At 41.3% G+C, this 57671-nt stretch carries 51 protein-coding genes and 1 riboswitch (1 of these 52 running past the window's edge); of the genes, 41 read left to right on the plus strand and 10 right to left on the minus strand.

Annotated elements, in window-relative coordinates; translation table 11 throughout:
* Nucleotides 1-105: 105 nt before the first annotated feature.
* The 8 genes from CKK03_RS22270 to CKK03_RS22300 all read left to right on the plus strand — a co-directional run bounded on the left by CKK03_RS22270 (nucleotide 106) and on the right by CKK03_RS22300 (nucleotide 7866).
* Entirely contained in the window at nucleotides 106-1098 is a 993-nt protein-coding gene (locus tag CKK03_RS22270) for a Gfo/Idh/MocA family protein (RefSeq protein WP_099364701.1), read from the plus strand.
* Nucleotides 1099-1368: 270 nt separating this feature from the next.
* A complete protein-coding gene (locus CKK03_RS22275) occupies nucleotides 1369-1824 on the plus strand; it encodes a NanQ anomerase/TabA/YiaL family protein (RefSeq protein WP_180271361.1) in 456 nt (151 codons plus the stop codon).
* Between the two features lie 107 nt (nucleotides 1825-1931).
* Nucleotides 1932-2609, plus strand: coding sequence for a GntR family transcriptional regulator (locus CKK03_RS22280; RefSeq protein WP_099364703.1), 678 nt, complete (start codon nucleotides 1932-1934; stop codon nucleotides 2607-2609).
* A gap of 144 nt (nucleotides 2610-2753) precedes the next feature.
* A complete protein-coding gene (locus CKK03_RS22285; RefSeq protein WP_099364704.1) occupies nucleotides 2754-3773 on the plus strand; it encodes a zinc-binding alcohol dehydrogenase family protein in 1020 nt (339 codons plus the stop codon).
* Nucleotides 3774-3908: 135 nt separating this feature from the next.
* Nucleotides 3909-4280 carry a hypothetical protein gene (locus CKK03_RS22290; protein ID WP_099364705.1) on the plus strand — a complete coding sequence of 124 codons (372 nt, stop codon included), beginning with the start codon at nucleotides 3909-3911 and terminating at the stop codon, nucleotides 4278-4280.
* Nucleotides 4281-4409: 129 nt separating this feature from the next.
* A complete protein-coding gene (locus tag CKK03_RS24210) occupies nucleotides 4410-4538 on the plus strand; it encodes a YwzD family small protein (protein ID WP_281254553.1) in 129 nt (42 codons plus the stop codon).
* Nucleotides 4539-4674: 136 nt separating this feature from the next.
* Nucleotides 4675-5646 carry a Gfo/Idh/MocA family protein gene (locus CKK03_RS22295; protein ID WP_099364706.1) on the plus strand — a complete coding sequence of 324 codons (972 nt, stop codon included), beginning with the start codon at nucleotides 4675-4677 and terminating at the stop codon, nucleotides 5644-5646.
* 543 nt (nucleotides 5647-6189) lie between these two features.
* Nucleotides 6190-7866, plus strand: coding sequence for a methyl-accepting chemotaxis protein (locus tag CKK03_RS22300; protein WP_099364707.1), 1677 nt, complete (start codon nucleotides 6190-6192; stop codon nucleotides 7864-7866).
* 271 nt (nucleotides 7867-8137) lie between these two features.
* On the opposite strand, the gene CKK03_RS22305 is transcribed toward CKK03_RS22300, so the two are convergent.
* From CKK03_RS22305 to CKK03_RS22315, 3 genes are all read right to left on the minus strand, one after another.
* Entirely contained in the window at nucleotides 8138-9796 is a 1659-nt protein-coding gene (locus CKK03_RS22305) for a PAS domain-containing sensor histidine kinase (protein WP_099364708.1), read from the minus strand.
* A 439-nt stretch (nucleotides 9797-10235) separates the two neighbouring features.
* Nucleotides 10236-10688 (minus strand): hypothetical protein, encoded by a 453-nt coding sequence (locus CKK03_RS22310; protein ID WP_099364709.1) that lies wholly within the window; start codon nucleotides 10686-10688, stop codon nucleotides 10236-10238.
* A 157-nt stretch (nucleotides 10689-10845) separates the two neighbouring features.
* Nucleotides 10846-11778 (minus strand): LCP family glycopolymer transferase, encoded by a 933-nt coding sequence (locus CKK03_RS22315; protein WP_099364710.1) that lies wholly within the window; start codon nucleotides 11776-11778, stop codon nucleotides 10846-10848.
* Nucleotides 11779-12169: 391 nt separating this feature from the next.
* On the opposite strand from CKK03_RS22315, the gene CKK03_RS22320 reads away from it, so the two are divergent.
* The 7 genes from CKK03_RS22320 (at nucleotide 12170) to CKK03_RS22350 (ending at nucleotide 20262) form a co-directional block, all read left to right on the plus strand.
* Complete coding sequence (locus CKK03_RS22320; protein WP_099364711.1) at nucleotides 12170-13684, plus strand: sodium:solute symporter family protein; 1515 nt, start codon at nucleotides 12170-12172, stop codon at nucleotides 13682-13684.
* Nucleotides 13685-13702: 18 nt separating this feature from the next.
* A complete protein-coding gene (locus CKK03_RS22325; protein ID WP_099364712.1) occupies nucleotides 13703-14929 on the plus strand; it encodes an AGE family epimerase/isomerase in 1227 nt (408 codons plus the stop codon).
* Between the two features lie 15 nt (nucleotides 14930-14944).
* Entirely contained in the window at nucleotides 14945-16198 is a 1254-nt protein-coding gene (locus tag CKK03_RS22330; RefSeq protein WP_099364713.1) for a neutral/alkaline non-lysosomal ceramidase N-terminal domain-containing protein, read from the plus strand.
* Nucleotides 16195-16974, plus strand: coding sequence for a glucosamine-6-phosphate deaminase (locus CKK03_RS22335; protein WP_099364714.1), 780 nt, complete (start codon nucleotides 16195-16197; stop codon nucleotides 16972-16974). Before CKK03_RS22330 ends, CKK03_RS22335 begins: the two co-directional genes overlap by 4 nt.
* Nucleotides 16964-18130 (plus strand): N-acetylglucosamine-6-phosphate deacetylase, encoded by a 1167-nt coding sequence (locus CKK03_RS22340; protein WP_099364715.1) that lies wholly within the window; start codon nucleotides 16964-16966, stop codon nucleotides 18128-18130. Before CKK03_RS22335 ends, CKK03_RS22340 begins: the two co-directional genes overlap by 11 nt.
* A gap of 11 nt (nucleotides 18131-18141) precedes the next feature.
* The gene (locus CKK03_RS22345; protein WP_099364716.1) at nucleotides 18142-18894 is read left to right on the plus strand and encodes a sugar isomerase domain-containing protein; all 753 of its coding nucleotides are present in this window, start codon (nucleotides 18142-18144) and stop codon (nucleotides 18892-18894) included.
* A 246-nt stretch (nucleotides 18895-19140) separates the two neighbouring features.
* On the plus strand, nucleotides 19141-20262 hold the full coding sequence (locus CKK03_RS22350; RefSeq protein ID WP_180271362.1) for an ROK family transcriptional regulator: 1122 nt from the start codon (nucleotides 19141-19143) through the stop codon (nucleotides 20260-20262).
* A 66-nt stretch (nucleotides 20263-20328) separates the two neighbouring features.
* Here CKK03_RS22350 and CKK03_RS22355 read toward each other — a convergent pair whose 3' ends face one another.
* The gene (locus CKK03_RS22355) at nucleotides 20329-21150 is read right to left on the minus strand and encodes a purine-nucleoside phosphorylase (RefSeq protein WP_099364718.1); all 822 of its coding nucleotides are present in this window, start codon (nucleotides 21148-21150) and stop codon (nucleotides 20329-20331) included.
* A 141-nt stretch (nucleotides 21151-21291) separates the two neighbouring features.
* On the opposite strand from CKK03_RS22355, the gene rbsK reads away from it, so the two are divergent.
* The 17 genes from rbsK to CKK03_RS22435 all read left to right on the plus strand — a co-directional run bounded on the left by rbsK (nucleotide 21292) and on the right by CKK03_RS22435 (nucleotide 38142).
* On the plus strand, nucleotides 21292-22224 hold the full coding sequence (gene rbsK, locus CKK03_RS22360) for a ribokinase (protein ID WP_099364719.1): 933 nt from the start codon (nucleotides 21292-21294) through the stop codon (nucleotides 22222-22224).
* Between the two features lie 82 nt (nucleotides 22225-22306).
* A complete protein-coding gene (locus CKK03_RS22365) occupies nucleotides 22307-23233 on the plus strand; it encodes a nucleoside hydrolase (protein WP_099364720.1) in 927 nt (308 codons plus the stop codon).
* A gap of 187 nt (nucleotides 23234-23420) precedes the next feature.
* Nucleotides 23421-24569, plus strand: a complete 1149-nt coding sequence (locus CKK03_RS22370) for a M20 family metallopeptidase (protein ID WP_099364721.1) — start codon at nucleotides 23421-23423, stop codon at nucleotides 24567-24569.
* A 97-nt stretch (nucleotides 24570-24666) separates the two neighbouring features.
* On the plus strand, nucleotides 24667-25551 hold the full coding sequence (gene purU, locus CKK03_RS22375) for a formyltetrahydrofolate deformylase (protein ID WP_099364722.1): 885 nt from the start codon (nucleotides 24667-24669) through the stop codon (nucleotides 25549-25551).
* 204 nt (nucleotides 25552-25755) lie between these two features.
* The gene (locus tag CKK03_RS22380; RefSeq protein ID WP_099364723.1) at nucleotides 25756-26622 is read left to right on the plus strand and encodes a MurR/RpiR family transcriptional regulator; all 867 of its coding nucleotides are present in this window, start codon (nucleotides 25756-25758) and stop codon (nucleotides 26620-26622) included.
* A 187-nt stretch (nucleotides 26623-26809) separates the two neighbouring features.
* Entirely contained in the window at nucleotides 26810-27844 is a 1035-nt protein-coding gene (locus tag CKK03_RS22385; protein WP_099364724.1) for a DctP family TRAP transporter solute-binding subunit, read from the plus strand.
* 69 nt (nucleotides 27845-27913) lie between these two features.
* Nucleotides 27914-28426, plus strand: a complete 513-nt coding sequence (locus CKK03_RS22390) for a TRAP transporter small permease (RefSeq protein ID WP_099364725.1) — start codon at nucleotides 27914-27916, stop codon at nucleotides 28424-28426.
* Entirely contained in the window at nucleotides 28426-29703 is a 1278-nt protein-coding gene (locus tag CKK03_RS22395; RefSeq protein ID WP_099364726.1) for a TRAP transporter large permease, read from the plus strand. Before CKK03_RS22390 ends, CKK03_RS22395 begins: the two co-directional genes overlap by 1 nt.
* 116 nt (nucleotides 29704-29819) lie before the next feature.
* The gene (locus CKK03_RS22400) at nucleotides 29820-30857 is read left to right on the plus strand and encodes a zinc-dependent dehydrogenase (protein ID WP_099364727.1); all 1038 of its coding nucleotides are present in this window, start codon (nucleotides 29820-29822) and stop codon (nucleotides 30855-30857) included.
* A 129-nt stretch (nucleotides 30858-30986) separates the two neighbouring features.
* The gene (locus tag CKK03_RS22405; protein WP_099364728.1) at nucleotides 30987-31811 is read left to right on the plus strand and encodes a class I fructose-bisphosphate aldolase; all 825 of its coding nucleotides are present in this window, start codon (nucleotides 30987-30989) and stop codon (nucleotides 31809-31811) included.
* Nucleotides 31812-31832: 21 nt separating this feature from the next.
* Nucleotides 31833-33338, plus strand: coding sequence for a xylulokinase (locus CKK03_RS22410; RefSeq protein WP_099364729.1), 1506 nt, complete (start codon nucleotides 31833-31835; stop codon nucleotides 33336-33338).
* Nucleotides 33339-34298 carry a 2-hydroxyacid dehydrogenase gene (locus CKK03_RS22415; protein WP_099364730.1) on the plus strand — a complete coding sequence of 320 codons (960 nt, stop codon included), beginning with the start codon at nucleotides 33339-33341 and terminating at the stop codon, nucleotides 34296-34298.
* A gap of 357 nt (nucleotides 34299-34655) precedes the next feature.
* Nucleotides 34656-35606: a ribose-phosphate diphosphokinase gene (locus CKK03_RS22420; protein ID WP_373604859.1), complete on the plus strand. Its 951-nt coding sequence runs from the start codon at nucleotides 34656-34658 to the stop codon at nucleotides 35604-35606.
* 190 nt (nucleotides 35607-35796) lie between these two features.
* Nucleotides 35797-36126, plus strand: a complete 330-nt coding sequence (locus CKK03_RS22425; protein ID WP_099364731.1) for a hypothetical protein — start codon at nucleotides 35797-35799, stop codon at nucleotides 36124-36126.
* Between the two features lie 65 nt (nucleotides 36127-36191).
* Nucleotides 36192-36599: a hypothetical protein gene (locus tag CKK03_RS23930; RefSeq protein WP_218962822.1), complete on the plus strand. Its 408-nt coding sequence runs from the start codon at nucleotides 36192-36194 to the stop codon at nucleotides 36597-36599.
* A complete protein-coding gene (locus tag CKK03_RS24080; protein ID WP_245864263.1) occupies nucleotides 36581-37327 on the plus strand; it encodes an SEC-C metal-binding domain-containing protein in 747 nt (248 codons plus the stop codon). The genes CKK03_RS23930 and CKK03_RS24080 overlap by 19 nt, the downstream gene beginning before the upstream one ends.
* Nucleotides 37328-37476: 149 nt before the next feature.
* Nucleotides 37477-38142, plus strand: a complete 666-nt coding sequence (locus tag CKK03_RS22435; RefSeq protein WP_099364732.1) for a hypothetical protein — start codon at nucleotides 37477-37479, stop codon at nucleotides 38140-38142.
* Nucleotides 38143-38297: 155 nt separating this feature from the next.
* On the opposite strand, the gene CKK03_RS22440 is transcribed toward CKK03_RS22435, so the two are convergent.
* The 5 genes from CKK03_RS22440 to CKK03_RS22460 form a co-directional block, all read right to left on the minus strand.
* Nucleotides 38298-39602, minus strand: coding sequence for a nucleobase:cation symporter-2 family protein (locus CKK03_RS22440; protein WP_099364733.1), 1305 nt, complete (start codon nucleotides 39600-39602; stop codon nucleotides 38298-38300).
* On the minus strand, nucleotides 39602-40192 hold the full coding sequence (locus CKK03_RS22445) for a xanthine phosphoribosyltransferase (RefSeq protein WP_099364734.1): 591 nt from the start codon (nucleotides 40190-40192) through the stop codon (nucleotides 39602-39604). The genes CKK03_RS22440 and CKK03_RS22445 overlap by 1 nt, the downstream gene beginning before the upstream one ends.
* 111 nt (nucleotides 40193-40303) lie before the next feature.
* Nucleotides 40304-40405, minus strand: a riboswitch (purine riboswitch).
* A 128-nt stretch (nucleotides 40406-40533) separates the two neighbouring features.
* Complete coding sequence (locus CKK03_RS22450; RefSeq protein ID WP_099364735.1) at nucleotides 40534-41817, minus strand: M20 family metallo-hydrolase; 1284 nt, start codon at nucleotides 41815-41817, stop codon at nucleotides 40534-40536.
* Between the two features lie 840 nt (nucleotides 41818-42657).
* Nucleotides 42658-43188: a hypothetical protein gene (locus CKK03_RS22455; RefSeq protein WP_099364736.1), complete on the minus strand. Its 531-nt coding sequence runs from the start codon at nucleotides 43186-43188 to the stop codon at nucleotides 42658-42660.
* 227 nt (nucleotides 43189-43415) lie between these two features.
* Complete coding sequence (locus tag CKK03_RS22460; RefSeq protein ID WP_099364737.1) at nucleotides 43416-43895, minus strand: sigma-70 family RNA polymerase sigma factor; 480 nt, start codon at nucleotides 43893-43895, stop codon at nucleotides 43416-43418.
* A 589-nt stretch (nucleotides 43896-44484) separates the two neighbouring features.
* Here CKK03_RS22460 and CKK03_RS22465 point away from each other — a divergent pair.
* Nucleotides 44485-45672: an acetyl-CoA C-acetyltransferase gene (locus tag CKK03_RS22465; protein ID WP_099364738.1), complete on the plus strand. Its 1188-nt coding sequence runs from the start codon at nucleotides 44485-44487 to the stop codon at nucleotides 45670-45672.
* Nucleotides 45673-45785: 113 nt separating this feature from the next.
* Here CKK03_RS22465 and CKK03_RS22470 read toward each other — a convergent pair whose 3' ends face one another.
* Nucleotides 45786-47342 carry an ATP-binding protein gene (locus CKK03_RS22470; protein ID WP_099364739.1) on the minus strand — a complete coding sequence of 519 codons (1557 nt, stop codon included), beginning with the start codon at nucleotides 47340-47342 and terminating at the stop codon, nucleotides 45786-45788.
* A gap of 443 nt (nucleotides 47343-47785) precedes the next feature.
* Here CKK03_RS22470 and CKK03_RS22475 point away from each other — a divergent pair, with 443 nt between their 5' ends.
* The 8 genes from CKK03_RS22475 to CKK03_RS22510 form a co-directional block, all read left to right on the plus strand.
* Nucleotides 47786-49399, plus strand: coding sequence for a polysaccharide deacetylase family protein (locus CKK03_RS22475; protein ID WP_099364740.1), 1614 nt, complete (start codon nucleotides 47786-47788; stop codon nucleotides 49397-49399).
* Complete coding sequence (locus CKK03_RS22480; RefSeq protein WP_099364741.1) at nucleotides 49396-51108, plus strand: polysaccharide deacetylase family protein; 1713 nt, start codon at nucleotides 49396-49398, stop codon at nucleotides 51106-51108. The genes CKK03_RS22475 and CKK03_RS22480 overlap by 4 nt, the downstream gene beginning before the upstream one ends.
* Nucleotides 51101-52435, plus strand: coding sequence for a glycosyltransferase family 2 protein (locus CKK03_RS22485; protein ID WP_099364742.1), 1335 nt, complete (start codon nucleotides 51101-51103; stop codon nucleotides 52433-52435). Before CKK03_RS22480 ends, CKK03_RS22485 begins: the two co-directional genes overlap by 8 nt.
* Nucleotides 52419-53501, plus strand: a complete 1083-nt coding sequence (locus CKK03_RS22490) for a hypothetical protein (protein ID WP_099364743.1) — start codon at nucleotides 52419-52421, stop codon at nucleotides 53499-53501. The genes CKK03_RS22485 and CKK03_RS22490 overlap by 17 nt, the downstream gene beginning before the upstream one ends.
* Before the next feature lie 108 nt (nucleotides 53502-53609).
* Nucleotides 53610-54239 (plus strand): GTP cyclohydrolase I FolE, encoded by a 630-nt coding sequence (folE, locus tag CKK03_RS22495; protein WP_099364744.1) that lies wholly within the window; start codon nucleotides 53610-53612, stop codon nucleotides 54237-54239.
* 93 nt (nucleotides 54240-54332) lie between these two features.
* Nucleotides 54333-55103 (plus strand): SDR family oxidoreductase, encoded by a 771-nt coding sequence (locus CKK03_RS22500; RefSeq protein ID WP_099364745.1) that lies wholly within the window; start codon nucleotides 54333-54335, stop codon nucleotides 55101-55103.
* A gap of 58 nt (nucleotides 55104-55161) precedes the next feature.
* Nucleotides 55162-56313 (plus strand): non-hydrolyzing UDP-N-acetylglucosamine 2-epimerase, encoded by a 1152-nt coding sequence (gene wecB, locus CKK03_RS22505; protein WP_099364746.1) that lies wholly within the window; start codon nucleotides 55162-55164, stop codon nucleotides 56311-56313.
* 420 nt (nucleotides 56314-56733) lie between these two features.
* A protein-coding gene (locus CKK03_RS22510; RefSeq protein ID WP_099364747.1) for an FIMAH domain-containing protein crosses the window boundary here: on the plus strand, nucleotides 56734-57671 show its 5' portion. Its footprint extends 2209 nt past the window's final position; 938 of the gene's 3147 nt are visible here — the first part of the coding sequence; the start codon lies at nucleotides 56734-56736; the stop codon falls past the right edge of the window.

The raw sequence follows: 57671 nt of genomic DNA on the forward strand, positions 1-57671 counted from the left end.
TAAGTGTCTAAAATTGGGGGCACAGTTCACAGGTCCCTCGTCCCAGGAAAAAAATGGTGGGACAAGGGACCTGTCCCTCTGACCCAATAGGGAGGTTAAACTGAGATGGGATTACAAAATGTTCGTTGGGGTATTATTGGTTGCGGGGATGTCACTGAAGTGAAAAGTGGGCCTGCGTTTCAAAAAATTGAGAACTCGGAACTAGTTGCCGTTATGCGCAGAACGGGTGCGCTTGCGAAGGATTATGCAGAACGTCATCATGTCCCAAAATGGTATGACGATGCGGATGCACTAATAACTGACCCTGAGGTTGATGCCGTCTATATCGCCACACCACCTGCCTCACACAAGGAATATGCGATTATGGTTGCACAAGCAGGTAAACCAGTGTATGTAGAAAAACCAATGGCGTTAAATAGTACAGAATGCGAGGAAATGATCGCAGTATGCAAGGAAGCGGGAGTACCATTGTATGTTTCCTTTTACCGTCGAGCGATGCCTAGATTTTTAAAAATTAAGGAACTAATTGAATCGAATGCAATTGGTGAGGTTCGTTTTGTTAAGACGACACAATATCAGAAGGTAGCTGAAGATGTTTTAGACAAGGACAATCTACCATGGCGTGTTCAACCGGAACTAGCGGGTGGAGGATTGTTTTTTGATTTAGCGAGCCATACGATTGACTTATTAGACTTTTTACTAGGACCGATTGTAGACGTACAGGGATTTGCGTCTAATCAAGCAGGACACTATCCTGCTGAAGATATTGTAACAGGTACTTATTTGTTTGAATCAGGCGTCCATGGAACAGGTAGTTGGTGCTTTTCCGCCTTTGAAAATGTAGATATGAATGAAATCATTGGAAGTAAAGGAAAGATTTCTTTTTCTACTTTTAGCAATGACCCGATTATCCTTACAACTTCTGAAGGCACAGAGGAATGGAACTTTGAACAACCAAAGCATGTTCATCAGCCGTTGATTGAAACGATCGTTGCGGAACTAACAGGTGTAGATGCAAATTGTTCATGTACGGGTGAAACGGCCTTAAGGACAAGTAAAGTCATGGAAGAATTAGTGAAGAATCATTATACCGATTAACTTTATTCAGAGAAGACTTAGACACTTATAAGTGGTGGGATTAATTAAGCTAGTATAACCAATTCAGTGGGGTATGTTTACTGAATAAAGTTAAAGCCTCCGGCGGATGCCATGATTTTTCAAAGGAAGATATTCGAGCAGTAAGATCAAAGACTAAGAACGCCACGTCCTGTGGCAACGTCTTTATAACCCACTTCCTGTGGGCCTAAAAATCAGGCGCAAACACGCTAAGGCGCATTTGATTTAAGTTTTCGTATTGGAGGAATCATTGTGATTATTGATAAATTAGCAAATGCTCATTTGTATGAAGGAATACAACCCGGTTTGAAAGTGGCTCTCATTTATTTACGTGAAACAGATCTTGCTGCTCTTCCTGTTGGAGAATATAAAATCGACGGTGATAAGGTAATCCTTCAAATTCATGAATATGAAACAAAAGGAATCGAGGAAGCACGTTTTGAATGTCATTCTCGCTATGCTGATGTGCAGTACATCATTCGTGGTGAGGAAAAAATGGGGTATACAAATGTCGAGAATACAAGAGTAGTAGAAGAGCTGAAGGAAAGAGATCTTTACTTCTTAGAGACTACAGCAGAGGACCGCGTTCTTGTGAAGGAAGGCATGTTCGCTCTTTTTACTCCAGAGGATGCTCATATGCCAGGAATGTACACAAGCGCACCGAAGCCGGTAAAAAAGGCTGTTGTTAAAGTGCTTTGGAATGAATAATAGGCCCTATTGGCAGAAAAATGGGTTGAAAGCGCTTTAAACCCCTCTTGCGAAAGGATACTCTTTTTATTATCCTAAAGATAGAAGATTGAAAGGTGGGAGGATATTTGGAGCCTGTTACGGATTTACCCGGTGCTTCATTGGGAGAAAAAATAGCTTACGAGCTTCGCTTAGAAATTATTAACGGTACGATTAAAAATGGTGAGACGTTATCGGAAAATCAAATCGCTTCTAAATTTGGAACAAGTCGATCGCCTGTAAGAGAGGCATTAAAAATCCTGCAACACGAAGGTTTAATTCGACTTGAAAGAATGGGCGCTGTTGTACAAGGTCTAACCCCTAAAGGGATGAGTGAATTATACGATGTACGGATTCTCATCGAAAACTTTGCCATTAATAAACTATTAGCGGATGATTGTGAAACAACCGTTCAAAAGCTTTCTGTCACCATTGATAAAATGGAAATGGCAGCAAAGCACGGAAACTATATGGAGTTTGCCTATTATGACCTACAATTTCATGAGACCATTGTAGTGGATACTGGGCATGAAAGAATTTTACATTTGTGGAATAGTATTTGCCAAATCATATATGCGGCAATGCTAGTTGCAACTGAAAAAAGATTTTCTTCGAATGCCCATGAAATTGAACCTTTATTAAAACAACATCGAGATATAGTACAATACCTAAGTTCTAAGGACAACCAACAAATTAATAAAATTTTAAATGAGCACTTCGAAGATATGATTGATAGTGTTGGAAAAAGTATTTCAAAAGGACAGTAAGTATCTAAATACAGGAATGGCTACGGAAAGATTCTCGACGACTTTCAGTTCAGTACAACCTGTTAAGATACTTTTTTAAATCATAAGTTGTCGACAAGTATACAGACGTGCAACATAATGCTGACTCAATAAGGAGGATGAGATATGAAAGCAATCATGATAAATAAACCCTTTGAGGTGGAAATCAAGGAAGTACCAAAGCCAGAGATTACTGACAGTAAAGACGTTATTATAAAAGTCATCGCTGGTGGGATTTGCGGTTCAGATGTTGGGATCTACAATGGTTCAAACTCGCTTGCGACATATCCACGATTAATCGGCCACGAATTTGGTGGAATTGTGGAATCTGTTGGCAGCGGGGTAACGAAGGTTAAAGTGGGCGACTTAGTCGCTGTTGATAATGTCAATAGCTGTGGAACTTGTTATGCTTGCCGTACAGGTCATCACAATGTTTGCTCTACTGTTGAAGTAACAGGTGTACATCGCGACGGTGGCTTTGCTGAATATGTAAAAACAACCGAAGAAAATGCTTATAAGGTGAACAAGGATACTACTAACCCACTTTATGTATCTCTAGTTGAACCATACTCAATTGGTGTTGAGGTGAATGAACGTGGCCGAATTACAAAAGGCGACAAGGTGTTAGTTATGGGTTCAGGTCCAATCGGGGTTGCTGTAATGCAAGTGGCTAAGTCACGCGGGGCAGAAGTGATCATGACTGATCTTGTGAACAACCGTTTGAAGCGTGCAACGGATATGGGTGCAGACCGAGTGGTAAATGTTCTTGAAGAGAGCTTAGCTGAAGCGATTAAGGAGTTTACCGATGGAGAGGGAATACCAGTAATTGTCGACTCCGTTTGTTCACCGAGAAGTTTAGAAGAGGCTTTGGAATTAGTTTCTCCTGCAGGTCGAATCGTCGCATTAGGAACGGGTAACAAACCGTCAGAAATTCCACAAGTCGCTTTTACGAAAAAAGGTGTTGATGTAGTGGGATCACGTCTAAACAATTATCGATTCCCACATGTCATCGAATTACTAGAATCAGGTGCCATTACACCTGAGAAAATGCATACACATACCTTCGAATTTACTGATATCAAAGCAGCTTTGGAAGAAGTCATTAACAATAAGGATGAGGTTTGCAAGGTTGTATTGACTTTTTAGAGTAGTCATTTGTAGTGCAAAAGAATCAATTCATGTTGAGGTAACCCGCCTTTAGTACCATTTTTACAGAAAATAAAGGAATTTGTCGATTTCTGTGTAATTTGTACTATGAAGCTACTAATGGGAGGGTTTGGAATGAGGAAATTTGTCAAAGTTTTGGGAATCGTGCTTGTGTTGTTAATGCTTGTACTACCTGGAAATACTGCATCTGCCCATGGGGATGGGGATGATTGTGGATGTGGCGACTATTTACAAGGAGCAGAGCGTAACAAGGCAGTAGCGAGCATATTGAAGTCAGATGCGTTTAAAGTGGTCAAAGCAGATAAAAAGAATGAGGGATACAAGTTTGCCGGGGCTAATAAGGTTATGGCAATAAAAATGCCTAACTCTGAGGAGAAAGTTTACACAATGGTAGCTGTTCCGTTTGTTCACGAAAATGGCGAAGTGTTATTATCAGTTTTTGCAGATGGAGTTCATATGGGTGACGGACCTCCTCCAGTACAATAAATAAGTTTCAACCCCTGACAAATCGTTAGGGGTTTTTTGTTGAAGTTTTGTCACAATTTTCCTTTGCAAAATTTGCTGAATAGTGTAAAATGGTTTTTAATTGGAAAATGAGAATGGTAGGTAAAAAGTATGAGTTCTGAACAACTTTTAAAAATAATGGTAGACATTCAGAAAAAGGTAGAAGAAACAGCTTCTATCACAACAGAAGAGGTTATGCAGGACCTGATTGGTAAATTAAAAGATTGCCAGTCTGTATAATTTCATAAATATTGCGTGGATGAAGTCAGAGGGGGAACTCTGGCTTTTTTTGTTTCAAGATAAAACCCTTTCACAATCTCCTAAAATATGAGAATATGTAATTGTTGAGTATCTAAACAATTTAGGAGGAACTCAGATGACAAAGGTTCGTTTTGGTGTTTTATCAACCGCAAAAATTGCGAGAAATACATTGATTCCAGCGATGGAACGTGCACATAATGCAGAGGTTGTAGCTGTTGCGAGTGAAAGCGAGAAGGCGAAAGATTTTGCTGCTGAACTTGGCATTCCTAAACATTATGAATCATACACAGAACTATTGAATGACCCTAAAATCGATGCGGTGTACATTCCGCTTCCTAACCAACTACATAAACAATGGGCGATTGAAGCAGCGAAACATGGTAAGCATGTGCTTTGTGAAAAGCCGGCTGCATTAACCTCACAAGACGTGGAAGAAATGGCGGCAGCCTTTACAGAAAACAATGTGATTTTCATGGAAGCATTCATGTATCAGTTCCATCCACAGCATAACCGTGTGAAGGAAATCATCGTAGCCGGCGAAATAGGGGATGTGAAGCTCATTCGCTCAACTTTCTCCTTCCTCCATGATTTGAATTCTGGCAGCATCAAGATGCAAAAGGATCTTGGCGGTGGCGTGTTATATGATGTGGGCTGCTATTGCATTCATGCTAGTCGCTTGATTACAGGCGAAGAGCCAGTTGAAGTGAAGGCGACTGCTAACAATCATCCAACTCATAACGTCGACATTACGGCAGCGGGCACTCTAAAGTTTGAAAGTGGAGTGGTTGCGAACTTTGATGTTAGCTTTGAGCAGCCATTTAAGGCGCAGTATGAAGTGGTCGGCACGAAAGGCTCGATTGTAGCGAAGCATGCATTCCGTCCTGACAATGAAGGTGGAAACGGTGTGCTAGTGGTGAACGGCGAAGCTGGCCAACGTGAAGAAACGGTGCAAGGTGACCAGTACAAGCTTCAGGTGGAGCATTTTGCAGAAAGTGTTCTTTCTAATAAACAGCCTAAGTACAGCGTCAACGAAACATTGAAAAATATGCGCGTGATCGAGCAGGCACTAGCTTCAGCTCGTAACTAAAAAAAGTCAGCCCCTGGCTGGCTTTTTTGGTTTCTTCCTCTTTTACTGCTTTTAGCCTACCTACCCTCACTCAAATCTCCCAAAGTTTTTCTATCAAACATGTATATCTATCAAAAATCCGGCAATACTAGATTACTAGTGATAGAACGTAATAGAAGGAACCAAGAGAACCGTCCCCATGGTTCCCCAATAATGGAGGGATTTTAAATGTTGAAGGTGAATGTGGAGTTACCTGAGGTGCTACCGGCGAATAAGGAAGATTTTATGAAATTGTTGCTAGATTTAGTAGTGAAAAAGTAATGGGAATTATGATGTGGTGTATTGTTGAAGAGTAGAAAAACTTATATACTAATAGAAGAAAACGTATATCGGAATCGGGCAAACTCTCCGAAAGGATTGGACTCAGGAGTTTAGGGTCTACCGAACACTGTACCATGATCGCCTGGTGAGCCAATAATGTACGCATGTTGGGCCATTCTTTTAGTGATTGGTCTTATTTTTTTGCCTGATTTTCTACTAATCAACGAGGAAGAGGTACCATAGATGAAAAGTATTCGAACGAGGTTATTTGCTAGTTTTTTTGCCATTATCATTCTTTGTATAGGCTTAGCGACCTATAATTACATAGCGGTGTCCAATATGAATCAGAAGACGGACGAAGTTGTGTCTGAGGAACTCTCCGTTTTACTAGAATATGATAGTTTGAAATACAATATTGCCCAAAGTATTGCGCTTGCGAGAGCCTATGTACTTTACGGGGATATTTCCTATAAAAATGAATATGATGTCTATTCGGTAGAATTTGATTTAACGGATCGAAAATTAAGTGTGATGAAGATAAAAGAGGTTGAAGAGGTTTTACGGGAAACGAAAAATTGGCGTGAATTGATGAAGGAAAAAGTATTCGCCCCTTATGATAGCGGAAATACTGAGCTTGCAATGCATAATTTACAGACGTATGTCCAGCCGAAGTCAAATGCGTTGATGGAACAAGTAAAAAAGCTTTCTGATGATCGTGAAAGACAGATCGTCTCAACTGGAGCGGATGTTGTGAAATATGGTCAATCAGTGAACTTCGTAGGACTTGTGGTCGCAGCAGCTGCACTTATTTTAGGAACAGTGATTTCCATTTATACCTCCGTAGTGATTGCTAGACCTGTGAAAAGTGTAGCCAGTCGTATGAAGGCGATTTCCAATGGTAATCTTCAATCAGAACCAATTAAAACGAAGCTCAAAGATGAAATTGGCCAGCTTGTTTTCGCGGTCAATGAGATGAATGAAAATGTAAAAGGCATGGTTAAGAAAATGGTTGTCGTTTCCGACAATGTCACGGGTCAAAGTGAAGAATTGACCCAGTATGCGGATGAGGTTATGGCAGGTAGTCAGCAGATTGCGGTTACAATGGAGGAGCTTTCACGCGGTGCAGAGGACCAGGCGACGTCTGCTACAACATTAATTGAAAAAATGTCCACCTTCTCGGACGAAATCATGCAGGTTGCGGTAAAGGGCGATAGCATCAAGGACCAATCACAAGGCATGCTTGCGATGACAAACGACGGCAGTTCGTATATGGAAACATCTATTCAACAAATGACAAGTATCCATGAAAAAATGAGACAGTCACACGCGCTCGTTATTGGTTTGGATCAGAAAACAAATGAGATTACGAAGCTTGTTAAAGTGATTCAGGAAATTGCGGGGCAAACGAATCTTTTAGCATTAAACGCAGCCATCGAGGCAGCCCGCGCAGGTGAACATGGAAGAGGATTTGCGGTTGTCGCCGACGAGGTTCGAAAGCTTGCTGAACAGGTTGGCAGATCGGTCGCAGAGATCACGGAGATTGTAAAAGGCATCCAAATGGAATCAAAGCAGGTTGTTCAATCCTTAGATGACGGCTATCAATCTGTTGAAGAAGGCACCCAGCAAATTCAAACGACAGGTAAAACCTTTAATGAATTGAAACGGACGATTGAAGAAATCGGTTCACAAATCGAGGCAATGTCAAGCTCGCTATACGGGGTACTTGACGATACAAGAGAAATTAGCGGAGCCATCGAAGGAATCGCGGCTGTCGCAGAAGAATCAGCTGCAGGCGTTGAACAAGTATCCGCAACCGCCCAGCAATCAAGCAGCTCCATGGAAGAAGTCGCCAAAAGTGCCAAACAACTCGAAGAAAATGCCGGCGAACTAAACCAACTCATCCAAGCCTGGGACAAATAGTGGGGAATAGCGTCCGCCTGGGACAGGCCCAATGTTGGGACACAGGGATAGGTCCCTTGTCCCAGCTGGGTGATGGGCTCTTAGACGAGTGCCAGGGTATATGATAGAAAAAAGGAAGAGGGGAGCTCATTCGGCGCTAAATCCGGAGACATTCTTCTCATTCCAATAAGTTTTATCTTGGTATTCGTTTATGTTGTGGTTTTTTAAAGCGGATAAAACGAAAGTAAACTCAATAATCTTCTTAGCTTTTCTACTAAGGAAAAAGTATCTTTTACTCATTTCTAAATGGACAATCAATAGGTAAGCAAACTTCAACTGTTGTGCCTTTATTTATTTGACTAGAAATGTTCATAATACCGCCGTGTTGTTCAATGATTCTAAAACAAACCATTAAACCTAATCCAGTACCATTTTCTTTTGTAGTATAAAAGGGTTCTCCTAGTTTGTGAATTCTCTCCTCTTCTATCCCCATTCCTTGATCAATAATTTGAATACCTATCATTTTGTTATTGATTTTCTTAACCTTGATAATAATTTTCCCACCATTTGGCATAGCTTCAATCGCGTTTTTGATAAGATTAATAAAAACTTGTTTTAACTGATTTTGCTCACAATTGATGAACGGTATATTTAAATCATATTCTGAGATAAGTTGTATACCTTTTAATGTGGCCTGGGATTCAAGAATTGACGTGATCTTACTTAGTATAAGTTTTATATTTTGCGATTCATACTTTATTACTTGTGGCTTTGAAAGAATAAGAAATTCACTCACGATCAGGTTAATTCGATCTATTTCCGATAACAAAATATCTGCATGATGTTTATCAATATCTGTCATAAGTAATTGAACAAAACCTTTAAGGGTTGTTAATGGATTTCGAATCTCATGAGCCACTCCGGCTGCTAATAGACCTACAGCTGCCAGCTTATCGGACCTTCTTAACCTTTCCTCTGCTAATATAGACTCAGTGATGTCCTTTGTAATTTGATAGATTCCAATACATTGATGGTCAATTATTATAGGTATCATTTTTAACTCAATTACTCTGTTACTACCATCTTTATGAATCATTGATAGGGTAGATTCTTTCCATTCTCCTTGGCTAACACGCTTAAAATGCTCCCTGTATAAATCTAGGTCTTCTGGAGCGATAATAGAATCCCATTCCTTTTGTTGGAGCTCTGTAATCGTATAACCGAGTATATTCTCGGCAGCTGAATTTGCCTCGATTAATTTCCTGTCTAAATCAAATGTAAAGATGGGGTCAGAATTATGCACAAATAATGACTCAAAACGTTGTTCGCTTTCCTTCAGACGTTCTTCTAATAGTTTACGATTCTGTTCCTGGCTATGTGTAAGTAATTCCTCTACTTTTTTACGTTGATCGATATCGATATCAATTCCGTTTATCTTTATAAGATTTCCGTCCAAGTCAAAAATAGGGGTAATACGTTTTTGGATCCACCTTAATTGACCATTTGGTAGTAGTATTCGGTACTCTGCGATGCATTCTTCTCCTTTTCTTAACTCTTGCTCTAATTGGTTTACAATCTTCATATCCTCCGGGGTAACGACTTCTTTCCAGAACATAATGTTTTCTTTAAATTCAGTAGGTGAATACCCATAGACATCACTAATTTTTGATGAAACCATCAATCTGTTAGTGTGGAAATCAAATGAGTAAATTGCAGCATCTACACTGTTGAAAAGATCATTTAATTCCTTATCTTTTTTCTGTGCTTCCTGGGCGTAATATTTAGCTTTATCATACTGTAACCCAGTCAACCATACGGGATAAACCATTATTGCAGAAATTATATATTCGAATACAGGTACGTACCCCAATTCAACATAATCAAAAGTTTTAAAAGCAGCGGTTACGACAACATAAATCAACATCATAATTATTCTACCTGTATATTTCATTTCATCATTAAACTCCTTCTAAAAACCATTACAATAAATATCGAATTATGAACGGTAAAAGTTAATTACGAACTGATTTTATCAGGAATCACCCATAAAAAATAGGAATTTTGTCAAATTAAACTTACCATGCTTGTTTAAAGTAGGGAATCACAACAATGTTATTTATAAATAAAATCATTTTCTTTAAGCAGGCGCTTTTCTTTAATAAGAGTTCTTCTTTTTGTAATGCCCCCTCACAATTAGTTCATGTTAATGTAAAAGAAAAGATTTATAAAGGGGTCTTTAGATGAACAATCCAATAAAACGAAAAATGCTCAGGCATTATACGCCATGAGCATTTTTTTATTTAAATATTATGGTTAATTCAAATGTTACTGTAATTTTATCAATAATTAAATTTTTTGTACTTCCAGACAGAACCTGTGGGTGACATCCTTTACTTTTTCACACTTACTTTTACATTGCGAAACATGAATTTGGTTTTTTCCTGTTTGTTCGTAAGCACCATCGCGTCGATTTGGGAGGTGGTGTCCTGCAGCTCGACCTCAAGCTGGATCGTTCTCCACGGGTCATGCAAGCCAATCACCGGGGATACCGTCTCAGCTAAAAAGGTTCCTCGCGCATCAGTCTCATCCACAAGTAGGTAAACGGCTGCCTCACCTTTCACCTGCACCTCAAACACAATCGTTTCTCCACCTTTTACCCCTCTAGGTGAAAAAACAAACCCTTCGTTTTCCTCAGCGCCATTCGTTTTTACCTCAAATGTACCATCCTCAATCTGTACGACCGTAGCGCTCACACCAAAAAACGGTGACTTCTTCTCCGCAGCCGAAGCTGGCGAAACCAATAGAAATAATAATGCTATACAAAGTAAAAATTTGAATTTCATCATAAGGACCTCCTTTGGAACAATGAACCTGTCTCATTAGTATGTGGAAAAAGGAGGAAAACATGTAAGACCTAAAAAAACAACCGGTATCATAACCGGTTGTTAGTTTTTATATCCAGGATGGTGGTGGGACAAGGGACCTGTCCCTGTGTCCTAATTATTCAATTTCTAAGTGTTTTTTCAAGCGGGATGAAACGGCTTGGCGTTCGTCTTCGGAGACGATCCAGTACCATGCGTCTAGGGTTTTGCCGACTCCGTTGATGCTAAATTGCTCGATGTTATGACGAGCACCCTTATAGTTTCCCTGAATGGTTTTCATTTCGTCAAAGGAGATATCAGTTGTGACGTTATTGCCAAGTGCTCCGAGAATATCATCGATTTTTGTAACAGAAGTGATGCTTGCCCCTTTGTCGATAATCCCTTGGATAACCTGCTTTTGGCGATCCTGTCGACCGAAGTCACCACGAGGATCGTCGTATCTCATTCGTGCATATTTAAGGGCTTCTTCCCCGTTTAGAGTTTGACTTCCCTCAGAGAATGATGCACCCTGATAAGAGAATGCGAATGTGCTGTTAACTTGCACTCCACCAAGCGCATCAACGATTTGCTGTAGTCCTTCCATGTTTACCTTCACATAGTAATCAATCGGTACATCTAGGAAATTCTCGACGGAATCAATCGTCATATCGACGCCACCAAATGCGTATGCATGATTGATTTTATCTTGAGTGCCTCTGCCCACAATTTCAACGCGTGTATCACGCGGAATGCTCAACATTTGCATGGAATTCGTATTTGGATTCACAGTAACCATAATTAACGTATCAGTACGACCCTTATCACCCGAGCGTTCATCAACACCCATGAGCAGAATGGAAATAGGATCCTTTTTACTAATATCGATCTGTGTGGTTCTTTTGTCAGAAGGGCCACGGTCTTCATGCATTTTTCCAACCGTACTCGCCACTGATTGGTATAAATAAACGGCGTATCCACCGATTGCTAATAATAAAACAAGAAAAATCGTTCCAAGAACTTTTGGCCATTTCCGTTTCGGTTTTTGTTTCGAATGGCGGTCAACACGACTCATTTCAATCAACACCTTTTTTAAGATTAGGATAATCAAAAACTGCACAATATATTAGACGTTTTATAGGTAGAAAAGGTTTCAGTTTTGGGACAAATATTGTCTGTACGGATCGAAATTTAGCGAAGGGTGCGAATTTATAAGCAAAAATGATAGATTTGAACGTCATGGATCAGATCTACGGGAGAATCTGTAATTCTATTAAAAATCCCTCGCAAGAGTACAAAATTTTCTAAATTTATTTTACATTTATCGGTGGTTGTGGTATTTTATAAAATAATTAGTCATATATTAGGATTAATTAAAGGAGGTGTCTAAAAAACGAAGTAATAATGCTAGTTGATGTAGTGATTCAAGGGGTTATTGGAAGAAAAATTGTAAGAGGGGGAAGAACATGAGTGGTCTAGATTGGGGAGTCATTATAGCATTTTTCTTACTTATGGTTGTCATTGGTTTTTGGTCGTTTAATAAAGTACAGGGGTCGAAAGATTTCTTCGTTGCCGGTGGAAAGCTTCCTTGGTGGTTAGGTGGTATTTCTCACCATGTCGGAGGTTATAGTGGTGCGGTGTTTGTGGCATACGCAGGTTTAGCTTACACGCATGGATTTAGTTTGTATGTTTGGTGGGCGATACCTATTGTTGTATCGGTTATTTTAGGAGCTTATATAATGGCCCCAAGGTGGTCGAAGCTACGAACAAAGCTTGATATCGAATCACCAACGGAATATTTAGCGATGCGTTACAATGTGCCAACCCAACAATTAGTTGCTTGGAGTGGTGTACTCGTAAAGTTATTTGACGTTGGTGCGAAATGGGCAGCAATTGGGCTTTTACTTAATGTGTTTACTGGAATCCCAATTGTTTATGGAATTCTATTATCTGGAATTGTTTCGTTAATCTATATTACAGTTGGTGGTATTTGGGCAGATCTATGGACAGATTTTGCGCAGTTTATTGTTCAAATCATTGCAGGAATTGTCATGTTCTTTGTTGTTTTAAGTCAAATGGGTGGATGGGGATCCATAACTGGTATTTGGGATAAACTCCCACCTGCAAATAGTCAACCGTTCAATGAACCGTATACGTTAGGCTATGTGTTAGTTTTCGTATTCATCGTATTCTTCAGTTATAACGGAGGAACTTGGAACCTTGCTGCACGTTACATTGCGTCCCCATCAGGGCAGGAAGCCAAGAAATCAGCTCTTTTTTCAGGAATCCTTTACCTTGTGTGGCCGTTAATTTTATTTTTCCCAATGTGGGCAGCACCACTTATTTTACCGAATCTAGAAGATCCTACACAATCATACGCACTAATCACCCAGGAACTATTACCAGCAGGATTAATTGGTCTTGTGCTGGCTTCCCTATTTGCCGCAACTATGTCGATGACTTCCTCAGATGCAAATACGATTTCAGCTGTTATTACAAGGGATATCCTCCCTGTCATGTCAGGTAAATTTAAAGGACTTGATCAAAGGACATCTTTAAAAATTGCAAGAATTGTTACGTTTACGTTCACTTTATTAACTCTGATTATTGGGATTTTCTCAGATAATTTTGGAGGAGTTTTAGGGCTATTAATTTCTTGGTTTGCGGCATTGGTTGGACCTGTTTCAATTCCAATGCTGTTAGGATTACTACCTGCCTTTAAGCACAGTGATTCAAGAGCTGCGATCTCTTCCATTATTGCAGGATTTTCCATGTTTGCACTAACAAAATATGGAGTGGACTGGGCATTGTATGTTGAACTTGGAGCTCCAATCTTTACTTCAGGATTAATCTTTATTGGTCTCGGCTTATTAAATAAAAATAAACCAGTTAAGCCTGAGATCGAAGACATGTTATCGGCAATCAGTAAATCTGATGAAGAGTTAGCGAAGGATACAAAGAATATTACACCATCTTTATAAGAAGCAAGGAGATTCGTCATGGATACTCAACAACTTGTTAGCTTTTATAAAAAGGAAATTGAAGAAAATTTTTGGCCTTTCTGGGAAAAGGCCTTTGATGATGGAGCAGGTGGTGTTTTTACCTGCTTCTCTAATAATGGAAGCACATTAGTAAGTAAGGATAAATACACGTGGTCACAGGGGCGTTTTCTCTGGTTATGTGCCGAGCTTTATCGGTTAGCAGAACAAGGAAAAGTTAGTTTAAACAAACAACACTTAAAAAATATGGCGGATAAAACGTTTCATTTTTTAATAAACCACACGGTTATGGAGAATCAGCACGTTTTATATGCAGTAACTCATGATGGAAAGCCAATCAAGGGCCAAGAAGATATCAGTGTGTTTGCGGATTGCTTTTTTGTCATTGGGGCTACTAAATATGCAGATGTATTTGCTGATGAGACTGCATTTGAACACGCATATCAAGTCTATGAATCGATTCATCAGCGAATTGAGCAAGGTCATTTTAGAACAGAACCCTATCCGATTCCAGTTGGCTATTCATCCCATTCCATACAGATGATCATGCTTAACGTTGCCCAAGAGGTGGAAGAAACAGCTGTAAAATTTACCAAACCAGTTGTGAAAAAGGCAAAACAAATAAGCGAGAGAATCCTGCAAGAATTCATTCTTGAGGATGGAAGAATAGTAGAGTTGAGACCAATGGATTCGAGTAATGAAGACACTTTACTTGCGAATCACGTAAACCCTGGGCACGCATTAGAGTCAGTTTGGTTTCATGTTCATAGCCTCCATGAATGGGATGAAGAAGAACAGCATAAAAAACTACAGATTTTATCGAATGTAACAAAGCAGGCGATTTACTTAGGTTGGGATGATGAACATGGAGGATTACTTCGGTTTGTAGATAAAAATGGAGCAGAACCAGCAGGAAGGCTAATAAATGACCCGTATGAAAAATTAATTCTCGATACGTGGGACACAAAGCTTTGGTGGCCACATTCAGAGGCGCTTTACACATTGCTATTGCTTTACAAGCATACGAAAGAAGAATTCTTTTTACACTGGTACAAAACATTTTTTGAATATAGTTTTTCAACCTTTCCTAATCCAGACAAGGAAATAGGAGAATGGATTCAAATTCGGGATAGACAGGGTGAGCCGTTACAAAAAGTAGTCGCATTGCCAGTCAAAGACCCCTTCCATATTCTCCGAAATTTTATTCTGATTTTGAAGCTGTTTTGAAAAGGGGAATGAATCATGACTTTGCTTCTTGGAACGTATGAGATTGACATGACACCGCGGCTACCAGTTCAGTTGGCGGGATTTGCACATCGAGAAGGGAAGGCGATGGAAGTTCATTCTCCACTTTTTCTAAAAACCTTTTATTTTGAACAAAATGGAAAGACCTTATTACTTTTCATTGGAGATGTCATTTGGTGGGATGACCAACTTGTGGATACATGGAGAAAAAGAGTGGCAGATGAGTATTCCGTAAAGCGAGATTCCATTTGTTTTCATGCCACACATAACCATTCTGGCCCGCAAACAAGTGAAGCTTTTACGAGTCTCTTAGGTGTAAGAGATCAGAGTTTTATAGAGTCATTGGAAGACATCATACTGAAAAGTGTTAAATGCGCAATCACCAACAAAGAACCGGTGACGATCGTGAGAAGGAAAACTTCAAGTGATATTGGTGTTTACCGTCGATTACAGTACGAAAACAAAATGGCGATGAGCCCGAATCTGAGTGTTCCGATTGACAAAGAGGTAACCATCATCACGTTTGAAAATAGAAAACAAGATATGAAGGCAATGTTGATTCACCATGCTTGTCATCCAACAACAACAGATGCAAATGTGGTCTCATCAGAATATACCGGAGTTTGTTGCGCTAGATTAAAAGAGACCTATCACCACGCAGTGATTGGCTTTTTGCAGGGATGCTGTGGCGATGTGAGGCCGGCTTTAATAAAAGATCATACGTTTTTTAGGGGAAGCCTACAAGACATGGAGGCAATTGGGAGCCAATTAGCGGAGGATATTATATCTGGGATGAACATAAGTGATGTTGAAGTGATACATTCTGATAGATTGCAAGCTTATTCCTCCCGGGTTTCCTTACCTTTTCAAAAAGAGTATACCGTCAATGATGACATGGAACCCGAAGTTATTAGTATTTGGAAACAACATATTGAAAAAAATTGGCAAGATAAAAATAAAACAGGACTAGAAATACAGTATCTGGAAATAAGCAACAAGCTCCGTTTTATCTTTTTTAACGGTGAAATGGTTCAGCACTACAGTCAATATGTGAAAAAGATTGATTCAGGGGTCCTTGCCCTTGGATACAGTAATGGAATGATCGGATATATTCCAAGCCAAACACAGCTTATGGAAGGTGGCTATGAGGCGGAGGAGTTTATTTACTACTTTGGCTTACCGGCCCCTTTTCACATAGAAACGGAAAAAATAATCCAGAATGCAATCGATAACATACTAGAAGGTGAATGAAAGTGAATATAAAAAGAAGCGGACAGAAGGATCAATTAACATACTACGTTTTTACAACGCGTAATGAAATGGGAGAATATGCGGCTCGTGATGTGGCGAACCAACTAGTAAAGTTACAGCAAAATCAAGAAGAGATACGTATGGTTTTTGCTGCAGCTCCTTCGCAGAATGAGTTTTTACAATATTTAATAGGTGACGACAGAATTAATTGGAATCAGATTATCGCTTTTCACATGGATGAGTATGTGGGACTTGATAAGGACGCACCACAGCTGTTTCAAAACTTTTTAAAAGAAAGATTGTTTACGAAAGTTCCATTCAAAGAGGTTCATTTACTTGATAGTTCAAATGAAAATGAAGTAGAACGGTATACACAGCTTCTTCAAAAGCAACCAATTGATATCGTTTGTCTTGGGATTGGTGAAAATGGTCACATTGCATTTAATGACCCACCTGTTGCGGATTTTAAGGATAAAAAGGTCATAAAGAAGGTGGAGCTTGATGATATTTGTAGGCAACAACAGGTCAATGATGGCTGCTTTACCACGATAGAAGAGGTTCCTCTTTATGCTTTAACGTTAACAATTCCTACGTTACTTTCTGCGAAATACATGTACTGTATGGTTCCAGGCAGTACGAAACGGCAGGCAGTCTATCAAACCTTAAATGGGCCAATTAGTACAGAATGTCCGGCATCGATTTTGAGAACACATGAGAATGCATATCTTTATGTGGATCAAGATTCATTTGGAGATGAACAACAGGATGGCGAATGAAAAACTTGTCATTGAAGGCATTCATTATAAAGAGGATTGCGGTGTCCGTATTGAGATTAGAGATGGAATCATTGAATCAATTGAACCGGCCGAAGTAGAAAACGAGACATATCTTGCTCCGGGATTTGTTGACTTGCAGGTTAATGGATATATGGGGATTGATTTTAATTCACTTGCAACGAAGGAATCGGATATTGAACGCGTTTGCTATAGTTTGCTCGAGCAGGGTGTAACGTCCTTTTATCCAACTGTTATTACAAATTCGTATGAAAATTTAGTAAAACTAGTTTGTATGATTTCAAGTGCTATTTCTAAGAACGAGCTTGTTAAGAAAATGATACCGGGGATTCATTTAGAGGGTCCATTTTTATCTATGGAAGATGGCCCAAGGGGCGCACATCATCTTGACTATATTAGGCAGCCAGATTGGGAGTTTTTTAAGAGATTGAATGAATCTGTGAATGGATTGATTAAAATTGTTACCCTATCACCGGAGTGGGATTATGCCGATGAATTTATAAAATCGGCTTCAAATTCTGGAGTACTTATTTCAATTGGGCATACAAATGCGACGTCTGACCAGATTCAAAAGGCAGTAAAAGCGGGCGCAAAGATGTCAACTCATTTGGGTAATGGCGCCCATGTCAAGCTGCCGCGACACCCGAACTATTTATGGGACCAGTTAGCGGAAGACACTTTAGCTGCAACTGTAATTGCCGACGGATTTCATTTGCCACCTTCAGTATTGAAGGTAATAGAGAAGGTCAAAAATGAGAAAATGCTCATCATCAGCGATAGTGTTGCACTAGCAGGTCTTCCTTCTGGTGATTACATAGCTTCTGTGGGTGGTGAGGTTACATTAACAGAGGAAGGGCGGCTTCATTTAAAAGGAGAACCACGATTATTGGCTGGCTCAGCCCAAAGTATCCTCTGGGGTGTAAATCGGATTGTTCAAATGGGAATCACGGACTTACCGACAGCAATTGATAAAGCTTCGGTTTTACCTTCAACCATTATGAAGATGGATCAGGCAAGAGGCCTTCAAGTAGGAGCTCCTGCAGATTTCTTCCTATATGAAAAGCATAATGAATGGATGGAAGTAATCGAAACGATAAAGGCTGGAGACGTTTTATATAAGAAGACAACTGTAAAGTAGGGGTGAAAGGAATGAAGTATGCACTTGAATACTATGAAAAAGTAAAAGCGTATATGGATCAGGTAATCGAGACAGAATCGGAGAATATCATGAACGCTGCCGAAGTGGTAGCTCATCACATTAAGGAAGATAAAATTGTATATGCTTACGGGCCAGGAGGACACTCCAATTTAGCGTCTCAGGAATTATTCTTTCGTGCGGGTGGACTTATGCATGTGAGTGCCATTTTAGATGAAGGGACATTATTAAGTGGAGGGGCGCTACGTTCCATGGCAATCGAGCGAACACCAGGCTATGGAAAGATTGTGTTACATGATTACGGTTTGCAAGCTGGTGATCTATTAATCATTATCAATGCCTACGGAATTAATGCTGCAACAATCGATGCTGCTCTAGAGGCAAAACGATTAGGTGTAAAAACAATAGGTGTATCCTCAAAGCAGCATGCCTTAGATACGCCTGAGGGACATCCAGCAAGACACCCCTCAAAACAAAATCTTCATGATGTCGTTGACCTTGCGATTGACTCAAAGGTAGATGTCGGAGACGCAGTCATTGATATTGAAAATCTGGAGCAAAAGGTAGGCGCGGTTTCGACCTTCGTGAACGCATTTATTTTAAATTCCATTGCAATGGAAGCCACTGCTAAGCTTGTAGAACAAGGCATTCAACCGCCAATTTGGAAAAGTGGCAATGCGGCTGGTGGAGATGAATGGAATAATCAGTTTATTTCACGTTTTAAGCATAAAATTAGGAAACTATAACTTTATTCAGCAGATGTCCCTATTTCTAAAAGTGGGGGATGAATGTAAAAAGAGTAAACAATTCAGTCGGGGTTCAAACTCGGACTGAATAAAGTTAAGCCTCCGGCGGATGCCACGATTTTTTCAGCGGAAATTTTTCGAGCAAGCTCGAAAAAAAATCGGGCGCAAACACGCCAAGGCGCATTTGATTGCATCACTTGGTATAATAGCGGTATGTTATTGGACGAAAGAGATGAGGATTGTGAAATGAGAACAAGAGGCCCAGGGGTTCTGCGTGAACAAAATCAGAAAAAGGTTTTATCTCTTTTACGGAAGTATCGGCAGACCTCAAGAAAAGACTTGGCGAAAGCCATGGGAGTTAGCAAAAATACGATTTCCTTAATTGTCGATCAATACGTAAAGGATGGAATCATCAAAGAAGTAGGAGTCAAAGATTTAAAACGGGCTGGCCGGCCAAAGATTGTCATTGAATTAAATCAGAATGCCTTTAAGGCGATTGGCATCGCCATTCACCACAATGGTATAAAGTATACAGTTACAGACTTTTACTTAGATCCCTTAGCAAGCGGCTTTTTAGAGGTAGAAGGAAAAGATAAGGAAAAAGTGATTCGGCAAGTTCAAAAAATAGTGGAAACCCTGGTGCTTGAACATCCGGAAGTAGTAGGTGTCGGAATTGGGATCCCAGGAATTGTGAATGCGGATGAGGGGATCGTATATCATTCTACAAATCTTGGATGGAAAAATTTCAAGATTTATGAAGAGTTAAAAGACAAGATCGCAGTTCCGATTATCTTACAAAATAATGTAAACATGGCTTCTTTATGTTCAGCTGGAATGGGAGATGAGTCGGGTTCAAAAAGCTCCTTTTATATCCGAATTGGAGATGGAATCGGAGGTGCCTTTACGTCTGAAGGCCATATATGGAATGGGGACAGTTGGACATTGGGGGAAATCGGTCATATTTCTGTTGATGCAAATGGACCATTATGCGGGTGTGGCCAACGTGGATGTTTAGAGAAACTGATAAGCAGGAAAGCATTTCAAGAGTGGATGGGGCACATGGAAGCGATCAATATGTCGGGTTCTGTTGAGGTAAAGGAAAAACAGATTGAGGCTCAACTTAAGAAATACGGAATATATTTAGGGACTTCACTCATTAATATTATTCATTTACTGAACCCAGGTAGGATTATCATCGATAGTCCATACAATCAAAATGAAGCATTCCAACATTCGCTCATGACGTATCTCGAACAAAACGCACTCAAAATCCCATTCTCCAAAACACATATACATTTCAACGAAGAGCCATTTTCCCAGTCCTTGGGAGCTGCAACCGCAGTCGTCTTGGATTTTGAAAGAGAATAAAACAGGCAGGGGAGATATCCCCTGCCTATTTACGTACACTCGAGACAAGGACCTTCCCCCGTCTCTTTATTCTACTCTCTCTAAAACCCCTTTTACTAGCTCGATGAATTTTGTTTTGACTCTACCTGCTACCTCGATTACTTCATCGTGGCTTAGGGGTTGGTCTAAGATTCCGCAGGCCATGTTAGTTAAACATGAAATACCAAGAACCTTCATGCTTGAGTGTACAGCGACAATTGCTTCTGGGACGGTTGACATTCCAACAGCATCGGCTCCAAGGGTACGGATCATCCGTATCTCAGCTGGCGTTTCGTAAGCAGGACCACTCCACCAGGCATACACACCTTGTTGTAGTGTAATCTTTTTTTCATCAGCAACCGCAATCGCAATTCCTCGCAACCCTTTGTTGTAAACCTCGGACACATCAGGGAAACGGGTTCCTAATTCAGGATTGTTCGGACCAATCAATGGATTTGTCCCAACTAAATTGATGTGGTCCGTAATTAACATCAGATCCCCAGGGCTAAAGCTCGTATTCACAGCTCCACAAGCGTTTGTGATTAGTAGATTTTCAATGCCTAGTGCTTTCATAACACGTACGGGAAAAGTCACTTCATCTAGCGTGAAGCCCTCATAATAGTGGAACCGACCCTTCATTGCCGCAACAGTTTTTCCCATCAATTGTCCAATCACAAGCTCATTCGCATGGCCAACTGCTTCCGACTTCGCAAAATGGGGAATCTCGTTGTAAGGGATGACGATCGCATTTTCAATTTCATCCGCAAGCGTGCCAAGCCCCGAACCAAGAATCATCCCAATAGTCGGCCGATGGTCTGTTTTACTCAATATGTAATTCATTGCCTCCATAATATCTGCAGTTTTATGCATATGTATATTCCTCCTAATTCGTTTCACTGCATTAGCTTTTGCTACTGCTCATTTGTTTGTCTATAATATTCTATATGAAAATCGTGTTTTTTCAAATTTGGGACGCGGGACCTGTCCCTCTGTCCCATAGGGGGTTGTTGGATGAGTGCGGATGTTGTTGTGGTGGGTAGTTTGAATGTGGATATGGTGGTGAATGTGAAGGAGCGCCCTGAATGGGGTGAAACGGTGCTCGGTCATGGCTTTTTTACTGGCAACGGTGGGAAAGGTGGCAACCAAGCGTATGCTGCCGCAAAGCTTGGGGCGAAGGTTGCGATGCTTGGCTGTGTCGGGGATGATCTTTTCGGTGAGCAGCTTTTAAACGGATTGAATGAAGTCGGTGCGGACACTTCGTTTATTGAAAAAGTCAGCGGCGTTTCATCCGGCGTTGCGGTGATTAGTGTAAATGCCGAAGGGGATAATAGTATCGTTGTTTCGCCGGGTGCCAATGACCATGTGACACCGGAATATGTGAAGAAACACGAAGCGGCTATTCGTGAGGCAAAGCTTGTGATGATACAGCTGGAGATTCCTTTGGAAACAGTAATTGAAGTTGCGAATATCGCGCATGCACATAATGTCCCAGTTATGCTCGATCCTGCGCCTGCACGAAAGCTGCCAGACGAACTATTAAAAAAAGTGACCTACCTTGTACCGAATGAGAGCGAGTTAGGGGTTGTGGCCGAAACGAAAATTACGGATGTGGAATCCGCTAAAAAAGCTAGCAGTTGGCTTTTGAATAAAGGTGTGGGGATTGTTTTTGCTAAGCTTGGTGGAAAAGGTGTTGTTGTGTCGAGGGAAGAAAATGTGTTTGCTATTGAGCCGCACGCTGTGATGGCGGTTGATACAACAGCAGCGGGTGATGCATTTGCAGGTGCACTTGCCACAGCGCTCGCAAGCGGAAAAAACCTGCTAGAGGCAACTGAATTTGCAAATGCTGTTGGTGCCCTAACCGTCACCAAAAAAGGCGCCCAAGCCTCAATGCCAACACTTGAAGAAACAAAAAAATTACAAGGGACAGGTGACACTGACCAATAGTGGGTCGCAGGGACAGGTCCCTCGTCCCAGGAAAAAAATGGTGGGACCCGGGACCTGTCCCTCTGTCCCAAGGAGGTAAACGATGAAGAAGGTTATTTTTGATGTGGATACAGGAATTGATGATGCGATGGCGATTGCGTATGCGGTGAACTCGCCTGAGCTTGATATTATGGGGTTAACGACATGCTACGGAAATGTTGCTGTTGATGAGGCGACCCGAAACACGTTGGCTGTTTTAGAGAAGCTTGGAAAAAGGATCCCGGTATTTGCTGGTGCGGACAAGCCCCTAAATCGTGAGCCGCGTGAGGGCTATGCGAAACATGTGCACGGGGAAGATGGATTAGGTAATGTATTGGATTTTGAACCTCAAACATCAGCGGAATCAGAGCATGCGGTCGATTTTATTATCGAACAGGTAAAAAAGCTTCCTCATGAGGTAACGATAATTGCCGTGGGGCCGTTGACAAACCTAGCCCTAGCGGTTAAAAAAGCTCCGGAGATAGTCGAGTTTGTAAAGAACGTGGTGATTATGGGAGGAGCTGTCTTTGTGCCAGGGAACGTGACACCACACGCGGAAGCGAATATTATTACTGATCCCGAGGCTGCGGAAGTCGTGTTCTCATCTGGATTACCGATTACCTTAGTCGGCTTAGATGTAACCATGCAGACCCTGTTGCCAAGAGAAAATGTGGATGCTTGGCGGAAATCTGAATCCGAAGTCGGGGAGTTTTTTGCGAATATGGTCGGCTTTTATCATGATTTTTATGAATCCGCTAATCCCGGAATTGGCGGATGCGGCCTCCATGATCCATTGGCTGTTGGTGTGGCAATTGATCAGAGTTTAGTGAAAACAAAATACATAGGAGTTGGCGTCATTACTGAAGGGGAAGAAGACGGAAGAACGGTGCCGGTTTCAGAAGAAGGAGAGCCTAAAATCAATGTCTGCACAGAGGTTGACGCATCTAGGTTCTTAGAACACTTTCTAAAAGGAATGCCAGCTGGTCAATAAAAAAATTTCAAGCTCATGCTATTAAAACTAGTAGCATGGGCTTTGTTGTTGTAATATTGTAATAATAAACGGGACATAGGGACTCACTTTCTTGTCCCAGGAAAAAAATGGTGGGACGAGGGACCTGTCCCTCTGACCCAGGGAAGCAAAAGACCCTGGTCCCACGTATAAAGGTGGCATGGATTTGATGGAACAGCAGGTTGTGGCGTATTTGAAGGAGAAAGAGTCTGAGATGGTGGAGGTTCTGAAGGGGTTAGTCGAGATAGAATCTCCATCTCATGATAAAGAAGCGGTGGACCAAGTTGGTGAGCAGGTTCAGCAGCTTTATAAAAAGTATGTGGGAGGCTCAATCCAGACGTTTGATAATGAGCATTTTGGGGATCATTTCCGCTGTGAATTCGGTGAGGGAAATGAGCAAATTCTGATTTTAGCTCATATGGATACGGTTTGGCCAAAGGGCACACTTGAGGAACTCCCATTCCGGATTGACGGAGACAAGCTTTATGGGCCAGGCTCATTTGATATGAAGGGCGGTATTGTGCAAGGATTGTTTGCAGTAAATGCTCTTAAAACACTGAATGTTCCTTTGGAAACAAAGGTTGTCATGTTGTTTACGTCGGATGAGGAAATCGGTAGTGAGTCCTCACGGGACTTAATCGAAGCCGAAGCGAAAAAGAGTAAATATGTGCTTGTTCTAGAATCCGCGGCGGCTTCAACCAAGGGGAAACTCAAAACATCTCGTAAGGGCGTCGGGATGTTTACAATTAAAGTACAGGGACGCGCAGCACACTCTGGCATAGAGCCTGAAAAAGGAATAAGCGCAATCGAGGAGCTTGCACGCCAAACCATTTATTTACATGGCTTAACGGACTTCGAAAAAGGAACAACACTCAATATCGGGCTTGTAAAAGGTGGAAGTGCTTCAAACGTAGTTGCTGCAGAAGCTGAGGCAGAATTGGATTTACGTGTGAAAAATAACGTAGAATTTGAACGCGTCATTCCATTAATTCAAGGTATAAAGCCAACCAAAGAAGGTTTAACGGTCGAGGTAACGGGTGGAATCAACCGTCCAGTTATGGAAAAAACGCCGGAAATTAGTAAAATGTTCGAAACAGCAAAAGATATAGCGAAGGAATACCTTGGCTTCGAACTAGAAGATCAAGCAAGTGGTGGCGGTAGTGACGGCAGTTTTGCATCACAATTTGCCCCAACTTTAGATGGTTTAGGGCCAGTAGGTGATGGTGCACATGCATCTAACGAGCACCTCCTTATCTCGCAAATGCCAGTAAGGAGTGCACTCGTCGCCCTACTCATCGCAAAACTAGCAAACGAATAAGCGGGACACGTGGGACACAGGGACAGGTCCCTTGTCCCAGGAAAAAAATGGTGGGACGAGGGACCAGTCCCTCCGTCCCAAATGTGAGGTTATGGATATGTTTTTTAATAGGGAAGAGTTTCAGAGTAAGAATGAGAATCGTGGAAGGTTGTTGGTGAGTTGTCCTGACCAGCCTGGAATTGTGATGGCTATTTCTCAATTTTTATATTCGTTTGATGCGAATATTATTGAATCGAGTCAGTATTCGACTCACCATGAAGAGGGTACGTTTTACCTTCGAATCGAGTTTGACTGCCCATCTTTAACAGAGAAAAAGCCTGAGATGGAGTCTGCATTTTTAGAGATTGCTGAAAAATTTTCAATGGAGTGGAAGTTGATCGTTCAAAATGTGAAAAGAACGGCTATCTTTGTATCAAAGCAGCTTCACTGTTTGCATGAACTTTTATGGGAATGGCAAAGCGGAGACTTGATGACGGACATTTCGCTCGTTGTGAGCAATCATGAGGACGCAAGACCTGTTGTTGAAAATCTTGGTATTCCATTCGTGTACATACCGGCAAACAAGGATATCCGCAAACAGGTGGAAGAGCAACAGCTGCAGATTTTAAAAGAGTATGAAATTGATTTGATCGTGTTAGCTCGTTACATGCAGGTGTTAACACCTGACTTTGTGGCGGAGTATCCGAACCAAATCATTAATATCCATCACTCGTTCTTGCCAGCGTTTGTTGGGGCTAGACCGTATGAGCGCGCCTATACACGCGGGGTAAAATTAATCGGTGCAACCTCTCATTATGTAACCAATGATTTAGACGAGGGTCCGATTATTGAACAGGATATTGCCCGTGTTGACCACCGAGACGATGTTGCAAGACTGAAAAAAATTGGACAAAGTGTGGAACGAAGCGTGCTCGCACGTGGGGTGAAATGGCATCTGGAAGACCGAATCATTGTGGATAATAATAAGACGATCGTATTTTAATTGATATAAATGTGTATTTGTTGAGAAGTGTTCGAACAGATCACTTCTCTTTTTTGATAACTTTGCAAAAACTATAGCAGAAACTGAATCAAAATTATCTTTAATAGATTCGAGCAAACCAAAAATAATACTAGTAAACAACACAATATTTTAATAAAATAATAAATACATTAAAATGCTTGTGCATAAGAAGGGGGCAAATATATGAGTGAGTTAAATGTTAATACGAATCCTGGCTTTTTTACAAGAATAAATGCTGCAATGACAAAGCTTAGAGATTCAGAAAAGAAAATTGTCCATTTTATTGAGAAAAACCAAGATGAAATTATTCATTTGTCAATAACTGAGGTAGCAGAAAGAAGTGAAACAAGTGAGTCTTCTGTTGTACGCTTATGTAAGCGCCTTGGTTATAAGGGTTTCCAAGATTTAAAAATTCACTTGGCAAGGGAATTAATCTCTCCTGAAAAGCAGATACATGAAGTAATTGAAAAAGGAGATGATGTTGAAAAAATTAAAAAGAAGGTTTTTCAATCAAACATTCAGGCACTTTATGATTCAATGGAGGTTTGTAGTGATGAAGAAATTCAAAAAGCAGTACATGCAATCTCGAAGGCTCGCTTGATAGAATTCTATGGTAACGGTGGGTCAGGAACTGTGGCAATGGATGCCCATCATAAACTATTAAAATTAGGGATCAAATCTTTCGCTTATAGTGATTCTGTTTTACAGGCAATGTCTGCAAGTGTTCTCACGGAAAATGACGTTGTTATCGGTATTTCTCATACAGGTTCAAATACAGATGTTTTAGCCGCGATGAAACTAGCAAAAGAAGCAGGTGCAACTCTCATTTGTATTACGAATGCATCAAAATCACCAATCACAAATATCTCAAATATTGTTTTACAAACTGCTTCTAAGGAAACGCTTTTTCGAACAGATGCTATATCTTCAAGGATTGCACAATTAACGATTATCGATATCCTAGTAGCGGCAGTTGCAAACCAAAAATATGAACTTACCTATAACAATCTTCAAAAAACGCGAAGATCGACTATTGATAAAAAGCTATAAAAGACATCAAAAAAAACTAATTGTGAAAAAAATGTTCATTTTTTTTAAAAATAACTTGAAGGAAATTACCACCATATGATATCATTGAGTCAAAAGTTAAGTATTCTGAAAATTCAACGGTGCTTAATTTCTTTTTTTATTCAGAAAAGTAAGCGTTATCAAAAAAGGGGTTTAAGGGGGAAAAGAAATGAAGAAGATACTCACACTATTTTTAACGGCATTATTATCAGTAGCTTTGGTAGCTTGTGGTAGCTCTGCAAGTGGTGGAGAGGAAGATGGATCGGAAAAGAAGGTAACTTTTACACTAGCTACTCCAGATCCAGATGAGGCATCAGTAACTCTAGCTGCAAAAGAATTTGCGAAGGTAGTTTCAGAGAAAAGTAATGGTTCAATTGAAATTAAGGTTCATGCAAATGGAACATTATATGGTGGGGATCCTTCTGCTGCAGTTAAGCAACTAGGAGCAGGAAGTTTGGATATGCTCGTGCTCTCAACATCTCTTTATGCGAACTTTGAACCGAAATTTAGCGCAATCAGTATTCCGTATTTATTTGATGACAAAGACCAATTTGTATCTTTCTTAAATGGGGATCTTGGCACTGAACTATTAGGTTCAGTATCTGAGTTAGGTATTCACGGATTAGGATATTGGACACGTGACTTCAGACAAATCACAAACTCTAAAAATCCAATTACAAAACCAGAAGATTTAAAAGGACTTAAGCTACGTGTACCTAACAATCCATTATGGGTTGAGTTTTTCAAGGGGGCAGGTACAGTAACAACTCCAATGGATTTTAGTGAAGTATATAACGCGTTACAATTAAAAACAATCGATGGACAGGAAAATCCACTTGGTGTTATCACTTCAGCGAAAATATATGAAGTACAAGAATACTTAACAATTTCTAACCACATGGCTGATGGCTGGGTAGTAGGAATTAACCAAGAAAAGTTTGATTCTTTAACAGATGAGCAACAAAAGATCTTAACTGAGGCTTCAAAGGAAATTCAAGGTTGGGCTTTAGATTATGATAATAAAGAAGCTGAAACAGCAATTGAGTTCCTTGAAGGTGAAGGAGTTAAGGTTAATGAGCTAACAAGTGAACAGCAACAGTTATTCGTTGAAATTTCAAAGAAAGCGTATCCAACATTTAAAGAACTTGTAAAAGATGAAGAGTTCTTTACAAAAGTACTAGAGTTTGTCGGGAAAAGTGAGTAAATTTAGGTGAGTTTGCGGTCCCTAAATCGATAAGGGACCGTATTTTAACATCAAGTGAGGGAGAGAGCTATGGTAAAGGATGGGAATAAAAAAATTAATCCTGTATTTCGAGCCATCAATAGCATAACTGATACATTGGCCTCCTTGACGGCTGCGGGCATATTTGTAGTAGTAATCTGGCAGGTCATTGGTAGATTAATAGGGCAACCAGCACCGTGGACTGAGGAATTAACAAGATTTATGTTTGTATGGTTGATTTATCTGGGAATTGGAATCGGATTTCGTAAAGTCGAATCTGCAAGGGTTACATTACTTTTAAACTATTTGCCTAAATTTTTGCAAAAAGGGTCAGTATGGATATATAGTATTGCTTCAATTGGATTCTTTATATTTATGGTTGTTTTAGGAATCGAATTAATGTCACAGCAAATTAACACCAATGAAACTAGCTCTGTATTGTTATTACCAATGTGGATTATCGGACTTTGTGTTCCATTTTCAGGTTTGATTGGAATTATCAATACCATTCAATCACTCATATATGACCGTGCGCTTATTGAAGAAGAGGAGGTGGAGAATTAATGTCAATTTTTTTACTTGTATTATTCTTCATCTTAATGTTTATCGGGATACCTATTGCTACCTCACTTGGTATTTCAGTAGTTGCGAGTGTGCTTATTTTTACAGATGTTCCAATTAGTATCGTTATTCAATCAATGTATAGCTCGATGAATAGCTTTATCATGGTTGCCGTCCCACTCTTTATCCTGGCAGGAATTATTATGGATGAAGGTGGAGTTGCAGAAAAAATATTTGACTTTGCAAAGAGTCTTGTTGGTTGGATGACTGGTGGACTAGGGCACGTAAATGTTCTAGCAAGTTTGATTTTTGCTGGTATGGCCGGTTCTTCTGTGGCGGATATTGCTAGTACTGGTCGTATTACAATAAATGCGATGACCAGAAACAAATATCCATTGGAATACGCAGCAGCTTTAACGTTAATAACGTCAATGCTAGCAACAATCGTTCCTCCAAGTATATTAATGGTAGTTGCCGCATCAACAGCAGGTGTTTCAATAGGAGCAGCCTTGGTTGGGGGGCTAGTACCAGGTTTAATTATTGCTCTTATTTTTATGGGGTACAACCATTATTATAGTAAAAAGCATAATTTTGGTGTTCATCAAAAATTTGAATGGAAGGTACTTGGAAGAGAATTTATACGTGCTTTTCCGGCATTGTTAGCGCCAGTAATCTTACTTGCAGGTATTTTAAGTGGAATATTCACACCGACAGAGGCAGCAGCTATTGCGGTGTTATATACATTATTTGTAGCGTTATTTGTTTATAAAGGATTATCATTTAAAAAATTACCGAATATCTTTTTTAGAACAGCAAACCTAACAGGTACTATTCTTTTTATCGCAGTAACTGCTAAGGCAGCAAGTTGGGTGTTTGAATATGATGGTCTTCCTACAAAGGTAGCAACCTTCATTAGTGGGATAAGTGATAGTAAGATTGTAATTATGTTGTTGTTATTTGTATTTCTAATTATTGTTGGAATGTTCATGGATGCAACAGCCGCAATATTTATCCTTGTTCCAATTTTAATGCCAACAATCCATTCAGTAGGTATCGATCCTGTATTTTTTGTAATTTATTTAGTTGTACTTCTTTCAGTTGGATTAGTTACACCACCGATTGGAGTATGCCTATACGCTACTTCTAATATTACGGGGATGAAGATAGAAACCTTAAGTAGAGCAACCTTACCGTGGTTAGTTGTAACGTTTGCTGCATTACTGTTGTTCATTTTTGTACCTCAGTTAATTACAGTACCGATAAGTTGGTTTGATTTATAATAACTAGAAAATATTAGGGAGAAAATATTCTCCTTAATTTTTATAAAAAATATGAAGGAAATTTCCGCCAAATATTGTATACTATATATTAAGACGAAACGGGAGTGTGGTTTGAGATGAAAGCAGCAGTTTTTCATGGACCAAACAAATTACAATTAGAGGAAGTACAAAAGCCACAAATTAACGAGCATGAAATTCTTTTAAAAGTGAATGCAAGTGCGGTTTGTGGAACAGATGTAAGAATCTTTGAAGGAAAAAAAACAAAGGGAGTACGTACTCCTTCCATTATTGGTCATGAGCTTGTAGGAACAATTGAAGAAGTTGGATCCGCGGTGAAAGATTTCTTCACTGGTGACCGAGTTGGTGTAATGCCTGTTATCCCTTGTCGTAAATGCTACTATTGCCAAAATGGCAGAGAAAATGTGTGTGCAAACCGTACAGCTATCGGGTATGAGTATGACGGAGGTTTTGCTGAATATGTACGAATCCCTAGTGCTGCAGTAGAAGCTGGAAACATTGTTAAGATTCCTGATCATATTTCATTTGAGCAAGCGGTAGTAACTGAACCTTTAGCGTGCTGTATCAATGGCCAACGCAAAGCCAATGTGAAAATGGGTGATGTTGTCGTTGTTGTTGGAGGAGGCCCAATTGGACTAATGCATGTGCAATTAGCAAAAATTGCAGGTGCGAAGTCAGTTATATTAAGCGAACCAATTGAACATCGTCGTGAAAGAGCTATTAAAGCTGGTGCAGATTTTGCAGTAAATCCAAATGAAGAATCTCTAGAGGACCTTGTATTAAATCTAACAGATGGCCTTGGTGCGGATGTTGTTCTCATGGCGATTGGCGTACCTTTCTTAGTAAAATCCTGCGCAAACCTACTGAAAAAAGGTGGAACTTTGAATTTGTTTGCTGGATTTACTAAAGGAGTTTTATCTGAAATTGATCCTAATATCATTCACTATAATGAAATTACAGTCAATGGTACCTCTGCATTGACACGTGCAGATTATCATAAATCCTTAGCATTGATTGCCACAGGTAAAATTAATACGGAAGTACTAACGACAACTGGATATACATTAGATACCATTGAACAGGCTATTTTAGATGTTAGAAATGGTAATGGAATGAAATCGGTTATTACGTTATAAGATTCGTAATCTGCCAAGTTAGGATAGTTTAAATGAAGAAAGTAGTTAAGGTTCTTGAAAAATGTGTGTGTGATTCCCTTTAAGGTAACTATAAAATAACAAATATTAAAAACTAAGGAGTGTTTTATTATGGCATTATTAGGTAAAGAAGTTCGGATGAGTAGATTATTAAATCAAGATACTGGAAAACTATTAGCTGTTGCAGTTGATCAAGCGATGGCAAGGGGTATTTTCGATGAATTAATGCCAATCAATCGTAAGGTTAGTGAAATTGTTGCAGGTGGCCCTGATGCAATGACAATGCATAAAGGGATTGCGGATATGAGCTATCGTCCACATGTTGGAAAAACAGGCCTTATCTTAAAACTTTCTACTTTTTCACCATGGCAACCAAATTATGATGCTTGGGTTACAGAGGTTGATGAGGCTGTTCGTTTAGGAGCAGATGCTGTTTCAATGGGTTGTATTGTTGGAGGAGATGATCAACCTGAACAACTTCGTAACCTAGGAATCGTTTCAGGTCAGGCTGCTGCCCTTGGAGTTCCAATGATTGCGCATATCTATCCAAGAGGAAACCAAATACCTGATCATGAAAAGAATGATTGGAAGCATGTTGCATATGCGGTACGTGCGGGTGCTGAATTAGGTGTTGATATTGTAAAAACAAAGTATACTGGTAATCCTGATACATTCAGAAAAGTAGTTGAATCAACACCTGGTAAAGTTGTAGTTGCGGGTGGAGACAATGGAAATAACATTGAAGACTATTTCCAAATGGTTTACGATGTAATTGATGCTGGAGGTACTGGTATTACATTCGGTCGAATCGTTTGGAATAACCCAAATCCGACAGCAGTTGTAAAAGCGTTTAAAAACATTATCCATCATGGTGGAACTGTAAAAGAAACAGTAGAATTGTATAATGAGTTAATTAATCAACCAGCAAACGTATAATACAAATAGGTGTGATAGATTATGTCTCACGTTATTGGGATTGATATCGGAACAAGTGGTATTAAAGTAGGCGCAATGAATCAAGAAGGAGTATTGGGGTACCTTGAGTACCAACCATACTCCCTTCTTTATCCTAAAAAGACTTGGATAGAAATCGATCTTGAAGATATTTGGGATAAAACCAAATCATTGCTATTAAAAGTATGTAATGAAGTAGAGAAAGGTGGAAGCGTTGATGCAATCTCGCTATCTACCTTTTGCAATTCATCCGTTTTTTTAGATAAAGATGGCAAGCCTCTCTATCAGGGAATTATATACCTAGACCAGAGGAGTAAAGAAGAATCTGATTGGATAAAGAATGTAGTCGGTGTGGACAACTTGGACAGAATCACGAAAAATAGACTAGAGCCAGGGATGTATACGGTGACAACCTACCTTTGGTTTAAAAATCACTTTCCTAAGGACTATGAAAAAACGTATAAATGGGGAAATTTATCCACTTTTATTTTGCATAAGCTAACAGGGGAATTTGTGATGGACTGGACTCAAAGTTCGTATTCAGGAATTTACGATGTCGTGAACTATGAGTGGTCAAAGGAGATTTATGAAAAAGTAGGGGTCGATGAGAAGAAGCTGCCTAAAGTAGTGGATCCAAAATCTGTAGTTGGAAATGTAAAAATACCTGAGTTGTCTTCGGAAAATATACCTGTTATTTCGGGTGCTGCAGATACTGCGTGCTCAACTGTTGCTTTAAGCATTAAACCCAATGAAATGTTTGAGTCTGTTGGTACATCAAATGTCCTAACGGTATGTACAGATCTACCTGATAAATTGGATAAGCGATTCCTAAATCGGTGTCATGTCAACAAACGCCAATGGCTTTCACACGGAGCTATGTCTTTTCCTGGGGCATCGATTCAGTGGTTCTATGACAATTTCCTAAAAACAGAAGGGCATACAAAAGAAATATATGGAGAATTGTATAATCAATCATCTATAGGATCAAATGGCGTATATTTCCTACCGTATATGCAGGGTGAAAGATCGCCAATATGGGATCCGAATGCAAGGGGTGTTTTTGTAGGAATCCATTTGAATACATCCAAAGCCGACATGTTCCGTGCTATTTTAGAAGGCTGTGCCTTTGGTTTAAAGCAGATCTATGAAATTATTGAAACAAAGTATAGCCTCCAATTCGATCGTTTTCAATCAATCGGTGGTGGTTCAAAGAACAAGGAATGGGCACAAATTAAAGCAAATGTTTTAAATAAGAACATTGAGATTAAGGATATATCTGAAACTGGTGTTTTAGGAGCCTGTTTACTTGCAGGAACAGCTATTGGTTATTTTCCAACCTTAGAAGAAGCAGCACAAGTAATAGATAACAAAACGATTAATGTTGTAGAACCGAAAACAAGTGAAGTTGCCCAATACGAACATTTATATAAAGTGTTTTGTGAATTATATCCGTCATTAAAGCAATTTTTTGCGATCAGTACGGAACAGAGGTTGGAGAGTGGTGAATAAATGAAAAAGACCGTTTATATTACAAGAAAGATGCCAAATGAGATTTATGAGAAACTTGCAATCCATTTTGACATAAAGATGTGGCATGAGGAGACAATACCTGTACCGCGTGAGGTTTTGTTAAAAGAACTTGAAAATGTGGATGGTCTCTACTGTTTATTAACGGATAAAATTGATAAAGAGGTTTTTGACCATGCTCCCAAATTACAGGTTGTCAGCAATTTAGCAGTTGGCTATAACAATATTGATGTGAAGGAAGCGGCAAGTCGTGGAATTATTGTTACAAATACTCCTGGTGTATTGACAGAAACGACGGCTGATTTAACATTTGCACTGTTAATGGCAACAGCAAGACGGGTTACTGAGGCTTCAGATTTCTTGCGTAGTGGTGAGTGGGGGGCTTGGTCGCCTATGGAACTGACAGGCCAAGATATTTATAGGTCTACAATTGGAATTATAGGAATGGGCCGGATAGGAGAGGCTCTAGTTAAGAGGGCAAAGGGCTTCAATATGGAAGTCATTTATTATAATCGTTCACGTAAACTGGAAACAGAAAAAAATTTAGGAATTAAATACGTAGATTTACACACCCTATTAAAAAAGTCTGATTTTGTATGTCTTCTGCTTCCTTATAGTCCAGAGGTTCATCATTTAATTGGCGAAGAGGAGCTTTCTCTCATGAAGAAAGAAGCAATTTTAATCAATAGTGCTAGAGGCGGTATTGTTGATGAGACTGCTTTATATCATGCCCTTAAGAACCATCAAATATGGGCTGCAGGATTAGATGTGTTCGAACAGGAGCCTGTGCCTGTTGACCATCCTTTGCTTACTCTTCCTAACGTAGTGACTCTACCACATATTGGTAGTGCGAGTGTGAAAACGAGAACAAATATGGCGCATTTGGTAGCAGATAATATAATTAATGTACTTCAAGGTAGAGAGCCCCTATCAAAAGTTTAAAAGGTAGACTGAAATGATTGACGAACACCACTGTCCCATATGTAGTTTATTGTACAAAATTGACGATTTTTAGTTGATTGGGGATGCCACGATTTTTCAAAGAAATTTTTTCGAGCAGTAAGATCAAGACTAAATACGCCACTTCCTGTGGCAACGTCTTTATGACCCACTTCCCGTGGCCAAAAAATCGGGCGCAAATACGCCAAGTTGTATTTGATTAGGAAGGGTATCACGTGTGTGGTGCCCTTTTTAACGTTTTTATATAGATTTTTGTCGAAATTTGTGAATCGACACTAGGTAAGAGTACAAAATTAGGTTATATTATATATAGAATATTTTTTGCATGGAGGACTAACAGTGGCTTACCAATTGAATCAGTGTTTTAAAATGTTTACTTTAAATTCGAATCCTAAACTGGCAGAGGAAATGGCGTCGTTATTAGGGTGCGAATTAGGAAAGTGTTCAGTTACACGTTTTAGTGATGGAGAAATTCAAATAAATATAGAAGAAAGTGTTCGAGGTAGCGAGGTCTATTTAGTACAGTCAACTTCACAGCCTGCAAATGAACATATTATGGAATTACTAATTATGATTGATGCGTTAAAACGCGCTTCTGCAAAAAACATCAATCTTGTCATCCCATACTATGGCTATGCGAGACAGGACCGAAAAGCTCGCTCACGTGAGCCAATTACCGCTAAGCTTGTAGCAAATCTACTGGAAAAAGCGGGAGCAACAAGAGTTGTAACCATGGACCTGCATGCACCACAAATCCAAGGATTTTTTGATATTCCTGTTGATCAATTACTTGGTGTACCCCTTCTAGCGAAATATTTCGCTGAAAAAGGCCTTGAAGATGTTGTCATCGTTGCACCTGACCAAGGTGGAGTTGTTCGAGCTAGAAAATTAGCGAGCCAACTAAATGTACCAATTGCATTTATTGATAAGCGTCGTCCGAAGCCAAATGTGGCACAGATTATGAACATCGTTGGTAACATTGAAGGAAAAAATGCGATCATCATTGACGACCTGATTGACACAGCTGGAACCATCACCCTAGCTGCGAAAGCATTAAAAGAAATGGGAGCAAAAGGTGTATACGCATGCTGTACGCACCCAGTCCTATCTGGCCCAGCGATTGAAAGAATTGAATCTTCACCAATTCAAGAACTGGTAATCACAAACACCATCCAATTACCAGAAGAAAAACAAATCGACAAAATCACTACAATCTCAGTCGCACCATTACTAGTGAATGCAATTGACCGCATCCACAACGAAAGAGCTGTTAGTCCTTTATTCGAATAAAAGTACGTAGCGGGGCTGTTCCATTTTTGGAACGGCCCTTTTTTGGGACAAAGGGATAGGTCCCTCGTCCCACCATAACTCTCAAAGTAAAGCTGTCCCTGAAACTAACCAATTTTTAGACCGTATCGATATTATTCTTGAGTTGCTGTATCAGATCCGAACGAGGGGGTATTGCAGTGGTTAAAACGTTTTGGTAGAAAAAGATATTAATGAGGGTAAGATATTAATAAAGGAATTAGATTATGCTAATTTTGATGTTCACGCTGCATTCTGGCTCTATGAATCTGATGGAGAATATTGGAGGTTTATTATTGCATCTGATGTAGTAGAAACAGAAGGAGCTCGTAAAGCATATGAGCAAATTAATAATATTATAAATGAAAATAAGGATACAATTAGTATTAATTTAATTGATATCTCCGCTTGGAGTCCAAATCATCCTTTAATAAGATCTTTACGTACTGTAATTCAAACATCACCAACACAAATTGCCGATATTAGATTTTCTAGTAATAAATAACATTTATATAGACGATGCCTACATATATCAAAATGCATTAATATATAGCGAAAGGATACACTCTTATGACATTTTTAGAAAAAATTAAGCCACACCTACTTTCAAATGATATTTTAATTCAAAAAACAGTCTTACATGCGATACATGAATATCCAAACGTTCCAGAAGAGTGGACTGTTGAGTTACTCAAGGAAGCATTTAGCAACGAAGTGAAGCAATCTTACATATTAATGTTTCTAGATAAACAAAAAATCAATGAAGAAGCACTGACTATTTTAATTGAAAATATTCCAACTATGAAGCAGAATGACCGTCATCTGGCTTTGGGGTTATTAAATAATATTGATACTACGCTTGCTTTAAAGTATAAAAAACAACTTGAAAAATATCTCCCGAAACAAATCTGGGCAATCCATGAGGTTATCGAGCATGGAGAGGAGAAGAAGTTTATTCCATGTACGGCGAGGTATTAAATAGGATTGATCGTTCCCTTTCCCCTGAATATGACTATTATCCAATCGCGAAAAAGCTATCTGAGTGTATTGTAGAAAAGGGTTGGATAGATGAGGAAGATATTGATACCGTTCTTGCAGATGAAGCCAACGAAGAGTGGTTTTCTGAAAATGGGATTATGAATGTCTATATGGCCGGATTACTAAAACTAGAAAAACACATTCCACTGTTTGCAAGCTTTTTAACAAGGGATGATGACGCCTTATTGGAGGAAGTTAATGCAGCGTTAGTCCGTTTTGGCTCAGATCAAGTAGTAAAAGCGATTGCTCCTTATGTAAGAAAGCCAGAGTCTGTCATATATGCTGCATCCATTTTAGGAAATATCAAAACCGATCTGGCGCTTCAGGAATTAAAAAAGGCCTATCGTGAAACCGATGAATTGGATGTTCAAGAGCCCATCATTGAGGCGCTTAGTTTCCATTTTTCAAAAGAGGCCCTTCCTGAAATGAACGCCCATATGGAGTACGAATATGATTTTTCTTTAGTAGAAATTGAGCACGTCGCCTACAGCTTTTACACGATTCTTGGAGAGAAGCACCCTGACCTACTCGAGTGGAAGAAAAATGAAATGGAAAAAGAGGGTCCAGCGATTCAAATAACTCCGGTAATAAACGAAAATAAAGTAGGCAGAAACGATCCTTGCCTATGTGGCAGCGGAAAAAAATATAAAAAATGCTGTGGAAAATAAACAGTAACGGCTGAATCCTATTTGGGGGTTCGCCGTTTTTTTTGTGGACAATGATCAAGTGGGTTAGAGGGACAGGTCCCAAAAACGTCAGGAGAATGTTCTGGTTTCGAAGCGAATAAAGTAGTAAAAAATGTAGGGGGGATTCATGGATGTCACGTCAACGGGTTGGTGGAGTTTGTGCGATTGTGTCTGCGTTGGTGCTTGTTCTTGTGATGGTCTTAACACAGGCAGTTGCAATGAAAAACGTCGAGGGAAAAGATGTTTATGAGCAAACTGTACATTCACTTGCAGCTTATCCAGTTCTAAACTGGGCATTATTGTTACTCGGGGCATTCGCCATCATTTTATTATTCTGGACGGTTGAAGCGATTGACATGCGCCTCCGCAAAGGCTATCCGGAAATGAATTCAAATGTCTCAAGGTTCGCATACTTCCATTTATTTTCCTATACATTATACATGCTCCTGCCCGCTGCGGCCCTCCATGATCTCGCAAATGAAGACAAAAACATTCAAGAAGCTCTCTCGACTATCCATCCAATGATTGAACTTGGCCTCGTCATCTCCGTATTATCCAGTATCTGTTTAAGCATATGGCTCATTCAAGTAGGAATCCTCATTTTAAAAACGAGGTTGTTTTCGAAGTCGTTGGGTGTGTTCACGATATTGATTAGTCTAATCGTCCTCTTTGGAGGAACATACGAAGCGTTATACGGCAGGGGATTGGCACTAGGCATAGTCCTAAGTATCCTTTCTTTTGTTGGCGCCTTCGTCATATGGAAAATTTGGATGGGGATTGAGTTGTTGAGGAGATAGTCGAGTAGGAAATCTGTAAACGCAGTTAGTGTAACGTGAAAATAAAAAAGGAAAGCCATAGTGTTGGCTTTCCTTTTGGGTCAGAGGGACAGGTCCCTTGACCCTGGGAATATATGGTGGGACAAGGGACCTGTCCCTGTGTCCCAATGTCCAGCCTAGGATGCTTGTTGGCCTTCTAGGACTTGGACTGTTTGTTTGGCCGGTTTTTTCATGAAGATTAGGTTCATGACGATGGCTGTTAGGCTACCGATGACGATTCCGTTGCTTGTTAGGATTTGGACGCCTTCAGGTAGATTTGCGAATAGGGTAGGGACGGTTGTGATACCAAGGCCCATACCGATTGAACATGCCATGATTAATAGGTTTTCTTGTGATGAAAAATCAACTTTGCTTAGCATTTTAATACCCGCAGAGATTACCATTCCGAACATTGCAAGCATCGCACCGCCGAGAACTGGTGTTGGGATGACGGTTGTGAATGCACTGACTTTTGGGATGAATCCAAGGATGATTAAAAATGCGCCAGCTGCGTAAATCACGGTGTTCTTTTTTACGCCTGAAAGTTGGATAAGTCCAACGTTCTGTGAGTATGTTGTATATGGAAATGCGTTGAAAATCCCACCTAAAATAGTTGCGATTCCTTCTGCACGGTAACCGTTCGACAATTCCTTTTCCGTTAACTTTTTACCAGTGATATCACCAAGGGCGAAGTACACGCCTGATGCTTCAACAAGCCCTACGATTAGCACGAGAATCATTGTGATGATTGCGGATGGCTCGAATGTTGGCATACCAAAATAAAACGGTTCTGGCATGTGCAACCAATTGGCATCCGTTACGGCTGAGAAATCAACTCGACCCAAGAAATAAGATACGATTGTTCCAATAATTAACCCAAGTAAAATGGCGATTTGACGCATAAAACCTTTTGCAAAACGATACAACACTAAAATAAAGATGAGCGTTCCAAATGAGAGTGCAAGATTTTGAAGCGAACCGAAATCTGCACTGCCTTGCCCGCCCGCCATATCATTCATTGCAACAGGGATAAGTGTGATTCCGATGATAGTAACAACTGATCCTGTCACAACTGGAGGAAAATATTTGATTAACTTACCAAATATCGTTGAAACCAGAACGAGAAACACTCCGCCAACTAAAATTGAACCGTAAATAGCGGATATACCGTATTCTCCCCCGATTGCAATCATAGGTCCGACCGCTGTAAAGGTACAGCCGAGCATAACGGGTAGCCCGATTCCAAAGTATTTATTTTTCCATACTTGTAACAGGGTTGCAATTCCACACATTAAAAGGTCGATTGCAACGAGGTACGTGAGTTGCTCACCAGTTAACCCGATAGCGCCTCCGACGATAAGTGGAACAATCACGGCTCCTGCATACATCGCAAGTACATGTTGAATTCCGAGAGATGCGGTTTTGAATAAGTTCCCCTTCATTAGCGACCAACCCCCACTTCTTCTAAAAATGTAACTGTTCCACCCTGAAGTGATTGGATGCGAGCAAGTGATTCAACTTTGAATCCTTTGTCGCGAAGCAATTTTCCACCATCTTGGAAGGATTTTTCGATAACAATTCCAATTCCAGCCGTTTTAGCGCCAGCTTTTTCAACGATCTCAGTAAGACCAAGAGCTGCTTGCCCGTTTGCTAAAAAGTCGTCGATGACGAGCACATTGTCCGTTGGTTCAAGGAATTTCTGAGAAACGGAAATTTCATTGGTTTCATTTTTCGTAAAAGAATGAACAGACGCTGTGAGTAGGTCGTTTACGAGAGTAAGAGATTTTCTTTTTCGAGCAAAAATCACAGGGACCCCGAGTTCGAGCGCAGCCATCATTCCAGGCGCAATCCCTGAAGACTCGATTGTTAGCACCTTGGTGATTTGGTCATGTTGGAATCGTTGCGCAAATTCTTTCCCAATTTCCACCATTAACACAGGATCTATTTGATGATTTAAAAAGGCGTCCACCTTAAGGACGTGGTCGGAAAGGACTCTACCTTCGTTGATAATTTTCTGCTGTAAAAGTTCCAAACAAGTTTCCTCCTTTAAAATAAAAAAGCCTGAACATCATTGCACTCCTCAAATATGAGTGAGTCAATGACCTTCAGGCTTTCAACGAAGGAAAGTGGAATAAGCATAAATGCATTCCCATTGCTCACTCATAGTCAGCGTATTTACGGTGCGCTGGTAGAAACTTACGGGCCATATCCCCGTGATTATATGAGTGAATGCCGATATTCAAAATGGTATGTACCTATTCTATTACGGCATGCGAAATTTGTAAATGGTTGGTGTTGGAAAAAGAGGGTACCATGGGGACGGTTCTCCTGGTCCATAAAACCAATAGAACCGTCCCTGTGGTTCTTATATGATCAATTATCGTAATTCTCCACAAAATCCTTCAACACATGGACTGACTGAACGCAGTCATTTAAAGAAGTCCACTCAGCTGGGTTATGGCTAACGCCGTCTTTGCTCTGAGCAAAAATCATGGCTACCGGCAGGACGTGTCCAACAATCATCGCGTCGTGGCCGGCACCGCTTGGTAAATAGACTGGCTCAATTCCTTGTGCGACAACAGATTTTTCAAGCTTTTTCTGCATGTCTTCACTAATCGGAACGGGTGCTTCACGGAAAGTTTCTTCATATTGAAGTTCAATTCCGTGGGCCTCAGAAATGGTTTGTGCTTTTTCAATCACCATATCAATAAGTCGGTCTCGTGTTTCTTTTTTGATATCACGAATGTCGACTGTCAGGCGAACTTCACCTGGAATGACATTTGTGCCGTTTGGAAGCACATCGACTTTACCTACGGTTGCAACCGCTGATGAACTCACTTGCCCAGGCAGAGATTGGACCTCATGAATGAACTGGCTTGCAGCAACCAACGCATCTTTGCGGTCGTCCATTGGCGTGTTGCCCGCATGTCCAGCAAGTCCCGAAAACGTCATTCGTAACCAACATGGCCCAGCGATTCCGGTCACAATTCCAGCTGGCACCCCAGCCTTTTCTAATCTTTTTCCTTGCTCAATATGTAATTCCACGAACGCCTCGAGTTTGGATAGATCTCTTTTTGAATTAAAATATCCGTCAACCGAAAGTCCAATATTTTCTAAAACGGTTGTAAAAGAGTCGCCATTAAAGTCTGTTTTCTTAATGTATTCCTCCCTTGTTACTTCCCCAATCATGGCTGCACTTCCGCTAAAACCTCCGTTAAAACGGGCACCTTCTTCATCTGTAAAAATAACCACTTCAAATGGTCGTTCCGGCACAAAGTCCGTTTGTTTCCATGCACTAGCAACCTCAAGTGCCGCAAGCACACCAAGTGGACCATCAAAATGTCCACCGTTTGGAACACTATCAACATGGGAACCAGACATAATCGCTGGTAGATTTGGATTTTTGCCATCGATACGGCCGAAAACATTTCCAGCACCGTCTTCGGTTACAACGAGACCTGCTTCTTTCATCCATTGCTTTACCATATCTTTTGCTGCCTTTTCCTCAGGGGAAAACCCAGTTCGGTTTGAACCGTTGTCTGCAGTTAACCCAATTTCTGAAAGAGCAGACAGGCGAGACGCCAAACGCTCGCCACTTACACCGTTTTTATCTAATGATAGATCATAAGTTGAAACTAACTTGTCTAATAAGTTCAAGGTAGGGTGCTCCTTTACGAAATTTTTAATATATTCTATCACAATAGTATTCCTATTTATAACAAATTTAAAGGGAACAAATGTTCTTATTTATACTAGTAATCTATTATCTGAAATGTTAAAATAGAGTTGCAGTTACATAAAGCGGGTGGGCGGTTAGCCACTTCCTGATTGAAGGGAGGTGGTAAAAATGACGACATACGAGGCAATGTCCGTGGCAATGGAAGCTAATTTAGTCTTGCTAGGGATCATCACAATTGTAGTAATGTTGTTCGTTGAAAACAAAAAGAAGTAACCGCCCCACCTAGTCCAAAGGATTTTGGGTGATTACTTCATTTTTGTAGTTCTCAAGACATTGGTTAGCCGCTCACTTTGCGGCATGTAATTGTGTTGATCAGGTGTTGGTGCACCTGATCTTTTTTATTATATCTTTATTATAATCATAATAACCGCTTAATTCAACTTGTTGAGGTGGCATTAGTAGCGAAAAAAATGAATAATGTTGCAAACAAAAAGAAGTAACCGCCTATCCACGCCTAGGATTTAGGTAGCTACTTCTTTTTGGTATCACTTCTATGTTCATGGGCAAGCCGCTCACTTGCGGCATTATCAGCAGGGGAGTTCCCAATAATGTTATAACGCAATTCTTCGAGCTTATAAAGCAATTCTGCCAAATAAAGCGCAATTCCTTGGACTTAGTGCACAATTCCGCCGAATAAAACGCAATTCCTCGAACTTATAGCGCAATCCCTCATATCATGTCACGATCCACCCAGCTCAGGGCACAATCCGCACAACTTTGAACACAATTCCCGCAACTCAGCTCACAGCCCCGCGCCATCACTCATAACTCCCCTGAACCTCAAGCGCTTTTTTCAGCATTTTCTTCTTCTTTTCCTCGTACTCATCCCGGAATGGGGTGGCCTCGTCCTTCGAATAGCCGCCTGCCTCTAGTTCAGCCTCAAACTCAGAATAGATCTTCTCGAACGCCACATCCGTATCTTTTTCCAGCGTCTTGAACTCGTTATAATAGCTGCTCATGACCTGCAATGCGGCGATTCCATCGGTAGATTCCTCAATAAAATCCGCCTTGGCCTGAGCCAGCAATTCCTTTGCTTTCTTTTTTGTTTCCTTCTCTAGATTCTCAAATTCAACCGTATATTTGTCTTTTATTACCGCCAAAGGGTCAGTCGTCGCCGCTGTTTCAACCGCAGGTTCCGGTTCAGAAGCAGGGACCTTTTTCATATTCAAATGAAGCTCGCGTTGCGGCAATTTTGTCGCTTGGACTTGGACCGTTTCCTTTTCTTGAACCACAACCCAAAACACGCCAAGCTCTACAATGATTGCGAGAATTAGCAACCTCTTAATCATGTTCTCACCTCACCATACATTGTTGCCCATTGCCACAATCCTAATCATTCATTATCCTCGAAAAATGAGCCCAAAACTCAAACAAGCGCTTGTTTAGATTCAATTAAACGTTTGTTTGAACTGGCAATCTAGCGAAAGGACTCATGTAAAATTCAAACAAACATTTGTATGAACATAAAATTGCAATTCAATCAAATGTTTGTTTGGGAAAAACACTTCTAAAATTACTATTCTGAAATAATAATCTCGCGCAATTTTTTAACCGCTTGTTTTCCCCACGACTTCACCGATTCCACTGTAACCCTGTGCTCAATCGCGATTTCCTTATAGCTTTTATCCTCAATAATCCGCCCTTGAACCCACTTCACCTGATTTTTCGTCAATTTTTCCCCGTACATATCAATCAAATCAACTTGAAAAACCTCCGAATTATCCGCGAACTTCATAAAAACCTGCTCACCTGTAGGCTGATAGTGCTCCTGATAACGAACCTCTTTTTTTAATTGATCAAGGAGCTTCCCTCGAATGGTTGAAAAGGCAAATGTCGAAAATTCAACACCTTTCCCAGGGTTAAAGCGGGTCGATGCCTCCCAAAGTCCAATCAAACCAATCTGGAAAAATGTTTCTCTGTCTCCGTACAAGCGCAAACTTTTTATCACCTGAAAAATTAAAGGTTTATACTGTTCTGCTAGTTCCTCAAATTCCATCTAAATGGTCCTTTTAAAGAACGCGTTCCTTACTTATTCCGCCGGTAACACCAATTTACTAGGTTACAAGGTGTGCAGTCCAAATGGTAAACTTCACGTATGAGGGGGTGGGGAGGGTGTCGTATGTAACGTATGGTATAGCGAAACTTCACGTTTGAATAAATCGAAATGAAAAAAACTTGAAAAAATTGCAAAAAATGTTGAAAAATGTGACCAAGTTCACAGATGTTTTGTCGAATTATCGATTATTATAAAAACAGAAATGCTACTTAAGACCTACAACCGCTTTGCTGAAACGCAGAGACCCTACTTCCATAACAACTACATATCATAATCCCAGCGTTTCATTTTCAATACATAGTTCTCATATTTAGATATTTCTTCCCCTGATTGGAACAGCCAGAATTCGACAAACATATATGCAACCCTGAATCGACAGAAACGCAACCACGATTCGACATAAGACAACTGAATGAGTCTAAGATTAGGTGTGCAGCAATGTACACCTCCTTCCAAAAATAAACTAGTCAGAATATTCATTACATATGATTGGTATCATGGTAAACTAGTGATAAAAGGAGGTATTGTCATGGAACCAATTTTTATTATTGATGGAGCTCGTACGGCGTTTACTAGTTTTGGAGGATTGTTTGCAGGGACAGGAGCAACCGAGCTAGGACGCGCAACAGCAGTTGAGGCTTTGAAACGATCTAAGGTCGACCCCGCGCAAATTGATCACGTGATTTACGGAAACGTGATTCATACGGAAAAAAATGCATCCTATCTGGCGCGGCACATCGCCCTACATAGTGGCGTTCCTCAGGAAGTCCCTGCATTTATGGTCAACCGCCTTTGTGGGTCTGGTCTGCAATCAGTGGTTTCGGCCGCTCATCATATTTTAGTAGGTGACGCCAACATTGTGCTGGCAGGGGGAACAGAGAACATGTCCCAATCCCCGTATGCGAATTTCAAGCAGCGATTTGGCGGATCAAAAATGGGCAATCTACAGTTTGATGACATGCTGTTAACAACCCTGACCGACCAATACACAGGTAAAGGTATGGGCATGACGGCTGAAAAACTAGCCGATCAGTATTCCATTACTCGTGAGGAACAAGACAAATTTGCGATTGAATCAAACCTGAGGGCATCCAGGGCGGCTGAGAACGGAACTTTTGCAGAAGAAATTGTCGCGGTCGAGGTGAAAACGAGGAAAGGTAGTATTTTTATAGATAAAGATGAACACATCAAGCCTAACGTGAACTTGGAGATGATAAGCAAACTGCGCCCATCGTTTATATCAGACGGAACTGTTACTGCGGCGAATGCATCTGGCATTAATGATGGTGCCGCATCGGTGGTTGTTGCGGGTGAAAAAGCTGTGCGTGAAAATGGACTCAAACCTCTTGCGAAAGTCGTTTCGTGGGGAGTAGCGGGGGTCGACCCAACCATCATGGGGATCGGACCGGTACCAGCAATTAAAAAAGCACTAGAGCGTGCGGGACTCAGTTTAGCAGATATGGATTTGGTCGAAGTAAACGAAGCATTCGCTGCCCAATACCTCTCAGTCGAAAAAGAACTCGGACTAGATCGAGAGAAAACAAACGTCAACGGTGGTGCCGTCGCACTGGGACACCCAGTTGGCGCAAGCGGCGCACGAATCCTACTGTCAGCAGGATACGAGCTAAGGCGGCGTGGCCAAAGATATGCAGCGGTCAGCCTCTGCATCGGTGGCGGCCAAGGAATCGCCATGATCATCGAAAATAATAGCTTTTAAGATATTCAAGGCCTTCAGAAAAAAATCTGAAGGCCTTTTTAAATGCGTCCGAGCTTCCTTGTCCGTGGGTCAGAGGGACAGGTCCCTCGTCCCAGTGACAAACTAAGAAAAACCTACTCCGCAGCAACCCTGGTAAATAAATAGTCATTCAACGCCAGCTGCAGGGTTCCTTTCGAATCCGCAATATCCGCAATACTGACGTCTAACGTAATCATCTTTTTCACAATCTCGGCGCGGATGCCGGTGAGGACTGTTTGGCAACCCATCATTTTCACGCCCTCAATCAGTTTCAAAAAGCGAAAAATCACTTCATCCTCCATGAACGCGACCCCGGATAGATCCATAATCAGCGTGCGAATATGTTCGTTTTCAATGCTAGCCAAAATTTTATCCTCAATTGTCAAGATACGAATCTTATCAATTCCTCCAATTAGCGGAATGATATGCGTTTCCTGGTTAATAGGAATAATCGGCACAGACAGATTTTCAACGAGCTGTCTCTGAGATTCCAGTAGTTCGTCCTTGTACCTCGAATAGCTGATGAAAAAGTGAGTCAAAAAATGATCCAACAGAATATTTATCTTTTTTTCAAGTGAAAAGAAGTCGTCACGGCTAGGTTCATTATTCAACAAAAGGTCGTAATTGTACAGGAAGTCCCAAAGCGTTCGGCGAATGGATTGGACCCATTCAAGCTTAAACGCGAGTGTCAGCGAGTTTTTTGCCCAGGCGGCACCTTCCTGCTTTGCGAACGTAATCAATTCATGCTCGCGCTCTTCGACGATATAGAGTACGAGTTTGTGAGCATTGTCGAGAAGATTGATGTTCCCGATTCTGTGAATATCCTTGATTTTATCCTTTACATTAATCGCTTCCTCAAGCAATTTTTCTTCAAAATAAGCTTTGTTGGCTTGGAAAAACTCCTGAATTGACTCTTTATAAACAACATCCAATTTTCGTACACCCCGATTTATGGTTTTATGTTGCCTTGGTAATCTGATTGTAAAAGTTGTTCCGACATTGACTTCACTGTCGACCGAAATATCTCCGCCGTGCTGGTACACTACGGAGAACACTTGAGCAAGCCCCATCCCGGTTCCAGCGTCCTTAGTAGAAAAAAACGGCGTTCCGAGCAGATTCATTTTTTCCTTCGGGATACCGACACCCGAATCTTGAATGACGACCATCACTTCCTTGGCATCAGCACGGTGTGTAATCGTAATCTTTCCGGCATCCTCAATGGACTCAATCGCATTTTTTATTAGGTTAAAAAAGGCTTTCTTGAACTGATTTTTCTTACCGACAATGGTTGCATCCGTATGTTGGAAGTCCGTCTCAATCTCAATTTTATACAATTTATCTAAAAAAAGGTTTAAAATGGATTCCAATTCTGTAGCAAGATGGATCGATTGCGCGTCTTCATCCTCTAAATCAGGCTTGGACACCTGAAGCAAATTATTCAAGGTGACAAGCGCATTATCTAGTTCACTCTGCGCAATATCGAGATAAGCATGTTCCTCCTCTTTCTGAAGAAGTTGCAAAAACCCCTTCACGGCTGTCAACGGGTTGCGCACTTCATGGGCAATTCCCGCCGCAATCTGTCCTACCGAAGCCAACTGACTTAAATGTGAATCCCTCCTTTGCTCCTCATTTTTTACTTCATTTGAAACCATAAAAAGAAAGCCCCCCACCTTAAAAACTAAGATTCTATAATTGCGTTAATCTTTTGAATTAAATTATAAAAATTTTACCGGAAAAATATTCCCCACTGCAATAAAAATGGGTGGAAATCAGACCCATTTGTGCAAAATACTACAAAAGTAGTACGAGAATTAAGTTGGGTTACTCGAACTCTGTCGAAATAAGGGGTGGGACGGAGGGACAGGTCCCTTAGACAAGGGTATGATCCACAAATTCTTTTTTGAGAACATGTACATAGTGATACTAAATTGGAAAAGGGACTCATAGGTTTATTTATATGAGTATTTTTTCATTCAGCGAAAGGGCCATTTTCGTCTGGGTGGGAGGAATGGAGGGGAGGACAGTATGGAGGCTTGTCCAATGCCCATCCCGCCTGAATATTCATGATAGGACGCATTAAATGTGAGGGAACGGTATGAATCAGAGAACCTACATTAATTGGAAAATCATCATGAGCATTGCCCTAATGATAGGGCTCATTTATGCACCAACACCGAAAGCGGCCGCGAAAGATCCGAAAGTGCTGGTCATTTTCTCATCGCAAACTAACCAAGTCGATGAGCATCAGCGCCTACTGGACATGCTGATAAGCCACTTTACAGAAGACATCTCATTCAAAAGTAGCAGCGAGGTTGGAGCCGGGGATATGAAGGGTGTGACCCACCTTTTTTACTACGGACAAACGCAGGAACAACTGCCCCCCAAGGTTATTGACATCATGGCCGCATTCAACGGAACCGTCATGTCAATTGGTCTCAATATCGAACAGCAACAAGCGATTTTTCCATTTATAAAAGCGAGCCAAAACGAGCTATACACCGAGGAACTCTATCTTCCTGAAGAAAATAAAACAATTAAAGTCGACCCGACCAACATCATCCAAATAGAAACAACCGCAGATACTCTAATTGAAGCGAAGCTATCCAACGAATCCTACCCACTCCTAGTTAGAAAGGAAAATAAATATTATTACGCGACAAATAATTTATTTCCACCTATCTCCAATTTTTTAGCTGAGGCCTTGCACGAGGTCCTCAACACGGAACACCAAGCGCCCACTCAGGCCTATCTCAGACTTGAGGACGTCAATCCGGCTTCAGACTCGAAGCAGTTGATGGAGATTGCGAGAATCCTAGAGCGACGCGACATTCCGTATATGGTATCGGTCATTCCAGTCTATCTCGACCCGCAAACTGACGAGGAGTACCACATTAAGGATGCGCCTGATGTTCGCGCGGCCCTCAAATACATGCAGGACAATGGCGGAAGCATCATTCTTCATGGGTACACCGACCAATACGAAAATACGAAAACCGGTGATGGTTTCGAATTCTGGGACACAACACGAAATTCGCCAATTACTCAAAATGAACAAAAATACATTAATAATCGGATCCAACAGGGGCTCCAGGATCTTGTCGAGTATGAGCTTCACCCACTCGCATTCGAGGCGCCGCATTATGCGATGAGCCAAACCGGCTACAAATTATTATCGGAACATTTTTCAACAATCATCGGTCAACTTCAGCTGACAGACAAAGATTGGCGCATCATGACCGAGTCGCCTTATATCACGAAGCCGACCTATCTCCATGGCATGCAGCTTTTGCCTGAGACGATTCGCTATGTGCGCTATGAGGATCCGCAGTCGATTCAGGAAATGAAGTCGCGTATTCATGATTTTACAACTGTTCGAGATGGCGTCATTGGCGGCTTCTATCATCCGTTCTTGGGTGCAAGGGGACTGATTGAAATCCTAGATGAATTTGAAAAAATACCAGGCGTCCAGTGGATTGACCTGAAAAAGTTGAAGAACACAGTGAAAGCAGAGGGGATCTGGATTGAATCAGATAACGGCAAAATGGATTGGGACATCGACCGTGATTCATTCGTCGACGAGACAGTGATTCCTCTATCCCTAGCTGAATTATTCCAATTGTTTCGCGACAATACATTTTGGGTGCTCATGGGTGCCGCGATCACACTTTTTGTTGCAGTTATCTCCCTAAAAAGAGGTGAATCAACATGAAAATCATTCCACTATTACTCGCCATATTACTTCTTGGAGCCTGGGACGCAGGACTTGGGCGGGACACGGGGACAGGTTCCTCGTCCCACCGCCACCGGGTGTTGGTGGTGTTTTCGTCTCAGACGGGGGAGATGACGGATCAGCAGCGGGTGCTGGATCTCCTTGTCGGGCATTTTACGGATGACATTACGTTTAAAAGTACAAAGGAGGTCGAACCCAAGGATCTAGCTGGCGTCACACACCTCTTTTATCACGGGCAAGTCAAGGAAACACTAACGGACAATTTTAAAAAGGCACTAACGAATTTTACTGGAACTCTCGTTGCTATCGGCCACAACTCTGAGCAGCTCGCGGACCGATTTTCTTTTATGAAAGTTGAAAGAGAAGTGTCGGTTTCGAAAATCACGAATGAAACGGACTCTATTACTATTTTTCCTCAGAGCATCCTGCAAGTAGCTGCGGAGGGCGCCGAAACGCTTGTGAAAGCAAGTCATGGTGCGGAAAACGAGTACCCGTTATTTCTCGGAAAAAATCAAACCTATTACTACGCGTCACCAATTATTGAGTATACAAAGGCGATTTTCCTTGGCGATGCGCTTCACACTGTCTTTGAAGATGAGCATGCCGACATACGCCCGGGCTATATCCGGCTAGAAGACATTCACCCGATGGCGGACCCAAAAAAGGTCATGGAAATAGCAGAGATTTTAAAAGAAAAACAGATTCCGTATATGGTTGCGGTCATTCCGGTTTATACCAATCCGCATACAGAAAAAGAGTACCATTTTTCAGACTCGCCTAATCTTTTAAAGGCACTCAAGTATATGCAAAACAACGGTGGCAGCATTGTACTCCATGGTTACACCCATCAATTCAAAGCAAGTGAGACGGGGGAGGGCTTTGAATTTTGGGATGTCGACAACAATATGCCGATTTACCATAAGGCAAATGAAGATGTGGTGAAAAAGACTCGTCGTGATTTTGCAACAGATGCTGAATATGAGGTATACCGAAAAAGTCAGCTCGAATTCGAGACGAACTATATAAAAGAAAAAATTCAACGCGGGATTGATGAGCTAGTGAATTACGGGCTGTTCCCACTTGCATTTGAGGCGCCTCACTACACAATGTCGCAAAATGGGTACAAAGTGTTGTCGGACCACTTTTCAACATACGTCGGTCAAGTCCAGCTCAGTGACGAGAACTGGGAAGTGATGGGGACGGCTCCAGCGGAATCGGCGCCAAGCATGTTCCACGGCATGACCTTGTTGCCGGAAACAATTGGTTTTGTTGACCCGAAGGATCCGAACGCGATTGAATCGATGATCAAGGAAGCGCACCGCTATTCGATTATGCGTGACGGCTTTGTTGCTGGATTCTACCATCCGTTTCTTAAGGTGGAGGCCTTTCAAAAGCTTTTAGCAGAGTTGGAAGAAATCCCGAATGTCGAGTGGATTGACCTGAAGGAGCGGGTCAACACCGTTCGCTCCGAGAATGTCACGATTGAGTCTGGAGAGGGTCGCGTCAAAGTTGACATCAGTTATACTGGTCTTTTTGCATCGTCCCCTAGCTATCTTTTTTACAGAATTAAATACTTTTCGCAGCATTTAACATGGGTGCTTGTCGGAGCCGGTGCGCTTGCTGTTGTTCTTTTTACACTATATGGACTATTTTTACGATGGAAATGGAGGAGGGAGTATTATGGCTGACACATTTATGTATATTTCCCTCTTTTTGATTTGGTCGATGTTGTTTTACCACATGTTCCTGATGCAGGGCGGCTACCTTCATTCAGTCAGGTATCGCAAAAAAGCACGAGAATGGGAGAAAAATCGCACTCCGTTTCCGAGGATGAGCATCCTCATTCCAGCCCACAACGAGGAGGTTGTTATCCGCGACACCCTCGAGTCGATGTGCGCTTTGCGCTACCCACTTGATCGGCTAGAAGTGATTGTAATCAACGATAATTCAAGTGACCGTACTGGTGAAATTGTCGATGAGTTCACTCGAGATTATCGTTTTATAAAAGCCATCCACACAAAGCCGCCATTTGGTGGAAAAGGGAAGTCGGCCGCACTGAACATCGGTTTTGCACAAGCTACTGGTGACATTATTTGTGTCTACGATGCTGACAATACGCCAGAGCCAGATGCAGTTTACTGGCACGCGATTGCGTTAATGAATGATTCTCAGGCTGGTGCTAGTGTTGGAAAATTTCGTGTCATCAATGCGGGGAAAAACCTGTTAACTCGGTTAATCAACATCGAGACGCTCACATTCCAGTGGCTCGCCCAAGCAGGTAGATGGTATTGGTTTAAAATGACGACCATTCCAGGAACAAATTTTGCGATCAGAAGGTCGATTCTCGAGGAGCTTGGCGGCTGGGATGAAAAGGCTTTGTCAGAGGATACGGAACTCAGTTTTCGCGTGTACAATCTCGGCTACTACATCCGCTTTTTCCCGGAGGCCGTTACCTGGGAACAGGAGCCCGAGACTTTAAGAGTCTGGTGGCGTCAACGCACACGCTGGGCGCGCGGCAATCTGTACGTGATCGCAAAATACATGCTCCGCTTTTTTAAACTGAAAAATAAAAAAGTCGGCGTCGACTTGTTTTACTTTTTCTTTACGTATCTATTATTCTTCGGCGGCGTCATGGTGTCACACGTCATTTTTATTATGAATCTATTTGTTGACCTGAACCTGTCGATCGGGTACGTATCGTATGCCCTGTTGATACTCGGATTTTTGCTGTTCGTAACCGAGGGCATCCTTACCCTCAGTATGGAAAAAGACCAACTTAATACGAAAACATTTTTCACCGTCATCCTCATGTACTTCACCTACTCCCAGCTCTGGATCCTCCTCGTCGCCTACTCAGCCTTCTTGGAAATAAAGAGAATCCTCCTCCGCCAAGAGGTCAAATGGTACAAAACAAAGAGATTCGCAGGGGCAGGGGTTTCGGTCAGGGACACAGGGACAGGTCCCTCGTCCCAAAACACTGTGAAGGAAGAGGTTAAAGGTGAAAGTTCAGGCTAAAGGGGTGAGAACAGTCGCGGTGCTGCTTGTCATTGTCCTCGTTGTTTGCGTCGTTTTATTATTTTGGAATAATGAACTCTCGTCGCCTACCCAGGCCTTCGTTGAAAAATGGCTAATGAATACGAACGGAACGATTGCGACCTATGTTCTTCCGGACGAAGAGTTTGACGCGGATCTCGCAAAAGGAAGAGAGGCGCTGTCAGAATCGCTCGGCCTTTGGATGCAATACGCAATTGTGGCGGAAGACCGAAAGCTTTTTGAAAAAGCACACCAATCTTTGGTGGCCTATTTTATGGAGGATGACGGCTTTATATATTGGAAACTGAACGAATTGGGGACGAGTCAGGTTTATACAAACGCACTCGTGGATGATTTGAGAATCATGGAAGCCTTGTTTCAAGCCGAGAAAAAGTGGGGCAGGAACTATGGAGCAAACGCTTTGAAAATCGGTGAATTCCTATCCCAACCCCAGGCTGGATTTCTAACGGATTATTATGATTTGCAGTATGGATATAGCGGGAAAACGATAAGTTTGTCCTATATTGATCCGGTGGCAATTGAGTCAATGTGGGTGCGGGGACTGCTTGATGCGGAAACGGCTCAGCGTACGATTGGAATTTTACGAGAGGCACCTATGAAGGGTGGATTTTATCCGATATCGTACGGGACCCGCGGCTATCGTTTCGTCGAGGAGGTTCATATGGTCGATCAGGCGCTGGCTGCCTATCATCAGGCAAAGCTTGGGATTGTGTCGGAGGAGTTTTTAGATTTTGTAAAAAAAGAAATGTCGGAGGTTAGCGTCGTTTACGGGCGGTATAAATTGGAGAATGGTCGGCCGACTGTCGAGTATGAATCTCCGTCGGTTTACGGATTTTTATTGATGTACAGTGTGGAAATAGGGGAAAAAGAGTTAGCGGAAAAAATTTACCGTCGAATGATTGCGTTTAGAAATGATGATAAGGATAGTACGTATTACGGCGGCTATTCGGTCGATAAGAGCGGGAACACACATGTGTTTGACAACCTCGTGCCGATGTTGGCGGAGCAGGTGTATTTGGGGAGGTAAACACCCTTACAGTCCAAGCAAATAGTCCTTTCGTAGGAAGGAAATCCGGTCCAAAAGGAGAACTACTAGGTTAATTAATGCTTACATTGACGAAAAGAGGTTCGACACATGTCTTTAATAGATGCTGAAAGAAACATAATTGAAAAATTTCCTCGTATATTTGAAGGGAAGCCAGAAAAAATCAAACAAGCCCAGCAAGTCACGGATGCGCTAAAAGAGTTAATCGAACTATGTGGGGACGACCCGACACGTGACGGGCTTATCGAGTCACCACAGCGGGTACTCAAAGCATTTCTCGAATACACCGAAGGCTATCAAGAAGATCCAAAGGAACATCTGAAAAAGGTATTTGACGTTGCACACCGTGAGCTCGTGCTTGTAAAAAATATCGAGTTCCACTCCATGTGTGAGCATCACTTTGCACCATTTTATGGAGTCGCGCACGTTGGCTACATACCGGATAAAAAGGTGACCGGGCTTTCCAAGATTGGAAGAATGGTAGATGGCTATGCGAAGCGGTTTCAGGTTCAAGAAACACTGACAAACCAAATCGCAGACGCCATCGAAGAAATCCTCCAACCACAGGGAATAATGGTGGTTATTGAAGCGAAGCACATGTGCATGTGTGGGCGTGGAATCAAAAAAACAAACTCCGAAACCACAACAACGGCCGTAAGAGGTCTATTCGAGCAGCGCTCGGACTCACGCCTCGAATTCCTAACACTATTAAATCGATAAGGGTTAAATGGGTCGTGGGTCACAAGGTGGGGTTGCCCACCACGGGTCACGGGTATAGGTCCCAACTCTATACCAGAAAGGCAGGTGAGATTGGTGAGACATGCGATTGTTACAGCGGGAACGAAGGGATTAGGTAGAAAAGTAACGGAAGAATTTTTGAAATCGGGTTGCTCGGTGACGGTGAATTACAGGAGTGACCAATCGCGCGTTGAAGTGCTGAAACAGGAGTGGAAGCCTTATTTAGAATGCATTCAATTCGTACAAGGTGACGTCACAAAAAAAGAGGATATCACAAACATCTTCCACAAAGCAATGGACCGCTTTGGACGAATCGACTACCTCATAAACAACGCTGGCCCGTATATTTTCGAACGGAAAAAGTTAGTAGATTACGAGGAGAACGAGTGGAATGAGATGATTGAAGGCAACCTGAGTTCGGTGTTTCACTTTCTCAAATTAACGATTCCTGTGATGCGCAGCCAGTACTTCGGCAGAATTATCACCTATGGCTTTCAGGACGCCGAGAACTCGCCAGGTTGGATGTATCGAGCTGCCTTCAGTGCGGCCAAGGTTGGACTTGTTTCGCTCACCAAGTCCATCGCCCTTGAGGAGGCCGAGTACGGAATTACTGCAAATATGGTGTGCCCGGGAGACATCACTGGCGACATGAAAGAAGCTACCATCACCACTGCCCGTGCACGAAAAGACCCCCAAACCCCAATCGGCCGCCCAGGAACCGGCGAAGATATTGCCAGAATCATCGCCTTTCTTTGCGAGGAAAACTCAGACTTTATCACCGGTAGTGTCATCTCGGCATCAGGTGGGGTAAATGTTGTAAATAAAATAAAGGGGCAGGTCCGTTGACTCACCCAGCCTGGGGTGAGGGACCTATCCCTCTGACCCACCAGAAAGGAGTAACTAAATGAACCGAAAAATGAAGGTGATGACGGTTTTTGGCACGCGGCCTGAGGCGATAAAGATGGCGCCGGTCGTTAAGGAACTCGAGAATCACCCACATGACATCATCCCAATTGTGACAGTGACGGCGCAGCACCGTAATATGCTCGACCAAGTGTTAGACGCTTTCCAAATCAAACCTCATTATGATTTGGACATCATGCAAGATCGGCAAACGCTAACTAGCATCACAACCCGCGCCATCACCGGTATCGATGAAATTTTACAAAAGGAAAAGCCTGATCTCGTCTTAGTACACGGTGACACGACTACTACTTTTGCAGCAAGTCTAGCTGCCTTTTACAATCAAATCAAAGTTGGACATGTAGAAGCGGGACTCAGAACTCACAACAAGTACTCCCCGTTCCCAGAAGAAATGAACCGCAAAATGACAACAAGCATCGCTGATTTTCATTATGCACCGACTAAAAAATCAGCTCAAAACCTGCTCGACGAGAACATTCCTGAGCACCAAATTTTTATCACCGGCAACACCGGAATCGACGCACTAAAATTAACGGTCAACCCATCCTACCAACACCCAATCCTGAACAAAATTGGAAGCAGTCGACTTCTACTACTCACAGCCCACAGACGTGAAAACCTTGGCGAACCACTGAAAAATATTTTTAAAGCGATAAAACGAATCACGCAGGTCCATGATGATGTCCAAGTCGTCTACCCAGTCCATCTCAACCCAGCCGTAAAAGATGCCGCAACTACTATTCTAGGAAACAATGAAAGAATCCACTTAATCGACCCACTACCCGTACTCGATTTCCACAACTTTGCAGCCAGAGCACATCTGATTTTGACCGACTCAGGCGGCATCCAGGAGGAAGCGCCATCGCTCGGCGTACCTGTACTCGTCCTTCGAGACACAACCGAACGCCCCGAAGGCATTGAAGCCGGGACGCTAAAACTTGCAGGAACCGACGAACATTCCATTTTCACACTCGCACACGAACTTCTAACAAATCCGATCGAATATGAAAAAATGGCCAGGGCCTCGAACCCGTATGGTGATGGAGAAGCAGCAAACCGAATTGTCCAAGTGATATTGAACCATTTGAGAAAAAGTGAACTTGCGATTGGGTCACGGGGACAGGTCCCTTGACCCAGATGGGACCTGTCCCTCTGTCCCACAAACAGCCTATCTTTCGAGCAGGAGTTGCTCATGAAGATAGGCTGTTTTTATGTTCATGAACATTATCTAGAGACGAGCATTTATTCTATATGGTTGTAATTTGTTATGAAGTAGTATAATATACCTATTTTTGCTTCTTAGGACCTATGTAGGAGCCTCGACGACTATTCCCTTGATCCTACCTCTCTCCTCTCTTAAAGACACCATAAAGACAACTTATCGACTTATTATGGACTGTCTCTGTTAGAAGGTGAACTATATAATTAGTTCAAGACTCGAATTTTCACCAGGGAGAACACCAACAATTCTATTTTTAGGGAGGTATGAAAAGTAATCACAAATTGTATGCGCTGCCATTTTTAATTCTTTTAAAATGAAGGGAGATTTCACATGGGGAAAAAACGTTTTCGCAAGCTGTTCTCGAGTTTCTTAATTGCTTTGTTAATTACTAGTTTCTTTCAATTCAGTGTAAGTGCCGAAGCAAATCAAGACGAGACGGTGGTTGCAAAATTGAATGGTCGTGGTTTTAAAGAAGTGCAGAATCTAGGTACTCCTGCTACAGGTGCAGTTGTAACGGATGCTGTATTTGGGAAAGAGAACGGGAAAGATGTTGTCTACACAACCGCCAATGGAGGATTATTTAATGTCATTGATGTGAAAAACAATACGGTTCTCTTTAATGCGCAACTGGGTAATGTTGGCCAGGTCTGGACACATATTATTGCTCCAGATGGAACTGTTTATATTGCTGGATTAGCAGAAAAGAACGCGGGAGAACTTTGGAGTTATTCACCTGCTACAAAATCTGTTAAGAACCTGGGGATTCCAGATGCAAGCCATCAATTTTGGAGCAGCACAACAGATGATCAAGGAAATGTCTATATCGGAACATACAAAGAAAAAGAAGGTAAAATCTTCAAATATGACGTCACTCAGCAAAAGTTTATTGACCTAGGAAAAGTAGATGCTGAGGGCGACGCTAGTTATGTTCGATCGTTGACTTACCACAACGGATATCTCTACGCAGGCTTGGGGGTTACTGGAAGTGTCTACCGCATCAACACGGAGACTTTAGAAAAAGAAAATATCACGAAAAATGTAGCGGATATCATGGGGAGTACACTTGAAGAAATGCAGTTTGCCTATGATATGGAGGTCGCTGGAAATTACTTGTTTGTACGTTTCAGTGGTGTGAGTGCAATTTTGGTATATGATTTAACGACACAAGAGTGGGTTGATCGAGTAATAGGTGGTATAAAAGGCGATGGTTCTGAGGACGACTTTGGGGCTTTTGGATATTCACAATTAGCTGTGAATGATGGCAAAAC

Origin of the sequence: Fredinandcohnia onubensis (genome assembly GCF_002734215.1) — a bacterium.
Classification (GTDB): Bacteria; Bacillota; Bacilli; order Bacillales; family Bacillaceae_L; genus Ferdinandcohnia; species Ferdinandcohnia onubensis.

Bases quoted from the DNA above. Each gene is read 5' to 3' on its own strand.
- CKK03_RS22485 (WP_099364742.1), top strand. From the start codon at position 51,101: ATGGCTGACACATTTATGTATATTTCCCTCTTTTTGATTTGGTCGATG.
- CKK03_RS22405 (WP_099364728.1), top strand. From the start codon at position 30,987: ATGGCATTATTAGGTAAAGAAGTTCGGATGAGTAGATTATTAAATCAA.
- CKK03_RS22365 (WP_099364720.1), top strand. From the start codon at position 22,307: ATGAAGAAGGTTATTTTTGATGTGGATACAGGAATTGATGATGCGATG.
- CKK03_RS22285 (WP_099364704.1), top strand. From the start codon at position 2,754: ATGAAAGCAATCATGATAAATAAACCCTTTGAGGTGGAAATCAAGGAA.
- CKK03_RS24080 (WP_245864263.1), top strand. From the start codon at position 36,581: ATGTACGGCGAGGTATTAAATAGGATTGATCGTTCCCTTTCCCCTGAA.
- folE (WP_099364744.1), top strand. From the start codon at position 53,610: ATGTCTTTAATAGATGCTGAAAGAAACATAATTGAAAAATTTCCTCGT.
- CKK03_RS22335 (WP_099364714.1), top strand. From the start codon at position 16,195: ATGAAAGTGAATATAAAAAGAAGCGGACAGAAGGATCAATTAACATAC.
- CKK03_RS22385 (WP_099364724.1), top strand. From the start codon at position 26,810: ATGAAGAAGATACTCACACTATTTTTAACGGCATTATTATCAGTAGCT.
- CKK03_RS22460 (WP_099364737.1), bottom strand. From the start codon at position 43,895: ATGGAATTTGAGGAACTAGCAGAACAGTATAAACCTTTAATTTTTCAG.
- CKK03_RS22370 (WP_099364721.1), top strand. From the start codon at position 23,421: ATGGAACAGCAGGTTGTGGCGTATTTGAAGGAGAAAGAGTCTGAGATG.
- CKK03_RS22355 (WP_099364718.1), bottom strand. From the start codon at position 21,150: ATGCATAAAACTGCAGATATTATGGAGGCAATGAATTACATATTGAGT.
- CKK03_RS22455 (WP_099364736.1), bottom strand. From the start codon at position 43,188: ATGATTAAGAGGTTGCTAATTCTCGCAATCATTGTAGAGCTTGGCGTG.
- CKK03_RS22340 (WP_099364715.1), top strand. From the start codon at position 16,964: ATGGCGAATGAAAAACTTGTCATTGAAGGCATTCATTATAAAGAGGAT.
- CKK03_RS22290 (WP_099364705.1), top strand. From the start codon at position 3,909: ATGAGGAAATTTGTCAAAGTTTTGGGAATCGTGCTTGTGTTGTTAATG.
- CKK03_RS22330 (WP_099364713.1), top strand. From the start codon at position 14,945: ATGACTTTGCTTCTTGGAACGTATGAGATTGACATGACACCGCGGCTA.
- CKK03_RS22350 (WP_180271362.1), top strand. From the start codon at position 19,141: ATGAGAACAAGAGGCCCAGGGGTTCTGCGTGAACAAAATCAGAAAAAG.
- CKK03_RS22310 (WP_099364709.1), bottom strand. From the start codon at position 10,688: ATGAAATTCAAATTTTTACTTTGTATAGCATTATTATTTCTATTGGTT.
- CKK03_RS22470 (WP_099364739.1), bottom strand. From the start codon at position 47,342: ATGGTTTCAAATGAAGTAAAAAATGAGGAGCAAAGGAGGGATTCACAT.
- CKK03_RS22390 (WP_099364725.1), top strand. From the start codon at position 27,914: ATGGTAAAGGATGGGAATAAAAAAATTAATCCTGTATTTCGAGCCATC.
- CKK03_RS23930 (WP_218962822.1), top strand. From the start codon at position 36,192: ATGACATTTTTAGAAAAAATTAAGCCACACCTACTTTCAAATGATATT.
- CKK03_RS22320 (WP_099364711.1), top strand. From the start codon at position 12,170: ATGAGTGGTCTAGATTGGGGAGTCATTATAGCATTTTTCTTACTTATG.
- CKK03_RS22410 (WP_099364729.1), top strand. From the start codon at position 31,833: ATGTCTCACGTTATTGGGATTGATATCGGAACAAGTGGTATTAAAGTA.
- CKK03_RS22345 (WP_099364716.1), top strand. From the start codon at position 18,142: ATGAAGTATGCACTTGAATACTATGAAAAAGTAAAAGCGTATATGGAT.
- CKK03_RS22295 (WP_099364706.1), top strand. From the start codon at position 4,675: ATGACAAAGGTTCGTTTTGGTGTTTTATCAACCGCAAAAATTGCGAGA.
- rbsK (WP_099364719.1), top strand. From the start codon at position 21,292: ATGAGTGCGGATGTTGTTGTGGTGGGTAGTTTGAATGTGGATATGGTG.
- CKK03_RS22305 (WP_099364708.1), bottom strand. From the start codon at position 9,796: ATGAAATATACAGGTAGAATAATTATGATGTTGATTTATGTTGTCGTA.
- CKK03_RS22300 (WP_099364707.1), top strand. From the start codon at position 6,190: ATGAAAAGTATTCGAACGAGGTTATTTGCTAGTTTTTTTGCCATTATC.
- CKK03_RS22480 (WP_099364741.1), top strand. From the start codon at position 49,396: ATGAAAATCATTCCACTATTACTCGCCATATTACTTCTTGGAGCCTGG.
- purU (WP_099364722.1), top strand. From the start codon at position 24,667: ATGTTTTTTAATAGGGAAGAGTTTCAGAGTAAGAATGAGAATCGTGGA.
- CKK03_RS22315 (WP_099364710.1), bottom strand. From the start codon at position 11,778: ATGAGTCGTGTTGACCGCCATTCGAAACAAAAACCGAAACGGAAATGG.
- CKK03_RS22415 (WP_099364730.1), top strand. From the start codon at position 33,339: ATGAAAAAGACCGTTTATATTACAAGAAAGATGCCAAATGAGATTTAT.
- CKK03_RS22400 (WP_099364727.1), top strand. From the start codon at position 29,820: ATGAAAGCAGCAGTTTTTCATGGACCAAACAAATTACAATTAGAGGAA.
- CKK03_RS22325 (WP_099364712.1), top strand. From the start codon at position 13,703: ATGGATACTCAACAACTTGTTAGCTTTTATAAAAAGGAAATTGAAGAA.
- CKK03_RS24210 (WP_281254553.1), top strand. From the start codon at position 4,410: ATGAGTTCTGAACAACTTTTAAAAATAATGGTAGACATTCAGAAAAAG.
- CKK03_RS22475 (WP_099364740.1), top strand. From the start codon at position 47,786: ATGAATCAGAGAACCTACATTAATTGGAAAATCATCATGAGCATTGCC.
- CKK03_RS22435 (WP_099364732.1), top strand. From the start codon at position 37,477: ATGTCACGTCAACGGGTTGGTGGAGTTTGTGCGATTGTGTCTGCGTTG.
- wecB (WP_099364746.1), top strand. From the start codon at position 55,162: ATGAACCGAAAAATGAAGGTGATGACGGTTTTTGGCACGCGGCCTGAG.
- CKK03_RS22440 (WP_099364733.1), bottom strand. From the start codon at position 39,602: ATGAAGGGGAACTTATTCAAAACCGCATCTCTCGGAATTCAACATGTA.
- CKK03_RS22395 (WP_099364726.1), top strand. From the start codon at position 28,426: ATGTCAATTTTTTTACTTGTATTATTCTTCATCTTAATGTTTATCGGG.
- CKK03_RS22465 (WP_099364738.1), top strand. From the start codon at position 44,485: ATGGAACCAATTTTTATTATTGATGGAGCTCGTACGGCGTTTACTAGT.
- CKK03_RS22380 (WP_099364723.1), top strand. From the start codon at position 25,756: ATGAGTGAGTTAAATGTTAATACGAATCCTGGCTTTTTTACAAGAATA.
- CKK03_RS22270 (WP_099364701.1), top strand. From the start codon at position 106: ATGGGATTACAAAATGTTCGTTGGGGTATTATTGGTTGCGGGGATGTC.